The sequence below is a fragment of the Streptomyces hawaiiensis genome (genome assembly GCF_004803895.1).
GTDB classification, from domain to species: Bacteria; Actinomycetota; Actinomycetes; order Streptomycetales; family Streptomycetaceae; genus Streptomyces; species Streptomyces hawaiiensis.
This window is the reverse complement of sequence record NZ_CP021978.1, coordinates 8,652,505-8,708,858: the sequence shown is the minus strand read 5'-3', so window position 1 is coordinate 8,708,858 and position 56,354 is coordinate 8,652,505. Positions and strand designations below refer to the sequence as shown.

General features: G+C 68.1%; 54 protein-coding genes and 8 pseudogenes (1 of these 62 running past the window's edge). 29 read left to right on the top strand and 33 right to left on the bottom strand.

The features are described from left to right. Nucleotides 1-77 precede the first annotated feature (77 nt). The 3 genes from CEB94_RS39495 to CEB94_RS39485 form a co-directional block, all read right to left on the bottom strand. Entirely contained in the window at nt 78-464 is a 387-nt protein-coding gene (locus CEB94_RS39495; protein ID WP_175436713.1) for a hypothetical protein, read from the bottom strand. 218 nt (nt 465-682) lie between these two features. Continuing rightward, complete coding sequence (locus CEB94_RS39490; RefSeq protein WP_246112075.1) at nt 683-976, bottom strand: sigma-70 family RNA polymerase sigma factor family protein; 294 nt, start codon at nt 974-976, stop codon at nt 683-685. A 6-nt stretch (nt 977-982) separates the two neighbouring features. Continuing rightward, nucleotides 983-1,159, bottom strand: coding sequence for a hypothetical protein (locus CEB94_RS39485; protein WP_175436712.1), 177 nt, complete (start codon nt 1,157-1,159; stop codon nt 983-985). Nucleotides 1,160-2,108: 949 nt separating this feature from the next. Here CEB94_RS39485 and CEB94_RS39480 point away from each other — a divergent pair. Further along, nucleotides 2,109-2,447: a MerR family transcriptional regulator gene (locus CEB94_RS39480; RefSeq protein ID WP_175436711.1), complete on the top strand. Its 339-nt coding sequence runs from the start codon at nt 2,109-2,111 to the stop codon at nt 2,445-2,447. A 283-nt stretch (nt 2,448-2,730) separates the two neighbouring features. Here CEB94_RS39480 and CEB94_RS39475 read toward each other — a convergent pair whose 3' ends face one another. The 5 genes from CEB94_RS39475 to CEB94_RS41500 form a co-directional block, all read right to left on the bottom strand. Next, nucleotides 2,731-3,384, bottom strand: a complete 654-nt coding sequence (locus CEB94_RS39475) for a M15 family peptidase (RefSeq protein ID WP_175436710.1) — start codon at nt 3,382-3,384, stop codon at nt 2,731-2,733. Between the two features lie 46 nt (nt 3,385-3,430). Further along, entirely contained in the window at nt 3,431-5,635 is a 2,205-nt protein-coding gene (locus tag CEB94_RS39470) for a glycoside hydrolase domain-containing protein (RefSeq protein WP_175436709.1), read from the bottom strand. 524 nt (nt 5,636-6,159) lie between these two features. Then, entirely contained in the window at nt 6,160-6,546 is a 387-nt protein-coding gene (locus CEB94_RS39465) for a hypothetical protein (protein WP_175436708.1), read from the bottom strand. Nucleotides 6,547-6,701: 155 nt separating this feature from the next. Next, the gene (locus CEB94_RS39460) at nt 6,702-7,001 is read right to left on the bottom strand and encodes a hypothetical protein (protein ID WP_246112074.1); all 300 of its coding nucleotides are present in this window, start codon (nt 6,999-7,001) and stop codon (nt 6,702-6,704) included. Nucleotides 7,002-7,096: 95 nt separating this feature from the next. After that, complete coding sequence (locus CEB94_RS41500) at nt 7,097-7,429, bottom strand: SH3 domain-containing protein (protein ID WP_246112073.1); 333 nt, start codon at nt 7,427-7,429, stop codon at nt 7,097-7,099. A 23-nt stretch (nt 7,430-7,452) separates the two neighbouring features. Here CEB94_RS41500 and CEB94_RS41495 point away from each other — a divergent pair. Further along, nucleotides 7,453-7,655: pseudogene (locus CEB94_RS41495) on the top strand (aminoglycoside phosphotransferase family protein); the annotation flags it as partial. A 149-nt stretch (nt 7,656-7,804) separates the two neighbouring features. Here the strand turns inward: CEB94_RS41495 and CEB94_RS39450 are convergent. Both CEB94_RS39450 and CEB94_RS39445 read right to left on the bottom strand, forming a co-directional pair. Continuing rightward, complete coding sequence (locus tag CEB94_RS39450) at nt 7,805-8,992, bottom strand: PP2C family protein-serine/threonine phosphatase (RefSeq protein WP_175436706.1); 1,188 nt, start codon at nt 8,990-8,992, stop codon at nt 7,805-7,807. A 400-nt stretch (nt 8,993-9,392) separates the two neighbouring features. Then, on the bottom strand, nt 9,393-9,914 hold the full coding sequence (locus tag CEB94_RS39445; RefSeq protein WP_175436705.1) for a winged helix-turn-helix transcriptional regulator: 522 nt from the start codon (nt 9,912-9,914) through the stop codon (nt 9,393-9,395). Between the two features lie 84 nt (nt 9,915-9,998). Between CEB94_RS39445 and CEB94_RS39440 the strand changes: the two genes are divergently transcribed. The 12 genes and pseudogenes from CEB94_RS39440 (at nt 9,999) to CEB94_RS39400 (ending at nt 20,632) form a co-directional block, all read left to right on the top strand. Beyond that, nucleotides 9,999-11,594 carry a phytoene desaturase family protein gene (locus CEB94_RS39440; RefSeq protein ID WP_246112072.1) on the top strand — a complete coding sequence of 532 codons (1,596 nt, stop codon included), beginning with the start codon at nt 9,999-10,001 and terminating at the stop codon, nt 11,592-11,594. A 132-nt stretch (nt 11,595-11,726) separates the two neighbouring features. Then, nucleotides 11,727-12,059, top strand: a pseudogene (locus tag CEB94_RS39435) (MaoC/PaaZ C-terminal domain-containing protein); the annotation flags it as partial. Between the two features lie 139 nt (nt 12,060-12,198). Further along, a complete protein-coding gene (locus CEB94_RS41490; protein ID WP_246112071.1) occupies nt 12,199-12,525 on the top strand; it encodes a hypothetical protein in 327 nt (108 codons plus the stop codon). Then, a complete protein-coding gene (locus tag CEB94_RS41485) occupies nt 12,480-12,848 on the top strand; it encodes a hypothetical protein (RefSeq protein WP_246112070.1) in 369 nt (122 codons plus the stop codon). Before CEB94_RS41490 ends, CEB94_RS41485 begins: the two co-directional genes overlap by 46 nt. Nucleotides 12,849-12,970: 122 nt before the next feature. After that, entirely contained in the window at nt 12,971-13,204 is a 234-nt protein-coding gene (locus CEB94_RS41480; protein ID WP_246112069.1) for a PaaX family transcriptional regulator C-terminal domain-containing protein, read from the top strand. A 541-nt stretch (nt 13,205-13,745) separates the two neighbouring features. Continuing rightward, nucleotides 13,746-13,973 (top strand): twin-arginine translocation signal domain-containing protein, encoded by a 228-nt coding sequence (locus CEB94_RS41475; RefSeq protein WP_246112068.1) that lies wholly within the window; start codon nt 13,746-13,748, stop codon nt 13,971-13,973. Between the two features lie 34 nt (nt 13,974-14,007). Beyond that, nucleotides 14,008-14,646 carry a poly(ethylene terephthalate) hydrolase family protein gene (locus CEB94_RS39425; RefSeq protein ID WP_246112067.1) on the top strand — a complete coding sequence of 213 codons (639 nt, stop codon included), beginning with the start codon at nt 14,008-14,010 and terminating at the stop codon, nt 14,644-14,646. 213 nt (nt 14,647-14,859) lie between these two features. Next, nucleotides 14,860-16,098: a glycoside hydrolase family 5 protein gene (locus CEB94_RS39420; RefSeq protein WP_175436703.1), complete on the top strand. Its 1,239-nt coding sequence runs from the start codon at nt 14,860-14,862 to the stop codon at nt 16,096-16,098. A 159-nt stretch (nt 16,099-16,257) separates the two neighbouring features. Next, nucleotides 16,258-16,479 (top strand): annotated as a pseudogene (locus tag CEB94_RS39415) (transcriptional regulator); the annotation flags it as partial. Nucleotides 16,480-17,313: 834 nt separating this feature from the next. After that, nucleotides 17,314-18,687 (top strand): serine hydrolase domain-containing protein, encoded by a 1,374-nt coding sequence (locus tag CEB94_RS39410; protein ID WP_246112066.1) that lies wholly within the window; start codon nt 17,314-17,316, stop codon nt 18,685-18,687. A gap of 231 nt (nt 18,688-18,918) precedes the next feature. Beyond that, nucleotides 18,919-19,677, top strand: a complete 759-nt coding sequence (locus CEB94_RS39405) for a MerR family transcriptional regulator (protein WP_175436701.1) — start codon at nt 18,919-18,921, stop codon at nt 19,675-19,677. Nucleotides 19,678-19,819: 142 nt separating this feature from the next. After that, a complete protein-coding gene (locus tag CEB94_RS39400; protein ID WP_175437360.1) occupies nt 19,820-20,632 on the top strand; it encodes a class I SAM-dependent methyltransferase in 813 nt (270 codons plus the stop codon). Between the two features lie 76 nt (nt 20,633-20,708). On the opposite strand, the pseudogene CEB94_RS39395 reads toward CEB94_RS39400, so the two are convergent. Further along, nucleotides 20,709-21,424: pseudogene (locus CEB94_RS39395) on the bottom strand (transposase). Between the two features lie 90 nt (nt 21,425-21,514). Here CEB94_RS39395 and CEB94_RS39390 point away from each other — a divergent pair. After that, a complete protein-coding gene (locus CEB94_RS39390; protein WP_175436700.1) occupies nt 21,515-21,886 on the top strand; it encodes a VOC family protein in 372 nt (123 codons plus the stop codon). 470 nt (nt 21,887-22,356) lie between these two features. On the opposite strand, the gene CEB94_RS39385 is transcribed toward CEB94_RS39390, so the two are convergent. Continuing rightward, nucleotides 22,357-22,944, bottom strand: coding sequence for a DinB family protein (locus tag CEB94_RS39385; RefSeq protein ID WP_175436699.1), 588 nt, complete (start codon nt 22,942-22,944; stop codon nt 22,357-22,359). Nucleotides 22,945-22,949: 5 nt separating this feature from the next. Here CEB94_RS39385 and CEB94_RS39380 point away from each other — a divergent pair, with 5 nt between their 5' ends. From CEB94_RS39380 to CEB94_RS39355, 7 genes are all read left to right on the top strand, one after another. Continuing rightward, nucleotides 22,950-23,282 carry a hypothetical protein gene (locus CEB94_RS39380; protein WP_175436698.1) on the top strand — a complete coding sequence of 111 codons (333 nt, stop codon included), beginning with the start codon at nt 22,950-22,952 and terminating at the stop codon, nt 23,280-23,282. Between the two features lie 76 nt (nt 23,283-23,358). Continuing rightward, nucleotides 23,359-23,484 (top strand): hypothetical protein, encoded by a 126-nt coding sequence (locus CEB94_RS41810; protein ID WP_281292562.1) that lies wholly within the window; start codon nt 23,359-23,361, stop codon nt 23,482-23,484. 422 nt (nt 23,485-23,906) lie between these two features. Next, nucleotides 23,907-25,013, top strand: a complete 1,107-nt coding sequence (locus CEB94_RS39375; RefSeq protein WP_246112065.1) for an FAD-dependent monooxygenase — start codon at nt 23,907-23,909, stop codon at nt 25,011-25,013. 168 nt (nt 25,014-25,181) lie between these two features. Next, nucleotides 25,182-25,814 carry a DedA family protein gene (locus CEB94_RS39370; protein WP_175436696.1) on the top strand — a complete coding sequence of 211 codons (633 nt, stop codon included), beginning with the start codon at nt 25,182-25,184 and terminating at the stop codon, nt 25,812-25,814. Nucleotides 25,815-26,320: 506 nt separating this feature from the next. Next, nucleotides 26,321-28,006 carry a ribonuclease J gene (locus CEB94_RS39365; protein WP_175436695.1) on the top strand — a complete coding sequence of 562 codons (1,686 nt, stop codon included), beginning with the start codon at nt 26,321-26,323 and terminating at the stop codon, nt 28,004-28,006. Nucleotides 28,007-28,069: 63 nt separating this feature from the next. Continuing rightward, on the top strand, nt 28,070-28,798 hold the full coding sequence (locus tag CEB94_RS39360; RefSeq protein ID WP_175436694.1) for a polyamine aminopropyltransferase: 729 nt from the start codon (nt 28,070-28,072) through the stop codon (nt 28,796-28,798). A 403-nt stretch (nt 28,799-29,201) separates the two neighbouring features. Continuing rightward, complete coding sequence (locus tag CEB94_RS39355; protein WP_175436693.1) at nt 29,202-29,735, top strand: TerD family protein; 534 nt, start codon at nt 29,202-29,204, stop codon at nt 29,733-29,735. Nucleotides 29,736-29,898: 163 nt separating this feature from the next. On the opposite strand, the gene CEB94_RS39350 is transcribed toward CEB94_RS39355, so the two are convergent. Beyond that, complete coding sequence (locus CEB94_RS39350; protein WP_069768673.1) at nt 29,899-30,102, bottom strand: cold-shock protein; 204 nt, start codon at nt 30,100-30,102, stop codon at nt 29,899-29,901. 765 nt (nt 30,103-30,867) lie between these two features. Between CEB94_RS39350 and CEB94_RS39345 the strand changes: the two genes are divergently transcribed. After that, nucleotides 30,868-32,115 carry an ABC transporter substrate-binding protein gene (locus tag CEB94_RS39345; protein WP_175436692.1) on the top strand — a complete coding sequence of 416 codons (1,248 nt, stop codon included), beginning with the start codon at nt 30,868-30,870 and terminating at the stop codon, nt 32,113-32,115. Nucleotides 32,116-32,134: 19 nt separating this feature from the next. On the opposite strand, the gene CEB94_RS39340 is transcribed toward CEB94_RS39345, so the two are convergent. From CEB94_RS39340 to CEB94_RS39325, 4 genes are read right to left on the bottom strand one after another with little or no spacing between them, the layout of a single operon-like run. Then, nucleotides 32,135-32,875: an ABC transporter ATP-binding protein gene (locus CEB94_RS39340; RefSeq protein ID WP_175436691.1), complete on the bottom strand. Its 741-nt coding sequence runs from the start codon at nt 32,873-32,875 to the stop codon at nt 32,135-32,137. A 2-nt stretch (nt 32,876-32,877) separates the two neighbouring features. Continuing rightward, the gene (locus tag CEB94_RS39335; protein ID WP_175436690.1) at nt 32,878-33,750 is read right to left on the bottom strand and encodes an ABC transporter ATP-binding protein; all 873 of its coding nucleotides are present in this window, start codon (nt 33,748-33,750) and stop codon (nt 32,878-32,880) included. Further along, the gene (locus CEB94_RS39330) at nt 33,740-34,732 is read right to left on the bottom strand and encodes a branched-chain amino acid ABC transporter permease (RefSeq protein WP_175436689.1); all 993 of its coding nucleotides are present in this window, start codon (nt 34,730-34,732) and stop codon (nt 33,740-33,742) included. Before CEB94_RS39330 ends, CEB94_RS39335 begins: the two co-directional genes overlap by 11 nt. 10 nt (nt 34,733-34,742) lie before the next feature. Further along, nucleotides 34,743-35,738, bottom strand: a complete 996-nt coding sequence (locus CEB94_RS39325; RefSeq protein ID WP_175436688.1) for a branched-chain amino acid ABC transporter permease — start codon at nt 35,736-35,738, stop codon at nt 34,743-34,745. Nucleotides 35,739-35,852: 114 nt separating this feature from the next. Between CEB94_RS39325 and CEB94_RS39320 the strand changes: the two genes are divergently transcribed. Beyond that, nucleotides 35,853-36,743 carry a class I SAM-dependent methyltransferase gene (locus CEB94_RS39320; protein WP_175436687.1) on the top strand — a complete coding sequence of 297 codons (891 nt, stop codon included), beginning with the start codon at nt 35,853-35,855 and terminating at the stop codon, nt 36,741-36,743. 583 nt (nt 36,744-37,326) lie between these two features. Here CEB94_RS39320 and CEB94_RS39315 read toward each other — a convergent pair. Further along, nucleotides 37,327-37,791, bottom strand: a pseudogene (locus CEB94_RS39315) (acetoacetate--CoA ligase); the annotation flags it as partial. A gap of 295 nt (nt 37,792-38,086) precedes the next feature. Here CEB94_RS39315 and CEB94_RS39310 point away from each other — a divergent pair. Then, nucleotides 38,087-39,800, top strand: a pseudogene (locus CEB94_RS39310) (alpha/beta hydrolase); the annotation flags it as partial. Here the strand turns inward: CEB94_RS39310 and CEB94_RS39305 are convergent. The 10 genes and pseudogenes from CEB94_RS39305 to CEB94_RS39260 form a co-directional block, all read right to left on the bottom strand. Continuing rightward, nucleotides 39,793-39,972 (bottom strand): annotated as a pseudogene (locus CEB94_RS39305) (IS256 family transposase); the annotation flags it as partial. The pseudogenes CEB94_RS39310 and CEB94_RS39305 overlap by 8 nt on opposite strands. A gap of 256 nt (nt 39,973-40,228) precedes the next feature. Next, nucleotides 40,229-40,537 (bottom strand): SCO5918 family protein, encoded by a 309-nt coding sequence (locus CEB94_RS39300; RefSeq protein ID WP_175436686.1) that lies wholly within the window; start codon nt 40,535-40,537, stop codon nt 40,229-40,231. 49 nt (nt 40,538-40,586) lie between these two features. Next, nucleotides 40,587-40,976, bottom strand: a complete 390-nt coding sequence (locus tag CEB94_RS39295; protein WP_425472524.1) for a CBS domain-containing protein — start codon at nt 40,974-40,976, stop codon at nt 40,587-40,589. A 60-nt stretch (nt 40,977-41,036) separates the two neighbouring features. Further along, complete coding sequence (locus CEB94_RS39290; protein WP_175436684.1) at nt 41,037-42,530, bottom strand: DEAD/DEAH box helicase; 1,494 nt, start codon at nt 42,528-42,530, stop codon at nt 41,037-41,039. A gap of 345 nt (nt 42,531-42,875) precedes the next feature. Further along, the gene (locus CEB94_RS39285; RefSeq protein ID WP_053746402.1) at nt 42,876-43,079 is read right to left on the bottom strand and encodes a cold-shock protein; all 204 of its coding nucleotides are present in this window, start codon (nt 43,077-43,079) and stop codon (nt 42,876-42,878) included. An 852-nt stretch (nt 43,080-43,931) separates the two neighbouring features. Then, complete coding sequence (locus CEB94_RS39280; protein WP_175436683.1) at nt 43,932-44,174, bottom strand: DUF5302 domain-containing protein; 243 nt, start codon at nt 44,172-44,174, stop codon at nt 43,932-43,934. A 368-nt stretch (nt 44,175-44,542) separates the two neighbouring features. After that, nucleotides 44,543-44,797 (bottom strand): AbgT family transporter, encoded by a 255-nt coding sequence (locus CEB94_RS39275; RefSeq protein ID WP_281292561.1) that lies wholly within the window; start codon nt 44,795-44,797, stop codon nt 44,543-44,545. 172 nt (nt 44,798-44,969) lie between these two features. Beyond that, nucleotides 44,970-46,025 (bottom strand): DUF2332 domain-containing protein, encoded by a 1,056-nt coding sequence (locus tag CEB94_RS39270; protein ID WP_218945959.1) that lies wholly within the window; start codon nt 46,023-46,025, stop codon nt 44,970-44,972. Between the two features lie 342 nt (nt 46,026-46,367). After that, the gene (locus CEB94_RS39265; RefSeq protein WP_175436680.1) at nt 46,368-46,670 is read right to left on the bottom strand and encodes an MBL fold metallo-hydrolase; all 303 of its coding nucleotides are present in this window, start codon (nt 46,668-46,670) and stop codon (nt 46,368-46,370) included. A 146-nt stretch (nt 46,671-46,816) separates the two neighbouring features. After that, nucleotides 46,817-47,227, bottom strand: a complete 411-nt coding sequence (locus tag CEB94_RS39260; protein WP_175436679.1) for an acyl-CoA dehydrogenase C-terminal domain-containing protein — start codon at nt 47,225-47,227, stop codon at nt 46,817-46,819. Between the two features lie 450 nt (nt 47,228-47,677). On the opposite strand from CEB94_RS39260, the pseudogene CEB94_RS41470 reads away from it, so the two are divergent. Further along, nucleotides 47,678-48,114, top strand: a pseudogene (locus CEB94_RS41470) (rhamnogalacturonan lyase family protein); the annotation flags it as partial. A 91-nt stretch (nt 48,115-48,205) separates the two neighbouring features. On the opposite strand, the gene CEB94_RS39255 reads toward CEB94_RS41470, so the two are convergent. The 3 genes from CEB94_RS39255 to CEB94_RS39245 are packed head-to-tail and all read right to left on the bottom strand — an operon-like array spanning nt 48,206 to nt 50,839. Further along, complete coding sequence (locus tag CEB94_RS39255; protein ID WP_175436678.1) at nt 48,206-48,736, bottom strand: cupin domain-containing protein; 531 nt, start codon at nt 48,734-48,736, stop codon at nt 48,206-48,208. A gap of 49 nt (nt 48,737-48,785) precedes the next feature. After that, entirely contained in the window at nt 48,786-49,838 is a 1,053-nt protein-coding gene (locus CEB94_RS39250) for a phosphotransferase family protein (protein WP_175436677.1), read from the bottom strand. Beyond that, on the bottom strand, nt 49,835-50,839 hold the full coding sequence (locus CEB94_RS39245) for a C-terminal binding protein (RefSeq protein WP_175436676.1): 1,005 nt from the start codon (nt 50,837-50,839) through the stop codon (nt 49,835-49,837). Before CEB94_RS39245 ends, CEB94_RS39250 begins: the two co-directional genes overlap by 4 nt. Nucleotides 50,840-51,668: 829 nt before the next feature. Between CEB94_RS39245 and CEB94_RS39240 the strand changes: the two genes are divergently transcribed. After that, the gene (locus CEB94_RS39240; RefSeq protein ID WP_246112064.1) at nt 51,669-52,853 is read left to right on the top strand and encodes an MFS transporter; all 1,185 of its coding nucleotides are present in this window, start codon (nt 51,669-51,671) and stop codon (nt 52,851-52,853) included. A 91-nt stretch (nt 52,854-52,944) separates the two neighbouring features. On the opposite strand, the gene CEB94_RS39235 is transcribed toward CEB94_RS39240, so the two are convergent. Continuing rightward, nucleotides 52,945-53,724: a fumarylacetoacetate hydrolase family protein gene (locus CEB94_RS39235; RefSeq protein ID WP_218945958.1), complete on the bottom strand. Its 780-nt coding sequence runs from the start codon at nt 53,722-53,724 to the stop codon at nt 52,945-52,947. A gap of 187 nt (nt 53,725-53,911) precedes the next feature. On the opposite strand from CEB94_RS39235, the gene CEB94_RS39230 reads away from it, so the two are divergent. Then, complete coding sequence (locus CEB94_RS39230) at nt 53,912-54,943, top strand: LacI family DNA-binding transcriptional regulator (protein ID WP_175436673.1); 1,032 nt, start codon at nt 53,912-53,914, stop codon at nt 54,941-54,943. Between the two features lie 81 nt (nt 54,944-55,024). On the opposite strand, the gene CEB94_RS39225 is transcribed toward CEB94_RS39230, so the two are convergent. Continuing rightward, complete coding sequence (locus CEB94_RS39225) at nt 55,025-55,618, bottom strand: NADPH-dependent FMN reductase (RefSeq protein ID WP_175436672.1); 594 nt, start codon at nt 55,616-55,618, stop codon at nt 55,025-55,027. 367 nt (nt 55,619-55,985) lie between these two features. Here CEB94_RS39225 and eno point away from each other — a divergent pair, with 367 nt between their 5' ends. Then, nucleotides 55,986-56,354 carry the beginning of a phosphopyruvate hydratase gene (gene eno / locus CEB94_RS39220; protein ID WP_175436671.1) on the top strand. It continues 942 nt past the right edge of the window, so the window shows 369 of its 1,311 coding nt (coding positions 1-369); the start codon lies at nt 55,986-55,988; the stop codon falls past the right edge of the window.

Sequence of the window (56,354 nt, the reverse complement as noted above, 5' to 3'; positions counted from 1 at the left end):
GCGCTACGAACGCCGGGCAGACACTTCCTGCCTTCGTCCGGACAGCCGACAGTCCTCATCCGCTTCCCCCACTTAGCTCACTGAGCCGCACCGGGACGACTGCAATACCGGCCCGCCATCGCACCCCACACGAGAGGAGCGCTGATGAGCCCCACAGCCAGAGCGCCCGCGAAACCGACTGCTACAGCCTCCGATGTATGAACATCGGGATCGCTGAAGACCGTGAAGTCGAGAATCCACAGGGCCGGCCCCGCGGCGCCACACGCTGCCAGTAGCCGGCAGGCACGAGCACGCCCGAGGAGCGCCCCCAACAACAACGACGGAACAAAGCCGCAGATCAGCATACTCAGGATGGCGGTAAAGCCCGTCAGATCCAGGATGCCCACGACGCTCGGCAGCCAAGGGCTGACAGCAATCGCTGGGCCCACAACAGCGACATCGAGATAAGCCCAGCGGACCTCCACTTGGTGGTCGCCCCTTGACGCGCTGTTTTGTCCCTCATCGTCGCTCCCAGAGCAGCTGAGGCGATACTCCCACCAAATTTGAACACGTTCAACCCTAGGGGATGAACCTGCCGGGCATGCTGCACGGGCCCGCGGGTGCCGACGCCGAACGCGTCGCACCACTCTGCCGCGACCTCCGTGACCCGCACGCGCGCGCAGCGCGAGCGTCCACACCGGGACTACTCCGTGCCGCCCGCCGGCAGGCGCTCCGGCAGCCCGAGCCGCGGGAACCGGTCGTCGTGGAACGTGACGATCTCGGTGATGGCCCCGCCGATGACGCGCAGGACGTCGATCGTCAGCGGCAGGTACGCGTCCTCTCCCTTCCGCCAGAGGTAGAAGGCGACGGCGGGCTGCCGGTTCACGCAGGTGCGTACCGCTCGCAGGCCCTTCATGCCCTCGAAGCCGCTCTCGATCCAGTCGTTCACCACCGCGTCGCGGCCGACGTAGAGGCGTCCGTACGGGGCGATGTGCATCGCGAGTCAGATGCCGAGTATCTGGTTGAGCACGTACTCGAAAGCGGCGTAGCGGGACCTGTAGTAGCCGGCCTGCTCCGCGGTGAGGACCGCGTGGAAGTCCGCCTCGAAGTTGGGCACGCTCTCCGCGAGGAAGGAGTCGTCGGAGGGGGACTGGATCACCAGCTCGCAGTGCTCGCCCATCTCTTCAGCGCTCCACCACGTCCGGGTGCGGGCCCCAGCGCGCACACCACGCGACGGTCTTTTCTGCCGCGAGGGCGCGGTCATCCACGTCCGGCAGCGTCCCGACCGCTCACCGCGGGGCCACCGGAGCCGTCCTCCAGTCATCGCCCAGGAGGCGCGACCGGCGTTGGCTTGCGCCGACGATTACCTCACCGTCGAGCGCACGAAAATCTATGTTGGCTGGAGTAGACATTGGGCGGTGGCATGGTTATGGTTTCTCTCGTAACCCGGAGAGACCGCGGGGCCCGGCAGAGACGAACTGCCAGGCAGCAGTAACAGCAGTTGCAGTGCGCAGGACGGTGCGGTGGTGGAGTTCCGAAGCCAGGGTTGTTGCAGGACGGCGACGGGGCTGACGACCGGACCGGGCGGCCCGCAGTGATCAGGGGCCGCCGTGACGGCGCCCGTTGGTGCAGTTCGCAGTGCCCAGCAGCGAAGTCAGTGAGCAGCACCTCGGTGAAGGCGTCGGCTGCGGACGCGCGCACCGGGAGGTTCGGCAGTGGGGTTCCAAGCCAGAGCAGACGCACGACGGGCGACGGGGCTGGCTGCCGAAGGGTGACGCTTACTCAGGTCACCGGCAGTGCGCATCACCTAGCAGTACGAGCAGTACGCAAGACCGGCAGTACGCAGTTCCTGTCGGGCAGTGTTGATCAAGAGGGAAGAACGGAGGAGCCGAGCGCCATCAGGATCGCCCGGGCGGAATTGTTGAGCCTCGGGTACCGCAGGACATCGATAGTGAGGTGGTCTCCGGTCAAGCAACCGCGATCCCCGCATCCCCGGCAGCATCTCGGCCGGGTCTGCGGAAGCAGAAGGCCGGTGCAGTATCAGGGCCGGCAGATGGTGTAGCAGTTCCTTCGGGGCCCTGGTGCCAAACGGCACCAGGGCCCCTCCACACGTTCCGCAGAGAGGTGCAATGACAGCAGACGACCTGTTCGGCCGTCTCGATGACGACGACTACCCCGCCTACACCATGGGCCGGGCCGCCGAGATACTCGGCACCACCCAGGGCTTCCTCCGCGCCATCGGCGAAGCCCGCCTCATCACTCCGCTGCGCTCCGCAGGCGGACACCGCCGCTACTCCCGCTACCAGTTGCGCGTTGCCGCCCGCGCCCGGGAACTCGTCGACCACGGCACCCCCATCGAGGCCGCCTGCCGCATCATCATCCTTGAAGACCAACTCGAAGAAGCACAGCGCCTCAACGCCGAATACCGTCGCACCGCCGCCTCAGGCACCCCGACAACCGCAGCCTGAGACGACGCAGACCCACAACACACCCGGGGCGGCCATCCATTGCGGGCGACAGATACCCGTCGGCGCCTGGGCCCATGACCTTCCCAACGACGAATGGGACCTGCTCCAGGTGCTCTCGTGCCCGTTCGAGGCACATCGCCCTGCCTCTTGCGGCCCGGACCGTCACGTACGCCGGCGCCGTTCCGATCAGGTGGTCGTACCGCAGGACGCCCCGCCGCAGCCATCCCTAGTCGGCGATGGTTGGAGGGGCTGCGCTGGGACGAAGAGGCCCGCTGTGCCGATGTCAGGCGCCCAGGGCGAGCGTCCCCGCCCCCTGGCCGGGTATGTCCTCCCAGCTGCGGATCCTGGCCGCGAGCCGCTTCACGCGCGCATCCGAGGGGGGCACGTCGATCTGGAAGTGGGACTCGTTCGGGCGGCGGAAGTCTCCGCCCCACGCCACGACACCCTGGCATTCCTTGAGGATGTCGCGGAGCGTGGCCAGTTGGTGAGGGAAGAGACCGCCCTTGGCGCCGGCCGGGTACCAGGTCGGGCGGATCGCGACCGCGGTCCCCGAAGCGTGGTTGGTCGCGTAACCCTTCAGCGAACCGTCCGCCGGGCGAAAACCGATCACCTCACCCTTGCCGAGCGTGTCGATCTCGTAGTGGTAGCGGCGGATGACATGTACGAGCACGGTGGCCGCCTCGCCGATACGCAGGGCCACCGAAACCGAACTGCCCGGCACCGGACGGGTCCAGATGGCTCCCGAGGCGTCGGCCCGCGGTTCCATCGGCCAGCCGTTGGCGCTGGTGGGGTGCGTGGACGAGCCGACCGCGGCCGCTCGCGTGGACGCGGACGCCGGAGAGGGGACCGCGAGCGTAGCGAGACCCGCCGTCGCGGTCAGGCCGAGACCGGTGCGCAGTACGCAACGGCGCGGCGGGTGTGAGGATGAGATGGTCATGCCCGTCCTGTCTGAGAGTGTGGACTGCGATGGGTTGATCGGTGCGTCACAGGCCGCGCAGGGGCGCGTTGTACTTTTCGAACACCCGGTGAAGGCCGAGCATGGCGTTGCCGTAGTTCTGGGCTCGCTCGTCGGTGCCGTTGTAGCGGGCCAGCGTGAGGCGGGTGTGCTCCTCGCTGGTCGTCATGGACGGCTGGGGGACGCCGACGTCGGCGGCTCCCTCGATCAGGACCGTGGGCAGCGTGCTGATGTTGTAGTTGTGGTCGTTGTGCAGTTGCTGCCATACGTTCCACAGATCGTTCTCGTTGGCGGCGTCCATGATGCTGCCGCCGATCAGGCCGGCCCGGATGCAGTGGTTGCGGCCGCGGATGGCGGTGGCGGCGAAGATCTGTCCGAGACCGGTGCTGGCGTCGTTCTTGGTACTCAGTCCGGTCCCGTCGTAATGGTCGATGACCGCCTCGTCACCGACGACATCCAGGCTGTTGTACATGCGTGTCTCCCACAGCAGCGGGCTCTGGATGATGGCCTTGCGCATTCTGAACGTGCGCGCGAGCCGGGTGACCAGCCCGTCGAAGCTCATCAGGATGTCGAACGCCTGCGTGGTCGACCGGTACGTGAGAGCCTGGGCGCCCTGGCTTCCGCCCTCCTCCGGCACCCCCATGTTGTTGAGGAGATACGACTGGACGTCCGCGAGCAGGGCGTTCCGTCTGGACATGTCCATACTGACGTCCAGGTCTGCGGTGATCTGCTCGGGGTTGTAGGTGTTCTGGCCGACGTCACGCCCGGACACGATGTTGTTGTCGATCTCGATCAGGCCGCTGCCTGCCCCCACCGAGATCGTGGAGATCTGGTCGAAGGCCCAGTCGCTGGGCAGCGGATAGCCGAGGTTCCCGGAGAATCCTGTGGACATGTCGCAGACGAAGCTGGCCGAGGTGTATCCCGCGGCGGCGACGCGGCTGCATACGTTGCGGGGGCCGTAGATGCCCGTCAGGTACCCCTGGCCGTGCTCGTTCATGACGTCCCGGATCGCACGGAAGTGCGGAAGGATGTTGTCGGTGACCTCGTAGTCGAGCGCGTCGAAGTCGACGGCGAAGTAGATACGTGTGCCCGGTTTGAAGCCGTAGTGTTTGGCCCGCTCAATGGCGGCGAAGGCATCGGCGATTCCCTGCTCGCGACGGAAGTAGGCCGCTTCCCCGCCCCAGGTCTGGTAGACGGGAAAGCAGCTCAGACCGTAAGCGGCCATCCGGCCCAGCTCGCCGGACTTGATCTTCTTGTCGAGTGAGGTGTTGGGGACGTTCGACAGGTAGCGGCCCACGATCTGGTAACCGGCGTCCCTGAGCGACACCGCCCGCGCGTCGGTGACCTCGGTGACGCAGTCTGCCGCGGTCCCCTTTCGGGTGGCGTCGCCGGTGGACACCAGCAGCGAGGCCCAGGTCTGGAAGTCCCCGCGGCCGGTGACCGGGAGCTTCGCGAAGTTCTGGAAGCTGCGTACGCGTGTCGCCAGGTCGGCGTCGAATTGGCTGGTGAAGAACACCCCGCCGCGCTTGTTGAAGATCATGGCGGCGGTGAAGAGACTCACCCACGTGCCCGACGAGCCCTCCGAGAGCGGGTTGTTCCTGATGCCCTGCTGGGTGCCGGGGCCGAAGACCCCGTTCGCGACATCGTCGCTCATGCCGATCTCGTACTGGATCGCAAACATCAGTGCCTTCTGCACGTCCCGTGAGAAGTGACCGTCGCACGGCACGATGAAGAAGTTCCGACGGCCGACATAACGGCCGTTCATCCACTGCTGTACCGCCCGGGTCAGCTCGCTGCCGCCCTCGGTGACGACATAGGCGTCCATGGTCAGCAACGCCTTGAACACCTTCGGCACCACACCATCCGCAAAGGTGCCGTCTACGCCCATGTTCTGCGTCAGCTCGCGGACCGACGCCGCGACGGAGCCGTTGTAGGTGCCGTCGATGCCGCCGCCGTCGTAGCCCTTGCAGTACAGCGCCGACTGCACGATCTTGAGAATCTTCTCGTGCCGGGTGCCCGCGTTGATGACGGGGTGACGGGACTGGAGGGTGGCGAGCGTCGTCGGACCGAAGCTGTCCGACAGGGCAGCGATGCCCAGCTCGTGCTGGAGCGCCCGGGTCAGCGCGAACATGACAGCCCAACCGGTGCGACCGTTCTCCTCCACCTCCGGGATTCCGGCGACGTTGTAGGAGTTGATGAATTTCTGTGCCTCGATGACCATTTGATCGGCCATGCTGTGTCCTCTCAGACACGCCCGGGCGGATGCCCCACCCGGGCGCGAACGTTGGCTGCCACCAGGCGGTGCAGACCATGGGGTGGGCGGCTCCGTCACGGGTTGTGCCGATGCGCAACTTGCGGTGCGGGCGGGAACGGGCCGGTGCTGTCATCGGCCTGCCGAACCAGATGCCCTGCCGAACCAGATGTCGTGGGCGGTGAGGTGAGCGGGCCGCACCTGCAACCAGCTCGCCCCGCCGCTGCACTCGAAGCCCCTCCGGACCTTGCCGGTGTGGCTTACAAAGGTCCCGCTGCTGTCCGCTGCGCCACGGGTTCCGCACTGCTTACAGGTGGTGAATGCGGGTTGAGGGACTAACGGGGTGCAGACCGCCGGGCGTACGACCTCTCGCGGACGCCGTGTCCGCGATGCCGACGAAAGCGAATGACTCCGCGCCGGCAGTCGCTCTCCCCGACGCGGTCCTCGGCTGACGAACCGGTGCCCTCGTACCGTCAAGGCAGGACAGACGGCTGTGGACGCCCGCGTCAGCAGTCCTCGACGCCATCGATCCAGTTGGTGGCGTTGTCGATGTAGTAGCTGGCCATGTAGCCGCGGTGGCCGCTCGCGGTGAGCACCCACACCCAGTACGGGTTGCCGCCCACGGTCTGCGCGCCCTCCTCCTGGCAGTACACCCACACCTGAGCCGGGCTGCTCACCATGGTCTGCACGGACGGACAGTTGGCGGCTGACGGGTACAGATAGCACTGCTCCCCACCACCGGCACGGACATTGACGCCGGAGGCCCAGACACCGTAGTAGCCCTCGCCATGACCGGTCGCGTGGGCAGAGCCCGCCGTACCGAAGACGAGGCCGGCGGCGGCGATGACCGTGGATGCCATGGCCGCGGCGGCGGCCCTTACAGAATGGATCATGATTGTTTTCCCCCTTGGGATGGTCAAATGGTCGGTGCAGTCCGTGGGTGGTGGGGTTGGGTGCGCGCAAGCGGAAGATCAGGGCGTCGGCCGAGCGAGCGGTAGCAACGCCCGGCCGTTGCCGTTACTGCCGCGGATACCGAGAGACCTCGGTGTCAGTTGCAGGGGATCAGAGGGTTGGTCTCGGAGCTGATGGACGTGTCCTTCATCCATCCCCAGACTCCGTTGTCCGCTTTCGTCAGCAGCCAGCGGTTCGGGTGCGGGCCGCCTACATAAGCGCCGTTGTCGAGCCGGCAACTGAACCAGCTGTAGGTGGTGTACATGTATCCGACGACCTCGCCGGTGCCGTCGAAACTGTCGTAGACCTTCGCGGCGTAAACGTTGTAGCAGTAGTAGGCGTTCGTCTCGAGCGTGCACTGGTGCTGGGCGCTCGCCGAGGCCGTGGGCGTGATCAAGCCCAAGCTCCCCAGCGCGGCGGCGACGGTCAGCGCGGCAGCTCGTACTCGCAGGTGAAGTCGCATGAAGGTCCTCCTCTTTCTTGCTGCCGTCGTCAGCACTGGTCTGACGACGGCAGGTTGCCGTAGCGGTCGCCCTTGAAGTACACGGCGCTGCTGTATCCGTCCCCGAAGCCGATCCAGATGTCGTTGGTGTAGCCGTTGTCGGTGATGGTCTGGCCGTGCGTCCGGCAGTAGGCCTGATAGGTCTTCCCGGCGGTGAGTGTGGCCAGGTAGCCGCTGTCCTTGGAGGCGGCTTTCGCCGTTCGGATGCGCAGACGCAGGGTGCTCCTTGCGACTGGGATGACCGGGAAGCTCGTGCACGAAAGGCTAGGAGAGCGCAGGAGGGAACGGTCCTGACAGATGTCAGGGATTCCGAGCAGCCTCAAGGCCTGTGGGTCAGTCCCGCTCTTCGCGGCCGCCAGCTGCACGGATCACCGGCGTCGTCGACTGGGCAGCGGCCTCCAGGGGCCCGGCAGGTTTCGACGTGGCGCAGTGCTGCGCCAGTCCCGCGCTGCTGACGGCCCTGCCTGGGGTCTGCGGTCCTCTACCACGCGAGCCGTGGAGGAGCGGCTGGATGCCTTTGTCATCGCCCTGATGGACACGCTGGACTGAGCCAAGGCGGACGCGGGCCGCGGCCCTCGGCACGATGTGCATGCCGCAAGCCGGTCGGCGTCGCCACGGCCCGCGGCACCCGTCTCATGCCCCTCAGCCCCGCTGCTTGTGCGGTCATCAACCGGGAGACAGGAGAGGGCCGCCGCAGCTCAGCGCCGCGTGCCTGGTCCGGTCTCGTCCGACCGGCTGCGATTGCCGTGCCAGTCCAGTATCAGGACCGTGGCGTCGTCGTTGAGGCTGCCGTGGCAGGCGTCGAGCACCGCGGCGGTCAGGCTCCGGACGGCTTCTCGCGGGTGCAGCGCGCGGGTGTCGTGGACGACCGATGCCAGGTCGACGGCTGCGGCAGCGCGCTCCTGCATGCCGTCGGTGATCAGGACCAAGCGGTCCCCCGGAAGCAGTTGCAGTTCCTGCAGCCGGTAGGAAGTGGGCGCCGCCACGCCGAAAGGGAGATTGGCGGCGAGCTTGAGCTCGTCGACGGCGTTGCCGCGCAGTCGCAGCGGCCGGGGGTGGCCGGCGTTGACCAGGTCGCAGTGGCCTGTTTCGAGGTCCACGCACAGCAGTTGCCCGGTGGCGATACCCCGGCTGTGGCTCAACAGAGCCTGGTGGGCGTGGTTGGCTTGCTTGAGGGCGTCACAGCCGCTGCGGCGCGCCCGCCGCAAAGCCCCGACGAGCAAGGTGGCTAGCAGCGCGGAGTTCGTGTCGTGGCCCATCGCGTCGGTGATGGACAGGTGCAGGGTGTCGCGGTCGAGGGTGTAGTCGTAGGTGTCGCCACCGATGTCGTCGGCTGGGATCAGCCCGGCCGCGAGGGTGAATTCCTCCGCCTCGCAGCAGGGGGCCGAGGGGAGCAGTTGGTGCTGGATCTCCGCGGCCAGGCTGGTCTCCGTGGTGCGCCCGCCCAGGTGGTACAGGTCGGTGAAGCGGCGGTCCGTGACGATGATGTAGGCGAGCGCGTGGGCCACGTCGCGGACCTGGCGGAGCACGGTGTCGTCGGCGGACTGCAGGGTCACCTCCAAAACCCCGATGCAGTCGCCGCGGTTGGTGACCGGCGTGATGACGCGCCGCCCGTCCTGTCCGCCCGCTTCCACATGCTGGCGCTGGCTCTGCAGAACGGCGTCGTAGACGCTGCCCTGCAGGTCGATCGGCCCGGCACGGTCCGCGATACCGGCTCCGGCAAGCCGTACCAGCCGCTGGCCGATCAGGTCGACGAACAGAAACGACACAGCCTCCGCACCGAACCGCTTCTGCAGATCGTGCGCCACCACGTCGACGGATTCACCGGGCGGCGCCGCTTCCGCAGCGGCCAGCAACTCGCCCAGCTCAAGATCTCCACCTTCCACGACAACCTCCTATCGGTTGCCGCAACTTCTTCCCCGAGTCTCGGCTACATCACCTCACATGCCCGTCTTGCCTGGTCAAGACAGCGGGCCAGGTCGCCTGCGAGTACACCCCGAATCCGACGTACGGCCGTCCGCGGGCAGCCGGGTGCCCGCGCATCGGCAGCCAAGCGATGCCGAGGTGGCAGCGTGGCGACGGATGGATACCGGTCTTCACCACCTGCGCTACCAACCGGCGCGGCACCCGATCCCCGGCAGCGTCCGTGCCGCCCGCCCCGCCCTCTCCTCACCCACCACTCCAGCCGGGCCAGGGCGAAAGAGGACGGAGGTGAAGCCGAGGGGGCCGTCCGGTGACGTGGATGCATCCGTAGATCCTTCGGCTCGCGAGTGGCCGCCCTGACCGTCAGTCGGACGCGGACACAGGTCTCGCACCGGGGCCCGGGGCCGCCGCGACCTGGCCGGGCGCGGTGATCTCGTGCCCGGAGGCGCAGGTCACCACCGTGCTGACCGGGCTGCCGCAGTCGTGGTGGAGCAGGGAGGTCGTGGCGGCGCCGGTCGGGACAATCCAGCGTTCGGCCCAGTCGTTGAGGGCGATCAGGATGGGCAGAAGACCGCGGCCCTTGTCGGTGAGGCGGTACTCGTCACGTCCGCGCGCACCGGGAGCCTGGTAGCGGGTCTTCTCCAGGATGCCGTCGGCGACGAGGTCCCGCAGGCGGGCGGACAGCACGCTCGGGCTGATGCCGCAGTGGCGTTCGAAGTCGTCGAAGCGGCGTGTGCCGTAGAAGGCCTCCCTGATGATGACGCCCGTGGTCCGGGGGCTCAGGGACTGCAGGGCGAGATTGATCGAGTCGGGTTCGATGTCCCACGCGTCCCGCTGCCACGGTTCCACCTGGCCCCCGGGTGCTGCTTCGGCTGCGTCGCTCACGTGTCCCTCTCCTGTGTGTTGCTCAAGTCTATCCGCCCCCGTACGCTGACTACTGTTTTGCGAAGTCAGATGAAGGGGCACCACGTGAACATCGGTGAGAGCTACCACCGCAGTACGGCCGGCCAGGCATGGGATGCGATCGTCGTCGGATCGGGGATCGGTGGTCTGACCACAGCCGCCTTCCTGGCCCGGACCGGACAACGGGTCCTGGTGCTGGAGAAGCACTCGACGGCGGGCGGCGCCACCCAGACCTTCCGGCGCGCCGGATACGAATGGGACGCCGGGCTGCACTACATGGGCGACGTCCACCGGCCCACCAGCGGCCTGCGCCGGATCTTCGACCACATCAGCGGCGGCAAGCTGGAGTGGGCTCCCATGCCGGACGTGTACAACCGGGTCTTCATCGGGGACCGGGAGTACGAGTACCGCTCCGGTGTGCAGCGGTTCAAGGACCGGATGAAGAAGTACTTCCCCGCCGAGTCCGGTGCCATCGACCAGTACGTGGACCTGGTCCACGCGGCGAACCGTGCGGCCCGCCCCTACCTCGCCCACCGCAGCCTGCCGCACTCCGTCGCGGACACCCTCTACGACGACATGGCCGCGCCCTTCCGCTCGCACGCGGACCGCACGGTCACCGAGGTGCTCACCGACCTCACCGACGACGCGGAGCTGCGCGCGGTGCTCACCGGCCACTACGGCGACTACTCCCTCGCCCCCGGCCGCGCCTCGTTCGGCATGCACGCCATGCTCATCCGCCACTACATCGACGGCGCGAACTTCCCCGTCGGAGGCTCGGCCCGACTGGCGGAGACAGCGACCGACGTCATCACCTCGGCCGGAGGAACCGTCCTGATCTCCGCGGACGTCGCGAGCGTGGTGTTGGACGACAAGGGCTCGGCCTGCGGCGTCCTCATGACGGACGGGAAGAGCTTCCGGGCGCCGCTCGTCATCAGCGACGCCGGTGCCCTCAACACCCTGACCCGGCTCCTGCCGGACCAGACTCCCGCCGCCGCCCGGCTCGTCGACTCCCTGCGTGCCGTCGGCCCTTCGCAGACCTACGTCATGCTCAACATCGGGATCCGGGAGTCCGGCGACCGGCTCGACCTGGATCCGGCCAACATCTGGGCGCACGCCGGACCCGACATCGACGGCGACATAGCCGCGTTCGAGGCCGACCCCGAGCACCGCGCCATGCCGACGTACTTCATCACCTTCCCGTCGGTGAAGGACCCGTCGTGGGAGAGCCGCTATCCGGGACGCACCACCATCGACATCGCGGGGCTGACCACCTGGTCATTGTTCGAGCCTTACGCGGGAAGCGCGTGGATGCGCCGCGGCGCCGACTACGAACGCCTCAAGGACCGGCTCACCGAGGAGCTGCTGGGCCAGGTCTACCGCTTCTGCCCCCAGCTGGAGGGCCGCATCGACCACACCGAGCTGGCGACGCCGCTCAGCTACAACCACTTCCTCGGTAAGGAGAAGGGCGACTTCATGTCCCTCGCACACACCCCGCAGCGGTTCGCCCTGCGTGACCTCGGCGCCCACACCGATGTCCCCGGCCTCCTCCTCACCGGCCAGGACGTGGCGTCGGCCGGCGTCAGCGGCGCCATCATGGGCGGCGTCGTCGCCGCCTCCGCCGCCCTGGAGCGCGACGCGCTGGAAGACCTCGCGGCCGGATGAACGGCGGCGGTGAGGCAGCGAAAGCAACGTACGGGCGTGACCGGACCGGATCCCAACAGCCGAGCACCGCTTCCGCACCGCGCGTGACGACAGACACCACGACGATCCTCAGCGACACCGACTTCGCCACGGGCAGCCCAACAGGGCCCGTTCAGCGGTCTCATCGCCAGCGGCTGGCACACCTGTTCCGTCACGATGCGGATGTATGCCGACCACTACGTCAGCAAGGTGGCCGGCCTGGCCTCACCCGGCATCAACGAACTGCGCTGGGTCCAACCGGTCAGACCCGACGACAGTCTGTCCCTGCGGGCGACGGTCCAGGATGCCCGCGTCTCGCGTTCCAAGCCGGATCGCGGTCTCGTCACCACCGGCATCGAGGTCCTCAACCAGCACGGGCAGACAGTGCTGACCATGAGCGCCATGAACCTCTTCCTGCGCCGCCACGTCATCAGCAGGCCAGGATGACGGTTCGACACCGCCCTCCGAGTACACCTGTGTAGGGCACCTGGGCGCTGTCCGGACGCCTGCACAAGAGCGCAGAGGTCCCGCTGGATGGAGCAATCGCGGCAGAGCTCCACCCGGCGATTTCACAACCGTTACAGTGGTGCCGACCCTGTCCACCGCGTCGGAGCCGACCTTGCCGAACCTGTCCAACCTCGAGGGAATCTTCTCCGACGAGGGTGACGGCGCCGTCGGCCCCGTGCGGTCGCCCGGCTGGCAGAGCAGCGTGTCGCCCCAGGGGCTCGCGGTGACGTTGATCGCCGACTACACGTTCCCCGTGCGCGCGTGGTTGCCGTCAGCGGCGATCGTGGCATTGCTGGGTGAGTTCCAAGTGGCCGCGGGCGCCGCCCGTACGACGATCAGCAGGCTGACGCGTCGAGGGCGGTGCTGGAGGGCAGTCGGCAAGGACGGTACAGCTCCTACCGGCTGACGCCGGAGGCCGCCGTCGATCTGTGGAGCGGCGCCAGCTCGATCGCCACGTTCACCACCCAACCAGACTCATGGGACGGACGGTGGACACTGATCGCCTTCTCCGTCCCGGAAACGGATAGCACGCGGCGGCGCGCGCTGCGCACAGCGCTGCGCTGGCGCGGATTCGCGCCGCTGTACGACGCGCTCTGGGTGTCGCCTCATCCCCTGACCTCCAAGGGGCGGATCGAGGTGGCCGACCTGGCGCGGGGAGCGGTGACCGTGTTCCGCGCGCGGCAGGAGAATCTGGATACGGAGGTTGACCGCAACCCGGTCGAGGCATAGGACCTGCCCGGCATCGCCGAGCACTACCAGGCCGTTCATCAGCCGTTGGAGCGGCTTGCTTCCGCGCATCGGCGCCGACGGCGTCACCGGTGCCGACGCGGTTGCGCGCCCGGACCGAGGTCATGCACGCCTACCGACACTTCCCCATCCTGGACCCGTTGCTCCCCATCGGGCTGTTGCCGCCCGGCTGGCCCCGGTCACGGGCGCGGGAAGTCTGCGTCGCGGTGTACGACGGTCTGCTCCAGCCGGCCCAGGACCATGTCCGCGCTGTGGTGAGCCGATTCGCGGAAGAACCGCACCTCGACATCAGGGCCCATACGATCGCCGGCATGAGTGCGGGTATCGGCCACGGCTGACGACGGACCGTCGCGAGCGTGGCCGGGCGGGCTGCCGAGACGCCACACAGCGCCTCCCGCCCCTGCGATCTGTCGAATGCGCGTCGAAGGCAACAGAGTTGGGCGCCAATGATTGACAGAGCGGCACCCGATCGGGACTCTAACTGTTGCAAGACCACGTGGGAACGCTCCCAGAAGCGCAGTGACGACGAGTGAAAGGAAAGGCACCTCTGCGACGCTTCCGCTGATTTCCCACCTCCCCATCAGATGGGCGGGCAGGTCGGCGCGAAGGGCTTCTTCCACGATCGAGTCACCGGTCGACCGGTGTTGAACGGCTCGCCGTCCCTCTGCTCGCAATGCCATGCCGCATCGCTCACCACCACGGTCGCTGCCCCAGGCAAGGCCGGAACGTCCTCCACCGTGCGCGATACACCGGTCTGACCACCCCCACGGCTACTCCCCACCACCTCGGTCAGCGTCACCGCCGCAGCATCCCCGATGCCCGCCCCTTCCCGGCACCTGACCGAGCAGCGCTCCGCACACCCCCACACCAGGAGTCTTCATGACCATGCAACGGCGTAGCTTCCTGACCCTGAGCGCAACCGGAGCCGCGGGCGTAGGCATCTCCTTGCTCGGCACAGGTCAAGCAGCTGCCACTGCGAGGGCCGGCGCTCCGACCCAGCGGTTCGCGGTCGGGGTGCGCCAGTACGCCTGGAGCCGCGGCAACCGCCGGTGGACCACCGACGTCTACTACCCCGCCACCGGCCGCCCCCCGGTGACTCCCCGGTGACTCCCCGGTCGCCAACGCCCCCGTCGCCCAGGGCGTGTTCCCGGTCTGCGAGTTCATGCACGGCTTCAGCAGCAGCCCGCAGAAGTCCCTGGCGATCATCCGCCTCCCCCCTGGCCGAGGCGGGGTTCATCGTCCCCGCCCCCACTTCGCCAACCTCAGTGGCCAAGACGTCTACAACGGCAACCAGTCCAAGGACGTCTCGGAGGTCATCACCCGGACCCTGGCCCTGAACACGGCCGGGGACCCGCTGGCCGGCCACATCAACACAGCGGTCGGAGTCGGCGTCTCCGGCCACTCGATGGGCGGCATGACCACCCACGGCCTGCTGACGGCCTGGCCGGACGCACGGATCACCGCCGCGGTCCCCATGTCCTGTGTGGACATGGGCAACCCGAGCCCGTCGGCCCGCGCCAAGGTCCTGTTCATGCACGGCGACCGGGACGGAACGTGCCCGATCTCCTCCGCCCGTCAGGCGTACCGGGAACTGCCCGCCGCCAAGGCGTTCCTCACCTTTCGCGGCGCCGGCCACAGCAACTACTTCGGCGACTCCCGGACCATCAACACGTTCGTGGACTGGATGCGGTGGAGTCTGTACGGCGATACCGCGGCCCGCGACCGCCTTCGCGCCGACGCCACCTCCAGCACAACCACCTGGGAATCCGTCCTGAGTTGAGGAGCGACCCCGCGCCGCCCGGGCACCGCGTTTGCCGTGATCGCGGCGCATCCGGGGCCGTTCAGGATGCGTGACCGCCCACGGACGCGCAACAGCGGGGCGCCCGGCCATCGTTCACATCATGGGCGCTTCGCCACTCCGACCACTTCCCGTACGCCTGCGGGTCAGCCGCGACATCATTGACTGTGTCCGATCCCAGAAAGAGGAAAGCTCATGGTTTCACAAGCAGGGAAGATCAGAGCCGTTTTCCTTGCCGTCTTGTTGACGGTTGCCGCGTCAGTGTACGGCACGACGAATCAGGCGTCGGCCGATACCGTGGCACGGTCGAGCTCTTCGCAGATCATGGCCGACATGGGCGCGGGATGGAATCTGGGGAATCAACTCGAAGCCAACACCAACGGATACCCCAGCGAAACGGCATGGGGTCAGCCGACCGTCACACAAGCCCTCATCGACAAAGTGAGGGCGGCAGGGTTCAAAACGATACGGATCCCGGTCTCCTACCTAGGATCCATAGGGCCCGGCCCGAACTACACGATAAATCCCTCCTGGCTGAACAGAATCCAAGAAGTCGCCAACTACGCCTACAACAGGGGCATGCATGTGATGATCAACATGCACGGCGACGGCTACAAGAGCATCAACGGCTCCTGGCTGATCTGCGATTCACCCTCCCAAGCGACGATCAAGGCCAAGTACCAGAAAGTTTGGCAGCAAATCGCGAACAGGTTCAAGAACTACGACCAGCGCCTGATCCTGGAGTCCATGAACGAAGAGTTCGACGGGCAATATGGTCAGCCGACCCAGCCGTGCTACTCAAACATCAACAGTTACAACCAGATCTTCGTGGACACCGTGCGGAAAACCGGCGGAAACAACGATTCAAGGTGGCTGCTCGTTGCCGGCTGGAACACCAACATCGATTACACCGCCGGGAATTACGGCTTCACGCTTCCATCCGACCAGTATCGATCCCCGTCCATTCCCGCCAGTGAGCGGCGAATCATGATCTCCGTTCATTACTACAGCCCGTGGGACTTCGCCGGGGAGGAGAGCGGCGCCATCACGCAATGGGGACGAGCGGCGACCAATCCGTCGAGAACATCGGCCTGGGGGCAGGAAGACTATCTGGATTCGCAACTGAAGAAGATGTACGACACATTCGCCACGAAGGGGTATCCGGTAGTCGTCGGCGAATACGGTGCGATCGACAAGTCATCGTTCGATTCGTCGAACAACAGGTATCGCGCGGACTTCGCGCGGGCCGTCGCGGCCACTGCCAAGAAATACGGGGCAGCCACCGTCTACTGGGACAATGGTGGGACCGAACGGTACGGGTTCGGGCTGTTCAACCGGCGCTCCCTCACGGTGACCCAGCAGGGCATCATCAACGCCATCATGAGCGGCGTCGGTGGCCGTGCCGCCGCCCCGGGCCTTCCGTCTGGCACATAACAGGACCGGAGGCCCGGCCACGGGCACGTACTTCGGTGGGCGCGCAGTTCGGCCAGGTGGAGGCGATGCCACACGGAGCTCGGCCAGCTGCGCATCTGCCAGCCGCAGAAGCCACGCTGCTTCGCATCTGTGAGCACGCTTCCCAAACGGAGAACAGCGATGTCTTCAGCTGTGGCGCTCGGTGACAAAGTGACTGCCGGGCTTGACCGGCGCGCTGAGCTCAGGGAGTTCCTGCGTTCTCGCAGGGCGCGGCTCAGGCCCGAGGACGTAAGCCTGCCGTCGTACGGGCGGCGACGGGTTCCCGGTTTGCGGCGCGAGGAGCTGGCACAGCTGGCGGGAGTGTCGTACGCGTACTACGCGCGCTTGGAACAGGGGTACGGCGAACCCCGCGATGTTCAGCATCAGTAACTCTCCTGAGGGAGTTGGAAGCCCGCCACCGTGCCGGCACGGTGGCGCGCCGATCAGCGGGACGGCGCTCAGGACCGGCCCGCGTGGTGGGAGGGGCCCTGCCGCCCGGGGTCAGAGCAAGGCCAGCGGCACCTGCGTAGCCAGCTGCTGCCTGAGACCGGCGGCCTGCCCTGGGTCGGGAGCGAGCTTCGACTACGCGCGCGCCGCCCATTGACAGGGCACCCTGCGCGATAACCGGCCCGGGCCCAGCAGGTTGGACCCCTACAAGCCCTACCTGGAGCGGCGGTTCGCTGCGGGATGCGCGGGCATCACCCGCCTGCACCGCGAACCGATCGCCGAGAACGCCCCCGTCACTACCAGATGGTCCGCGCCTACATCGCCACCCTGCGCGCCGCTCCACCGCAGGCGCCGCCTCCGCCGCCGACGGTGCGAATGGTCACTGGCTGGCTCACCCGTCACCCCGCGACTTGAGTGAGGAAGAGCGCGCCGGCCTGAAGGACGTCCTGGCCCGCTGTCCCGAATTAGACACCGCCGCCGAGCATGTCCGCGACTTCGGCGAGAAGAAGTCAACAGGCAGCTCTGCGTACGCGCCGGATCCGAACTACTCCGCAAGATGATCCTGCTTCAGGGGCCCTCCGCGACCGCTCCTCGAGATCTGTGCCAGAGCCCAAAACTCGCGGCAGGCTCTTTCGCCCACGGCAGCGCACACCGTACGCGCCTTGCGTACATCGATCCTCCCTGCGTACAGTGTGCGCATCGAGAGAACGGCGTGCGCATGGTATGCCGAGATTCCACAGAGGAGACGTCATGACGGAGATTTCCCGCTGGCAGGCTCGGTTCGACGAACTGCGCGCCGCGCACCATGTCCCGGGGGCGTCCCTTGCTGTGCTCGTCGACGGGGAGCTTTACGAACTGGCCAGTGGCGTGCTGCACCGCGGGACGGGAGTCGAGGTGACGACAGAGTCGGTCTTCCAGGTCGGCTCGATCACGAAGATCCATACCGCCACTCTGGTGATGCAGCTCGCTGAATCCGGTCTGCTGGACCTGGACGCGCCGGTGGTGGAGGTCCTGCCGGAGTTCGCCACGGCCGACCCCGAGGCCACCAAGCGCATCACGAGCCGCCAGCTGCTGAGTCACACCGGTGGGTTGACCTGCGACTTCACACATGACACCGGTCGGGGTGACGACTGCCTGGCCAAGTACGTGGAGGCCGCCGCAGGTGTGGCGCTCGACTGCCCACCCGGCACGGCCATTTCGTACAGCAGCGTCGGGTACAACGTGCTCGGCCGCATCGTTGAGGTGCTCACCGGCCTGACCTGGGACGAGGCACTGCAGCAGCGGCTCTGCGCCCCGCTCGGCCTCACCGCTACCGTCACTCTTCCCGAGGACGTGCTGCGCTTCCGCGCCGCGATGGGCCACCTCGGAGAGCCGGGCGAGGCACCGGAGCCGGCCCCGGCGTGGAACATGCTGCCGCGCTCGGCCGGCCCCTACGGCGGTGTGCTGTGCGCCACCGCTGCCGACATCGCACGACTGGCCCGGATGCACCTCGACGGCGGTACTGCTCCGAACGGCACCCGGCTACTGAGCGCCGAGGGTGTCGTGGCGATGCAGCGCCGTGTGGTCGACTCGCCCGACAAGTGGACGGTGAACGCGGACGGTTGGGGCCTTGGCTGGACGCTCTACGACTGGAACGGTATTCCTGGCTTCGGCCACGACGGCGCCACCATCGGCCAGTACGGATTTCTGCGCGTCGTTCCCGAGGCGGGAGTCGCCATTGTCCTGCTGACCAATGGCGGCGGCTCACGCCTCCTCTACGCGGACCTCCTGCGCGAACTGCTCGCCGAACTCGCCGGGGTACGGATGCCGGACCCCTTCGCTCCGGCCGCCCAGCCACCTGCTGCGGACATCACACCGTTCACCGGGACCTACCGGCGCGAGGGCGTCGCCATCTCTGTCACTGAACGGGACGGACGGGGGCATCTGGTGTACGAGTTCGTCGACGGCATGGCGGGCCTGTCTCCGGCGATGGAGATGGAACTGGTACCGGTTTCGGAGGCAGCGTTCGCCGGGGCGGGCACGGGTCCCTTTGCCGAGGACTGGATGCCCGTGGTGTTCTCCGCGCTCCAGGACGGCACCGGCGTCTGCTACATCGGAATGCGTGCTGCCCCCAGGATCGGGTGAGCCGGTGCTGCCGGGGGCAGGATGGCGGCCTGACGCTCAGAGGGGGCCAGCCTGGCGAACAACAACCGGGCAAGTCCCGGTTCCCTACGTTGGTCTGCGGAAGGCGGAAGATCGTGCCTGTTCGACTGCGAAGATCTTGGGTCTCGGGGTTGAAGTTGCCGTTGCGGCAGCTTCTACCGTCCTGACCAGGGCCGGAGACACCGGACCGGCGAAACACGTGCAGGAGTCGTGATGGACTGGCCGATCGCGGAGGTGGCCCGAATGTCGGGCGTGACCGCCCGGACACTGCGCCACTACGACGAGACCGGCTTGCTGACGCCGGCTCGGATCGGTGCCAACGGCCACCGCTACTACGAAGAGCGCCAGCTCTTGAGGCTGCAGCAGATCCTCGTGCTGCGGGCGCTGGGCGTCGGGCTGCCGGAGATCGACCGGATCCTGTCCGAGCAGGTCGACGAGGTGGATGCCCTGCGGGGCCACCACCGGCGCCTCCTCGCGGAGCGGGACCGGCTCGACGCCCTGGCCGGCACCGTCTCCCGCACGATCGCCGAACTGGAGCAGTCCAGGAAGGACGGCCATCCCATGACCATCAACCGACCGGAGAACCTGTTCGAGGGCGTGACGCCTTCCCAGTACGAGGAGAACATGCGCGACTTCCCCGAACTCGCCGAGGAGGTCGGACGGCGTGCTGCCACGATGAGCCAGGCCGACGCCGATGCCGTACACCGTGAGCGCACCGCGCAGATGATCCGGCTTGCCGAGCTCATGGCCGCGGGCCATCCGGCCGACGCCGACCCGGTGCAGGCCGAGATCGACGCCCAGTACCGGGCACTGACCGAACTGCGCGGCGTCTCCACCGAGGACTACCGGGCCATCGGACGCTCCTGTGTGGACAACGACGTCTGGCGCACCGCCTACGAGGCGATCGCCCCGGGGCTGGCCGCGTACCAGCGCGACGCCATCGAGGCGTATGCCACCAATCGGCTGAACTGAGACACGGAGCAACCGCCATCAACGGGCCGCGTATGACCGGCTGGCCGCGAAATGAACCCGGCTCCACTCATCAGGCCCCTTGAAATCGATCATCTAGGCTGGCGCGGTGACTGATGAGCAGGAGCGGGTGCAGCCGTCGGGAGTGTGGGCCACGGCGGTGGGGGTGGCCAGGGTGCGGGCGCTGGAGACCGAGCGGGAGAACGCGCTGTTCCGCGACCCATTGGCACAGGCTTTCGCCGCCGCCGGCGGCCTGTGGCCCTCCTCGCCGCCGCCCGATGACGAGGCCGCGCGTCGCCGCCGGCTGGCCGTCTCGTTCTCCATCGTCATCAGGACGAAGTTCCTCGACGACCTGTTGCAGCAGGCCTCCGCGTCCGGTGTACGGCAGGTCGTGCTGCTCGGCGCCGGCATGGACAGCCGGGCCTTCCGGATTGACTGGCCCGAGGGCACCCGGCTGTTCGAGGTCGACACCGCCGCCCCGCTGGACTTCAAGGCTTCGGTGCTTCGCCGGGAGCAGGCCGTCGCGCGCTGCGAGCGGATCACCGTCGCGGTGGATCTGCGTGAGGACTGGCCAGGCGCGCTGGTTGCCGCAGGGCACGACCCGGCCGTGCCGACCGCGTGGATCGCCGAAGGACTGCTGATCTATCTGCCCGAGGATGCGGTGGAGCTGCTGCTGGCCCGGATCACCGCGCAGTCGGCGGCAGGCAGTCGGATGGGGCTGACATTGGGCTCGCGCGGTGTGATCGAGCGCTTCGGCGAGGACGCCGCGTCGGGATCGGCGGCGTCCATGTGGGTCTCGGAGATGCCCGACGACCCGGTGGGCTGGCTGGCCCGGCACGGCTGGGAGGCCCACAGCCACACCCTGCGCGAGCGCGCTGCCGCCTACGGCCGCCCGATCAGCACGCCGCCACAGCGCGAGGAGCGGCCCGGCGGACTGATCTCGGCGGTCCGCCAGTAGAGAGCGCCTCCCGGTTCCCCAAGCCTTGCCGCGTGCATGATCTACGGCGTGCCGGCTGACCTGCTCGCCGTCTCGGTCACCCGGTGAGGGCGAGGATGTGCAGGCGAACGATACCGGGCATGGCGTGGTGGGCGCCGTCGCCCTTGAGGCGGCAGTCGCGCAGGATCTTCCAGGTCCTCATGCGGGCAAAGGCCTGCTCGACGCGGGCGCGGGCGCGGGCTGTGCGGTGGGAGGCGTTGTGTTCCTCTTTCCAGGCCGGTAGTTCGCTCTGGCCTTTCTCTCGGCGATGTGGGATGACCAGGCCGGTGCCCTGGTAGCCGCCGTCCCGATGACGGTGGTCGTGCCGACGACGGCTTTCGCCCAGGACAGTTCCCGTGCCTTGCAGTCGTTGCGGTTGCCGGGTAGCGGTCGGCCGACGGCGACGACCATGCGGGTGCCGGCGTCGATGACGACCTGATGGTTGGTGGAGTACCGGTAGTGCTTCAACTGCTCGGCGATGGTGTGGTCGCGGGTGGGGACCAGGGTGCCGTCGACGATCAGCACGGTGTCCTTGCGGAACCGTTTGCGCTGTTGGAGCGCGAGCGAGGGGCCGCCGTGGTCGATGATGCGGTCGGCGGCCGACTTCGATACCCCGAACAGCGGTGCCAGCTGCCGCAGCGTGAGGTTGGTGCGCCAGTACGCGGCGCCCAGCAGAACCCGGTCCTCCCGCAACGCAATGATGAGCTTGCCGAAGTGACGTGGCCTCAGCCCGGAGAACGGAGCTGTCCAGGAGGGCTCCGACGCCGTGATCACACCAGAGACGACAAGATCATGTCACCCGCGACCGGCAGACTTCTTCCCGTTCCAGGGCCCGGTGTCCGACCCTCGACCTACGATGCCCGGATGCAGCCACACTTCACCGGCACCGCCCTGATCACCGACGATGTGCCGGCCCTCGCCGCCTTCTACGCCGCGGTCCTGGACGCAGATGTCGAAGGGAGCGACCCCTTCGCCCGGGTGACGGTCCCCGGTGCCGTCCTGTCGTTCTTCTCTGTACAGGGCATGGAGTCGATGGTGCCAGGATCGATGGCCGCCGCTGCGAGTGGAGGCTTCACCCTGGAGTTCCAGGTCACCGACGTGGACGCACGCCACGAACGGCTGTTGGCTCAGGACGTTGAGATCCTCAAGCCGCCGACAACCCAGCCGTGGGGACGGCGCTCAGTGTGGCTGCGTGACCCAGACGGCAACATCGTCAACCTCTACCAGGAGGCGTGACGACCGGTCCGCTACACCTCGCTTCACTCATTGCGGACAGCCCTTATGGGTGTCTCACGTGGCTGGTTTCGCGAGCTTCTTGTAGCAGGTCAGGGCGGCCAGGCCGAGGAAGGCGAGGAAGCGCGAGCCTTTCATCCGTATCGCCGGACTCGATGCCGGGCCGCGCGATGCGCGCGACGAGCCCGCGCTCGCGCAGCCAGGCCAGGTGTTCGGCGGGGAAGTACGCCTTGCCTACGCGGAGTTTGACGGGTCGGCGCCGCCGTGGTCCCCTGCGAGACCGGACGCCGGGTGTGCCGCGGATGAGCGGCTTGAGGGCGAGGCTGTCGTGCATGTTCGCGCCGGACACAGCGACGGCGAGCGGGATGCCCTGGGCATCGGACAGTAGTGCATCAGGAAACCAGACGCTTCGATAGATCAGCGCCCACGACCGGCGTCATGCCGCACGAACATCACGTCACGTGAGACAGCCTCTAAGCCTTGATTGGTGCGGCCGACCTGGCGGCCTCTTCGATCTTCGCGCAGTAGGCTGCACGGGCTTCCTCGTCGATCTGCTCCTCGTGTTCGGCGCGCACCCCGGTCCGGCCGTCGAGGCCCTCGCGCAGGATATCTGCGTGCCCGGCATGCCGGATGGACTCGCCGAGGACGTGGACCATGATGGCGAACAGGTTCGTGTTGGGATATGGCTCCCGCCACCACGGCACGTGGCCGGGGGCGTCGAGGGGAAGCTCGTTGATCGTCGCGTCCGAGTGTTCCCACGCGCGCCGGTAGAACCCGATGATCTGATCGCGGGTCTCGTCCTCGGTCGCCCACAGATCGCTGCCGTTGGAGTGGTCCTGCCACCGGGGCAGCGGTTGCGGGAAAGGGCGGTCGAAGACCTCGCCGAAGTACCTGGCCTCGACGTTGGCCACGTGTTTGACCAGGCCGAGGAGGTTGGTCCCGGTAGCTGTCAAAGGTCGGCGGGTGTCGTATTCGGACAAGCCGTCGAGTTTCCAGAGCAGCGCCTCGCGGTCCCGCCGCAGTCTCCCGTGCAGGTTGTCTTTCGCGAATTCATCGATCATGCGGCATGAGCCTGCCATGGGCTGCTCGTGGTCTCAAGATCCCGTCCGCGGTCCGCAACGACTGGCAGAGCCGAGGCCTGGCCATGACCGCCGCCCTGACCTGCTACAAGAAGCATTTCGTCCTGCCCACCCAGTACGTCTTCGTCTCCCCGGCGTTCGCCCACAATCTGCGCACGGCGCTGGCGAAACGGGCTCAGACCCGTGCGAAATTCCTTGAGGAGCCGGCCGAAACGAGTGATGAGGTCATCACCCGGCTGACGGCCGATCAGCAGCAGGAAGTGGCCCCGCTGGCGGAGCAGCGGACTTTGCGATGTTCGTGCCCGTCGACATGGACCTGATGCTCGATCAGCACAAGACCACCCCGCATGGCAGGGCCACGCGGTTCCCGGACGAACAGCGCGAACGCCCGCTGTCATGCTGCCTCCGGACGAGCATGGTCCCGAGGAGGCCCGCTACGTTCAGCAGGTCGGGCGGGTCTGTGCCGAGCGGTGGAAGGCCGACGCCGACACCCCGGAACTGATCGCGCAGCACCCCCAGTGAGGTTCATGCCGAGAACGCTAGGGAGTTCGTCACTTAACATCAAGTGCATGTAACTGACTGGACAAGTTACCCAGACGCAACACAGCGAGCGGAAGGGTGAGCGCGCTTCGCGAGATGCGCGACGACCGACAGCCGCGGCGGTTTCGCACGGTCCGCCGGCCCGCGTCGCGGCGTGCACCCGCAGACCAAATGCATGTGAGTAAATCCCTCATTGAGGAAATTGCATTTGTAGCAGGCGGCGGCTGCTCCTAGTGTCGAGACGTGCCTCAGGGTCGTACCTCACTGATGAAGGAAGCCCGATCTACCGCATCGGAACTCACGGACGAACCGGAAACTCGACTCCCGCTATGAGTTCATGCGCACGGCCCGTCTCGGCGGCGAATCCGGCACCCCGTCCGTCTACGCGAAGGAGAGTAAATAAGTTGTCCACGAAATGCACGGTGATCGTCGGCGGCGGCCTAGTGGGACTCACAGCCGCGGCCTCTCTCAAACACATCGGCCACGAGGTCATCGTGCTGGAACAGGCGCCGCGCATTCGAGCCGTCGGCGCCGGCATCGGCCTTTGGGACAATGCGTTGCGAGAGTTCGACCACCTCGGTATCGGCCCAGCGATCCGAGACATGGGCATCGAACAGAACACATGGTTCTTCAACCCTGCCGGCGATCCGGTCCGCGCTCCTGGCTACACCGACAGCGATCACCGCTTCCTCCTCGTGCCGCGCCCCGAGTTGAACAGCCTCCTGGCCGACACCATCGGTCGCGACCGAATCCGCCTCGACGCCCACGTGACCGGATATACCGAGACCGGATCGGACGTCGCCGTGCACCTTGCCAACGGCGAGACACTTCGCACGGATCTATTGATCGGTGCGGACGGCGTCCACTCACGTGTGCGCAAGCAGCTGGTGCCGGGGAGCGACGCCGTAACACACTCCGGCCATTACGCCTGGCGTGCGATCGTACCGATCGGCAACCAGAACTCAGAGTCCACGGTCCTCACCGTCGGCCACCACCGAACCCGTGGCGGGTACGCGAGGATCGCTCGTGACCAGACCATGTGGATGGTCAACCAGTTCGATGCCGGACCGCTCACCGGGACCAAGCGCGAACGGGCACTGGAACGCGCGCGGAATCTGGCCGAAGCGGGATGGAACAACGGCCTCCTGTCTCTGATCGCCCAAACTCCGGAGGAGTCGATCCTGGAGAACCAGGTCACGTTGGTCCCGGCATTGTCCCGTTGGGCCAGCGCGCGCGTCGCGCTGGTCGGCGACGCCGCGCACGGCCTGTCCCCCCACATCGCTTCCGGCGGCACTCTCGGCATCGAAGATGCCGGTGTCCTGCGCAGCAACCTGACAGCCGAGGCCGACCTGGAAAAGGCCCTCACTGGCTACGAACACGCCCGCAGCGCCCGCTTCGATACGGTCCGCGAACACTCCGCTGCCGTCGAACATGCCAGCGACGCAGTCGAATTCGCGCAACGCTACGCCGCGTTCAGTCGCTGGATGCTCACGACGGCACCCGCTACCTGACATCGACCGACGGGACATCCTGCTCACCGCCCAGGCCGGTCGTCACACCGACCCGAAGGGTGGACCAAAAGCTTGGGAGACCGAACATCCGCCACCCCCTCAGCGCCTCCAAGAATCAGGGAATCACCAGTGAACTTCCGTATCCATATGACACGAGGCGAGCAGTAGATGACGGACTGGGTAAATCTCACGGAGTCTTTGATAGCGTCGCCTGCGCTCTACGCCGTGCTCATCGCGGTGTCCTTACTCGACTCTTTCCTCCCGCTGATCCCGAGTGAACCCGTCGTTATCCTCGCGGGTATAGCCGGCGCAACCGGACAGGCGAACATCATGCTTGTCATCGCCGCCACGACGGTCGGCGCCTTTCTCGGCGACCTCGTTCCTTACTCCATCGGCCGAGGGATGGGGGAACGCGTATTGAAGCGCCTGCCGGTCGGCACCAAGCGCAGGAAGACGTATGACTGGCTCGAGCGCGAACTTGCACTACGCGGCGGCTTTGTACTCGTCTCCACGCGATTCATTCCGGTCGGAAGATATCTCGCCACGGGAACGGCGGGAGTTGTGAGGTACCCGCTGCGCAGGTTCATGCTGTACGTTGCGATTTCCACCCTCACATGGAGCGCCTATACCGCACTGTCGGGATACCTCGGCGGCGTATTCTTTCAGGAGAATACGCTCCTCTCTGTCGCCGTCGGTGTCGGACTAGCGTTCTCTGTGACCGGCGCGGTGGAATTCTCACGATATATTCGACGCCGCAAGAATCCTGTCGATCCGGATGATGTCGTCGCCGAATATCGTTGAGTCACGACTTTCACACTGAGCCTGAAGCGCCCCGCAGCGAGGTCCGCCTCGCGCCGTGCTCCCGTCAGCGCCTGCCGGCGGGAGCACGCCGACGACCAAGCGGCTTCGCCACCGCACTACTGGGTCATCTACACCGCCGCTCGGTACAGACCTTCTCGCTTCACGAGAGCCCCCCTCAGCCCGAGAGGTGGCCTGAACGGTCAAAGGCCCTTTGCTGCAGGCTCAAGAATGGCTACGCACTCCACGTGCGAGGTCATCGGGAAGGTGTGCAGTTTGACCGTCCCGGGAAACTTGCAGGTCAAAGATGGTTTCGAGGGCGAAATCCAGCCCCTCGGAGAGTCTCGTGCGCCCACACCGGGGTGCGGCCCACCGGCGGTGGGGCTGTCACCCTCGCCGCTCCCTTTCGCTGCCCTGGCCATGACCGAGGCGACCGGCAGCGCACCGCGCCTGGCATCCAACGTGCGGGCAGTGGATCAGCACGGCACACTCTTCGATACCGTGAGGGTATGAGCCATCCGCACCCAGAACTCAAAGCCGCCCCGCCCCTGCCTGACGGAGGACTGAGGGTCACCGCCCTGGGTGGCTTGGGCGAAATCGGCCGGAACATGACCGTCTTCGAGCATGCCGGCAAGCTGCTCATCGTGGACTGCGGTGTGCTGTTCCCGGAAGAGAACCAGCCCGGCGTGGACGTGATCCTTCCCGACTTCACCTCTATCCGGGACCGCCTCGACGACATCGTCGCCGTCGTCCTCACCCACGGCCACGAAGACCACATCGGCGCCGTGCCCTATCTGCTGCGGGAGCGGTCCGACATCCCCCTCGTCGGCTCCAAGCTCACCCTCGCCTTCATCGAGGCCAAGCTCAAGGAGCACGGGATCAGGCCCCGCACGGTCCGCGTGCGCGAGGGCGACCGACGCGGCTTCGGCCCCTTCGACTGCGAGTTCGTAGCAGTCAACCACTCCATCCCGGACAGCCTCGCGGTGGCCCTGCGCACCGGAGCCGGGATGGTGCTGCACACCGGTGACTTCAAGATGGACCAGTTCCCCCTGGACGACCGCATCACCGATCTGCGCGCCTTCGCCCGCCTCGGTGAGGAGGGCGTGGACCTGTTCCTCACCGACTCCACCAACGCCGAGGTCCCCGGCTTCACCACCTCCGAACGCGAACTGAACCCCGCGATCGAACAGGTGATGCGCACCGCACCGCGGCGGGTCATCGTCTCCAGCTTCGCGAGCCACGTGCACCGCATCCAGCAAGTCCTGGACGCCGCCCACCAGCACGGCCGCAAGGTGGCCTTCGTGGGCCGCTCCATGGTTCGCAACATGGGCATCGCCCGCGATCTGGGCTACCTCAAGGTGCCGTCCAACCTGATCGTGAACACCAAGGAGCTGGAGAAGCTCCCTGACCACAAGATCACTCTGGTGTGCACCGGATCCCAGGGCGAACCGATGGCCGCCCTGTCCCGGATGGCCAACCGCGACCACCAGATCCGCATCGGCAAGGGCGACACCGTCCTGCTCGCCAGCTCCCTCATCCCCGGCAACGAGAACGCCATCTACCGGGTGATCAACGGTCTGACCCGGTGGGGCGCCAACGTCGTCCACAAGGGCAACGCCAAGGTGCACGTCTCCGGCCACGCCAGCGCCGGCGAACTCGTCTACTGCTACAACATCGTCCGGCCCCGCAACGTCATGCCCGTGCACGGCGAGTTCCGTCACCTGAGGGCCAACGCCGACCTCGCCATCCGCACCGGCGTCGACCCCGACCGGGTCGTCATCGCCGAGGACGGTGTCGTCGTCGACCTCGTCGACGGCCGCGCCTCCATCACCGGCAAAGTGCCCGCGGGCAACGTCTACGTGGACGGCATGGAAGTCGGCGGCGCCACCGAAGCGTCCCTCAAGGACCGGGTCACCCTCGCCCAGGAGGGCGTCATCACGGTCGTGGCGATCGTCGATGCCGACACCGGCGGGCTGGCCGAGGCCCCTGACTTCCTGGCCCGCGGCTTCGTCCACGACGAGACCACGTTCGAGCCGGTGATCCCCATCATCGAAAAGACGTTGGCCACCGCCGCCGAGGAAGGCGTCGGCGACGCCCACCAGCTCGAACAGCTCATCGCCCGCGCCGTGGCCAACTGGGCCTTCCGCACCCACCGCCGCAGGCCGCTGATCATCCCCGTCATCATCGACGCCTGACCGGGCCGCCACCCACGCCGACAAAAGGTTTCCCGCATCCACGAACAATGGAAAGGTGAACGGATGGGCCTGCGCCTGGAGGAGATCGACTGGCAGCCGACACCGATCGGCGACATCAGTCTGCGCCGACGCCGCCACCCGGTATCGGGAGACGACGTATACGAGGTGAAACTCGGCGACGAGTTCCTGATGTCCAGCCTCTTCACCACCGGCGAGATCGCCCTCACCGAACTGGCCCTGGCGGAACTGCCGGACACCGAACTGGACGTAGCCGTGGGCGGACTCGGACTCGGCTACACCGCCCAGGCTGCCCTGGACGACCCCCGGGTGCGCTCGCTGACCGTGATCGACGCGCTCGCCGAAGTCATCGACTGGCACCAACGGCACCTGGTGCCCCTCGGAGCCCGGCTCACGTCCGACGACCGCTGCCGCCTGGTCCACGGCGACTTCTTCGGGTTGGTGACCGACCCCCGCGGTCTGGACATCGAGGAGCCGGGCCGTCGCTTCCACGCCATCCTGCTGGACGTCGACCATTCACCGCGCCATGTGCTCCACCCGCGCCACGCGGCGCTCTACCAGCCCGACGGGCTCCGCGCTCTCGCCGCTCACCTCCACCCCGGCGGGGTGTTCGCCCTGTGGTCCAACGACCCGCCTGACGACCAATTCACCTCCGCGCTCACCGAAGTCTTCGCACAAGCAGCGGCCCATGTCGTCGACTTCGACAACCCCCTGCAAGGCGGCACCTCGGCCAACACCGTCTACCTGGCCGACAAGGCACCGAACTCGCCGTAGGGAGAACTCGGCAGGCGATGCGGCTGCCGCTCGGACAGGGCAGAACATGGCTCGGTCGGTGACCAGGTCCTCTGCGAGCAGGGCCTCGGTCGCCGCGTTCTGATCGTCGTCGCCGTCGTGTCGTTCGCCCTGCCCCAGGGCCGAGAGGAACCCGGGGGCGGGGATCGTCGCCGTCTGCGCGAACTGGGTCAGGTCCGAGGCCCTCCTCCCCTGGGCGAAGGGCCGTCCAGAGGCGAGGAGGAGCAACTGGGAGCTGCGCACGCGCCGCGCCTCAGGATCCGCGAGAAGCGAGGAGCGTCGCAGGAGTCGGCCGTACAATGCGTCAACGGGTTGGCTGAGAGCCATACTTGACCATGCAGGGGATCATCACGCGGCGGCTTGGCCGGGGAAAGGGGGCAGTCCCGTGAGTGGCGGCAGCCGGACAGTGAGGAAGGCCGAAGTACGGCTCAAGTGGGATCCGAGTCACTGGGAGCAGCCACCGCACCACCTCGACATCATCGCCACGACGTACTCGACGGATGCCCCCTACGGGCGGCCTGTGTACGTCGTCCATTTCGACTGCCGATCACCGGACGGCACCATCAACATGAGCCGGCACAGCCAGACCGGGCAGGGCTTCGGTTACGTCGAAGTGATGACCTTGGAGCTCGATCGACTCGCTCCCTCCTTCGCACGGGTGGTCGTAGGCGTGGCCATCCACCAGGACAGCGGCCTCAAGACCTTCGGCGACCTGTCGAACGCCGGAGTGCTGGTTGTCGAGGGGTACCAGGAGCTCCTGAAGGACGACTTCGCCCAGGTCTCCGGATCCACTGCGGCGACGGTGGCCGAGTTCACCCGGGATCCTTCCGGAGCCTGGAAGTTCCATGAGATGGTCCGAGGGTTCGACAGCGACCCCGTGATCTTCACAACGGAGATGGGCAGCGCCCCACAGTTCTGACTGACGGAACAGCGCAGGAATGGGGCTCGGCCAGGCCGACGTACCGATGGCTCATCGGCCACGCGAGGCACCCACCGGCTTCCGCCCACTGACCACTCCGGCAGACGGTAAAGCCCGGCGTCCCGAAGAAGCCGGGATGCCGGGCCTTACCTCAGCGCGCGCGTCAGGCGGGGCGGATGTTCTCCGCCTGCGGGCCCTTCTGGCCCTGCGTGACGTCGAACTCGACCTTCTGGCCCTCCTGCAGCTCGCGGAAACCCTGGCTGGCGATGTTCGAGTAGTGGGCGAAGACGTCGGGGCCGCCGCCCTCCTGCTCGATGAAGCCGAAGCCCTTCTCGCTGTTGAACCACTTCACAGTGCCCTTGGCCATGACTGTCTCCTTCGAGGGAAACCGGACACGCACCCTGCGTGCCACGGAGGTGATCGCCCTGGTCCGGAGAGGCGCTGAACAGCAAGAACGCCCGTGAAGGCGATCACGGGCGAACGGAACTTCGGAACCACGACTGCTGATCACCACGCTATAACGGCAACGCGGCTACCGCTACCGATAACGCGCCAGCATCGGCGCCCGGTCTGTCGGTGTAAGCCCGGCACCTGGCTTCCCCCTCAGACAGTCGTACGGCCGCGGTCCCCCGCAGACCGGAAGCGACACGTTGACATGCTGCGCTCCGCCTACCGAGACGTCGCTGCGATCGATCGCTGCGATCGATGGCGATCAGATCGCCGCATGGCCGGCGCTCGGCGAAGGCGCCTTGCCTTCTCGCGCAGACAGGCCGCGGCACCTGAAACGAATGCCCTCGTTTGCAGGGGACGTGCTCGACCCAGTCCAGTCGGATGGCGATCCTTTTCGTCGAGGACGGCCCGGCCTGGCCCGCAACCCGTTCCACGCCGTCCTGGGCCGTCGGCGGCAGCCGGTCTCCAGCCATCGGCCGGAGACCGCTACCGGGCCCCTACGGCAGCGGAAGGGGCTGCCGCCACCCCGCGCCGCCGTGACCGGCCGGAGCGGCAGCGCACCCGATCGAAAAAATGTACGTTCCATGTTTCCCGGTCTCCGAAAGCGCTCTAACCTCATGTACAGATGGCGGGCGGATGGCCGGCCAGTCGACCACCGCCGCCTGTACGAGCGGAGGCGGAGATGAAAGCGTCGATACGACGGTCCGCGATCTTCGCGAGCGCGGCCGCTCTTGTGATAGCCGTCTGCGGTACGACGGGCACCGCCCAGGCCGAGCCAGGCGATGGTGAGCTCCAGTTCGGCTACGTCCTGCCGGAGACGGGACAGCTGGCCTACCTCGGCCCGCCGCAGATCGAGTCGCTGAAGTTCGCGATACAGAAGATCAACGACGCCGGCGGGGTACTGGGCAAGTCCGTGCCGAGCGTGGTCTCCAGTGACGAGGCGGGCCAGGAGGCCGTTGCCGCACAGTCGGCGGACCGGGTCCTGGCGGCGGGCGTGGACGCGATCGTCGGCGCCGCGGCTTCCGGCATGTCACTGGCGTTCATCGACCGGGTGACCGGTGCGGGCGTCGTGCAGTGCTCGGGGTCGAACACCGCGCCGACCTTCACCGACTACGAGGACGACGGCTTCTACTTCCGTACCGTCCCGAGCGACGCGTTGCAGGGGCCCATCCTGGCCGATGTCGTCCGCGATGACGGTCACGACCGGGTCGCACTGGTCGCACGGGCGGACGACTACGGGCGCGGCCTGATGGAGGCCACCCGCAAGACGCTGGAGGAGCGCGGTGCGACGGTGACACTGGCCGAGACCTACGACCCGGAGGCGAGCAACTTCGACCAGGTCGTCCAGCAGATGGAGAACTCCGGGCCGGAAGCCGCCGTGGTGATCGCCTTCGAGGAGGGCACCCAGATCCTGCAGGGCATGATCGAGTCCGGACTCGGGCCCGACCGGATCGGCGTCTACGGCGCCGACGGACTGCGCAGCGAGGAACTGCCCTCGCTGGTCGCCCCGGGTCAGCCCGAGAGGCTCTCCGGGATGAAGGGGACCGCGCCGGCCTCGGCGTCGAACGAGCAGTACGTGAAGGATCTCCAGGAATTCGCGCCGGATCTGAAGGAGTTGCAGTTCGCGCCGCAGGTGTTCGACTGCGTGACGACGATCGCGCTCGCCGCGGAGAAGGCGGAGTCCGACGATCCTGGCGAGTACGTGAAGGAGATGAACGGGATCACCAAGGACGGCGAGAAGTGCAACTCGTTCGCCGCCTGCAAGGAGCTGCTCGCCGACGGCAGGGACATCGACTACGACGGTGTGAGCGGCCCGCTCGACTTCACCGACAAGGGCGAACCCGGCCAGGCGTCGATCGAGGTGTACGGCTACGACGACGAGGGAAAGTTGCAGACCCTTCGTACCGAGACCAGCAGGGCCGAGGAGTGACCGGGAGGACCTACGGGATTCAACGGACGCGGGCGAGTGTGCCGAGGTAGAGCTCGATCACCTTCTCGTCGTGCAGCAGGGCCGCACCCGTGCCGGTGTACGCGTTGCGGCCCTGGTCGAGGACGTAGCCGCGGTCGCAGAGCTGCAGGCACCTGCGGGCGTTCTGCTCGACCATGAGCACGGCGACGCCCGCGCTGTTGATCATTCTGCACCGGTCGAAGACGTGGTCCTGGTGGAGGGGTGACAGGCCGGCCGACGGCTCGTCGAGCAGCAGCAGCTGGGGCTCCATCATCAGCGCGCGGGCCATCGCGAGCATCTGGCGTTCACCGCCGGACATCGCGCCGGCCTTCTGCTTGCGGCGGTCGGCCAGCAGGGGGAAGAGTTCCTCGACCGCCGTAACCCGCCGCGCGTGGTCCTTGGGCCTCAGATACACGCCCATCCGCAGGTTCTCCTCGACGGTCAACGCGGGGAACACGTTCTGCAGCTGCGGCACGTAGCCCACGCCCCGCCGGACCAACTCGTGCGCGGGCCGGCCGGTCACGTCCTCGCCGCGCAGCCGCACCTTCCCACCGCGCACCCGCAGCAGCCCGAAGACGGCCTTGACCAGCGTCGACTTTCCGGCGCCGTTCGGGCCGATCACGCCGACCACCTCGCCCGGCCGCACCTCGACGCTGCATCCGCGCAGCACATCGACACCCGGGACATAACCGGCGACGATGTCGTCGGCCGCCAGCACCGGTGCCTGCTTCTCGGCGGACATCGCTATTCCTCCTCGCCCTCTTCCTCGGTCGCCTCCGGCTCGTCGTGCCGCTTGCCCAGGTAGGCGTCCACGACGGCGGCGTTCCGGCCGATCGTGTGCGGTGGGCCCTCGGCCACCAGGCGGCCGTCGGCCATGACGGCCACCCAATCGCTGATGCCCATGACAACGTCCATGTCGTGCTCGACGAAGCACACCGTCAGCCCCTCGTCACGCAACTGCGTGATGTGTCCCAGCAGCGACTGGGCCAGCGCCGGGTTGACCCCGGCCATCGGTTCGTCGAGCAGGAGCATGACCGGCCGGGTCATGAGCGCGCGGGCCAGTTCCAGCAGTTTGCGCTGACCGCCGGAGAGCGTGCCTGCATGGTCGTCGCGCAGGGGCCCGAGCCGGAACCGGTCCAGCAGTTCGTCGGCGCGGTGCTCGAACGCCCGCTCCTGCCCGCGCCACAGCGGTCGCAGCAGCGCGGGCAGGACCCTTTCGCCGCGTTGTCCGGGCGCGGCCAGCAGCAGGTTCTCCAGCACCGTGAGCCGGGCGAGCGCTCTGGAGAGCTGGAACGTACGGACCAGTCCCCGCCGCGCCACCCGGTGCGCCGGGGAGCCGGTGAGCGGCTGCCCTTCGAACGACCACCGGCCGCCGTCGGCCCCGTCGAACCCGCTCACCACGTTGAACAGCGTGGTCTTGCCCGCGCCGTTGGGACCGATGAGCGCGGTGATGGCCCCGCGCTGCACCTCCAGGTGCTCGACCCGCACCGCCACGAGGCCGCCGAAGGTGCGGGTCACCTGGTCCAGGATCAGCAGGGGATCGGGCTTGCGCACCCCTGGTTCGGGATCGATCGCGGAGAGCCGGTCCGGCTGGGGCACGACAGGGTCAGCGTCCACTGAGCAGCATCTCCTTCCGGCTGCCGAGGATGCCCTGCGGCCGGAACGCGACCAGCAGGATGAGAGCGACCCCGACCAGGGCGAAGCGCACCGCGCCCACCTCCGAGGTGCTGATGAGGTCCGGCGAGATGTACTCGGCGTCGATGGCCTGGCGGAGCGCGCTGTCGAGGAAGCTGAGGACGAACCAGAACAGGATCGAGCCGACGACCGGCCCGAGGATCCGCCCGGCCCCTCCGAGGACGAGCAGCGTGTACAGGAAGAACGTGACGCCCGGGTCGTAGTTGTCCGGGTTGACGGACTGCACCTGGATGGCCTGCATCATGCCCGCGGCCGCCCCGATGACGCCGCCGAGCGTGAGGCTCTGCATCTTGTACGCGTAGACGTTCTTGCCGAGGCTGCGCGCGGCGACCTCGTCCTCACGGATCGACCGGATGACTCGACCCCACGGGCTGTGGATCAGCAGGGCGAGCAGGCCTCCGACCACGAGCACCAGCGCCCACCCGGTGATCATCACCCAGAGGTCGCGGGAGCTGAACCTCACGAGCCACACGCCGTAGGTGCCGGGTTCGATGGGGTTGAGTCCGTAGAAGTCGTTCGCGAACCGCTGCAACCCGAACACCCCGCCGGTGACCGGCTCGGCCCAGCTGGATCGGTAGAAGAGCCGTAGCGTCTCCCCCGCCGCGATCGTGGTGATCGCGAGGTAGTCGGCGCGCAGCCGCAGGGTGGGCAGGCCGAGCAGTAGGGCCAGCACGACCGCGCAGGCGATTCCGCCCAGGACGCCGAGCCACATCGGGCCGTCGTACGTCGACACCGTGATGGCGAGCCCGTAACCGCCGACCAGCATGAAGCCGACCTGGCCGAAGTTCAGCAGTCCCGTGTAACCGAAGTGCAGGTTCAACCCCATCGCGGCGAGGGCGTAGACGGCGGCGATGGGGCCGATTCCCGAGCGCAGGGCGTCGGAGACGATGGCCGAGAAGTCCATGGCACACCCCTCACCCGACGCGTTCGGCCCGGCCGAGGATGCCCTGCGGCCGGAAGAGAAGGACGAGGATGAGGACGAGCAGCGCCCACGCGTACTGCAGGTCCACCGGGAACCACAGGGTGGACATCTGGGCGACGACGCCGATGACGAGGCTGCCGACCATCGCGCCGTAGGCGGAGCCGAGGCCGCCCAGGATGATCCCCGCGAACATGAGCAGCAGGAGCTTGAAGCCCATGTCCCACGTGACGATCTCGACGAGACCGAAGAAGACCCCGCCGAGCGCGGCCAGCCCGCCGCCGAGCATCCACACGAACAGCACCACCCGCTGCACGTCGATGCCCGACGCCTCCGCGAGGTCACGGTTGGCGGAGACGGCCCGGACAGCCGTGCCGATCCGCGTCTTCTGCAGGAGCGCGGCCGTGCCGAGCAGCACGAGCACGGAGAGCAGGGTGACCGTGAGGTCCCGTGGGGTGATGCCGGCCGGGCCCACGTCGATGGCGCTCTGGATGTCGTACTGCGCGTAGGAGGCGGGCCGGGTTCCGTACAGCACGAGTACGACGTGGCGCAGCAGCAGCGAGAGCCCGATGGTGACGATGAACATGTTGATCAGCCCGGTTCCCCGGGCCCGCAGCGGGCGCCAGATACCACGCTCCACCGCCCCGCCCAACAGGGCGCCGAACGCCACCGCGGCCAGGGCGGCGGGGATCAGGTGCCAGCCCGGACCGGCCGCCGAGACGTTGAGGAAGAACGCGAAGGTGGCGCCGATGGTGACGAACTCACCGTGTGCGAAATTGATCAGGTGGATGGTGCCGAAGATCAGCGAGAGCCCGACCGATGTGATCGCGATGATCACCCCGAACTGGATGCCGTCGATCAGCGCCTGCAGAGCCCGCGCGGCGAAGGTGGGGCCGCGCGGGACTTCCTCGCCCTGTGCCCGCGCGGAGATCACGGGCACCATTACGAGGACCAGGGCGAGGACCGGTACGAGCATCCGCTGACGACGCATGGCGATTCCGGTACGTCACGAACATCCCTTATGGGCTCAGTGTATGTACAGGTCGGGCGGCGGTGACACGGGCATTGGGCCACAGATGTACCCACAGGAAGCAGGGGATGCGGGATGGGTGACAGCGGCAACCTCGCCGGCGCCTACAGCGACGACAGCGTGCTCTTCCGGGTGCTCCGACACCTCGGCTGGGACAGCCTGGCCAACATCGGCTACTTCACGCTGCCCACCTTTCCGTTCGCGGTCCTGGCGGGGCCGGTGTTCTTTCAGCGTCGTCTTGCTCGCCGGTCCCTGGCGTTGCTGGACGCTCGACCCGGACAGCTCGTCCTGGATGCCGGGTGCGGTCGCGGTGACACCACGGCGCGGCTGGGCGCCGCCGGATGCCGGGCGCTGGGGGTGGACATCCAGCCCTCCCAGATCGACCAGGCCCGTCGCCGCTTCGGTAGCCGCTCCGGCGCGCGCTTCGCCGTCGCCGACGCAACCGCTCTGCCACGGCGGGCAGCGGACATCCCACTGGCGGATGGTTCCTTCGATCGAGTGCACTGCCTGGAAGCCGCCTTCCACTTCGGCCATAAGGGCCGGAGATCATTCCTGAGCGAAAGCTTCCGACTGCTCGGCCCCGGGGGGCGGCTCGTCCTCGTGGACGTCACGTCCCGTACGGATCAGCCGATCGGAACCCTCGATCCGAACGGCCTCGTACGCGACACCTGGCGCTTCGACGACATCGAACCGTACGAGCGTTACCCGCTGATGGCATCCGCCGCCGGCTTCACCACGCGCCGGAGCCTCGACTGGACCACCCCCGTACTCCACCGGGCAGCCCAGCTCTCCGCCCTGTTCGCCGGCGCCGCGTCCACCCGGGTCGGCCGAAAGGCTCTGTGCGTGCGGTGGCCCGGCCTGGGAGGACTAGACGCCCGCGAGTGGGACGAGGTCATCGACGTCGTCCGAGCTCACCAGGCCATCGGGCGCGTCACGCGCTACACGGCGTACGTCTTCGCCAAGTGATGCCGTGTTCCCTCCTCGCGCCCTGCAGACACACTTCAGGAGGCACCATGACCGTCTCCTCACGCGGCGGCACCCGCTCTCGTATGTCCTCTCCGTCCCGTCACCTCACGGCATGTGCCGCTCGCCTCAGGACACCTTCGCCGGACATGGCTGCTGGCCTGGCGGCGCCCAGCCATGTGAGGAGGGTGAGCCGGGTGCGGGCTGAAGCCAGCGCGGCTGACTCCCCTTGCCGCATGCGGCCGGCCCGATGAGCCATCTCCCTGCTCAACCGTATAGATACAGCTGAATCAGCTAGTTCTGGAGGGGGCCAAGGTGCACGGGAAGCGTCCAAGAAATGCAGCGTTTGTGGGTGTGAGCCTTTCAGGTGGCGACGGGCCGCCGCCGGGCCAGGCCGCGGTATGGGAGGAAGCGCGGAGTGGCTTCGTCCGGTTCGGTCTCGTGTGCGCTGAGGACGTAGAGGCGATGCCCGTCCTCGCTGATGTGGAAGTGCTCAGCGATTAGCCCGGATGGTGCGGCGGCGGCGCTCCGGGTGGCCAGCGTGTCGGCGATCGTTTCTGGTCACAGCACTAGCGGCGACGGTCCGGTAGCCGCCGTCGGGTTCCTCGGCGCCGAAGACGAGGGCCTCGGTGATCTCGGGGAGGCGTTCGACGACGTCGTGGATGTCGGCGCTGCAGGCGTACGCCGTTGCGGTTGAGCGTGCTGTCGGAGCGGCCGTGGACGATCACCGAGCCGGTGACCGTGATCCAGTCGCCGTGCCGCCAGGTGCCGGGGCAGGAGGAGAAGTAGGCGTCGCGGTAGCGGGTGCCGTCGGGGTCGTTCCAGAAGTACAGCGGCATCGACGGCATGGGGCGGGTGACGACCAGTTCGCCGACCTGATCCACCACCGGCAAGCCCTCGGTGTCGTACGCGGCCAGTGCCACGCCAGGTGGGGTGCGGACAACTCACCTGCCCGGACCGGGGTGTTGGGAGCGCTGCCCGCGAAGCCGGAAACCATGTCCGTGCCTCCGCTGGTCGAAGCCAGCAGCACGCGGTCGCCCACTCTGTCGCGGCCACAAGTTCAGGGCCCACTGCGAAGGCGCTGAAGTCCGCATTGAAACGCGGAGATTCCGTTGACGGAACTGGGCTTGCGGTCGAACTGCCAGGTCTCGCCCGGGAAGTCGGATAGCCGGACAGGGGGACGTGCGACGAGGTATCGGAGAGCGATCAGCTGGCTTGATCTCATCGCTCGCCCGCTTCGGCGTCTCCTCACAGACAACTTACAGGCACCCCTCCCCCGTCCTCAGTGACGCGCGAGGCGCCCGGGACCGACGGGACGTCTGCGCAGGGGGTTGAGGAGAGGATCATTGATCCGTGCCCGGCGAATATGTGTGACCGCCGTAGCGGTGCTGGCGGCCCTGGCGGGCTCGCCCGGACTGGCACAGGCTGAACAGCCGTACGAAGCGAAGCTGTTGAGCGCGACGGACGACAACCCACTTCCGCAGGGGTGGCGGATCGACGGGGAGAGCGGGGCGCGTGAGCTGGTCTGGCGTGCGCCGAAGGCCGTGCCCATGGGGGATGCGCGGGTCGAGTTCCGTACCGGGGACCGGCTGCTCGGGGTGCCGAAGCCGGCGAGGGACGGGCGGACCTTCCGGCTCGCCCTCGACGGGACGCGGTCCGAGCAGCTGACGTACCTTCAAGTGACGGCCGCGGGGCGCCGGCTGGACGCGGCGGCCGACGACACGCACAGGTCCGGCTCGCGCGTGGCACGGCTGCCCGCGCAGGCGCCCGCGAACGGCGTTGATCCGGGCAAGCCCGGCTCGTACCGCACGGTCACCGGGGGGTACGACCTCGACCCGGTGCGCCTGCCCGGGTTCGACACCCCGGTGGAGATGACCGCCGAGGTGGTGGCGCCGAAGGGTGCCACTGGCAGCCGGCCGCTCGCGCTGTTCCTGCACGGCCGCCACGACACCTGCTACAAGCCGGGCTCCGAGGACGACGTGACCGGCGACTGGCCCTGCGCGGACGGCTACAAGCCGATCCCGAGCTACCGGGGTTATCTGCGCGACCACCAACTGCTGGCCTCTCAGGGCTATGTGACGGTGTCGATCGCGGCGAACGGCATCAACGCCCAGGACTCGGAGGCCGAGGACGCCGGCGCGCAGGCGCGTTCCTCTCTCGTACGGCAGCACCTCGCCCGCTGGGCCGAATGGACCGCCCATCGCTCCACCGCCCCCGGCCGTTGTACGCGAGGCGGCGAAGGCTGACCTCTTCCATGTCCTGCTCGTCGGCCACTCGCGCGGAGGCGAGGGCGTCAACCGGGCCGCCATTGACAGCCTCTACCCGCCGCCGGCCGCCGAGGACGGCTACCGGGGCCCGGTGCGCTGGAAGGTGCGCGGGACGGTGCTCATCGGACCGACGATCTTCGGCCGGAATCCAGTGGCCGACGTGCCGTCCGTGACGCTGCTGCCGGGCTGCGACGGCGACGTGTCGGACCTGCAGGGCGAGGACTTCGTCGACGGGACGCGAGGGATCAGCCGAGGCACGGCACTGCACAGCGCGGTCTACATGGTCGGCGCCAACCACAACTACTTCAACAGCGAGTGGACCCCGGGCCAGGCTGTCGCGCCGGCCAGGGACGACTTCAGGACCGACCCGGAGCAGCCGGACCCGGTGTGCACACCGGGTGCCGCGACCCGGCTGACCGCCGCCCAGCAGCACAAGGCGGGCGCCACCTACATCGCCGCGGCGGCCCGGCTCTTCCTCGCCGGGGACGATCGGGTGCGTCCGCTGCTCGACGGTTCCGGCAAGCGGGCCCCGTCCGCGGACCCGGCCAGGGTGCTGACCCACGCGGTCGGCGGCCGCCGCAGCGGTGGTTTCCTGCCGGACGGCGGGGCGAAGGTGACCGGCGCCCGGCTGTGTTCGGCGATCGACCCGGATCCGGCCGTGGCTTGTCTGGACCCGGAGACCCCTGGATCGTCACCGCACTTCGCGGAGTGGGAGACAGGCCGGGAGACCGGCCCCAGCGCGGTGGACCTGAAGTGGTCCGCGCCGGGCACGGCCGCGCATGTCACCCCTGCCGGGCGGACTCCAGCAGCCGCTTCGTCAACTGCTGCAGCAGCCCGCCCTCACCGGTCAGCTGCAGACCCTCGGCCTGGGCCCGGCCCACCAGCTCGTCGATCAACTGGTCGTCCACAGCCTTTGCCCGCACAGCCTCCACAGCCTCGGATCCGAACACGTTCTCACTGGTCATCGATGCATCTTCCATGATCGGGAGTTACACCGAACGTCTTACAGTCCCCACGCCGACGGAGTTGAGCGGCCTTTCCTGCGCCGGCTGCTGTTGTGGGGCCGAGCCAGCGTGATTGCACGCGCCGGCGCCGTCGAAGTGCCGCTGCGTCAGCGAGTGGAGCAGGTTGGCGGCTGACGCACGGGACGCAGTGAGGGCCCTGCCGGCGCGCGCCGGCAGGGCCCTCACTGTTCTGTTCGGCTTGCGCCTGTCCCGTCGGTCAGACGGGCAGGGGGGTGCCGAGCATTGCGGAAGCCCGCTGCAACGGGCTTTCGATGGGCGCGGGTTCGGCCTCCGGGAGGGCGCGACAGGTGAAACCGAGGCGGGACATGGCCCGGAGGACTTCACCGGCGCTGAAATCGCGGCGGTCCTGGCGGGTGATGACCTGGCCGACCTGCTTGACGGGGTAGTGGCGTCGTCCGATGATCACGAACTCGTCTGTGACCGGTTCGGGCTTGACGCCCTTCATCGATTCCAGGACGCCGCTCTTGGTCAGGTCGAAGGGGAAGCGGGCGATGACACAGCGCATGATGCCTCACAGGGAGAAGTAGGGACGGGGCCGACCGGCGTGTAGCGGTTCAACGGGTGAGGGCGAGGACGCCCAGAGCGTTGCCGTGGTCGTCGACCACGGGCAGGGCCCCGAGCCGACGGCGGCGCATCGCGCGCTCGGCTTCGGCCCTTGTGGCCAGCGGCGAGACGAAGGGCCCGATGACGTCGGCGATGTCACGCAGACGGATCCGGTCCGTGTATCGGGAGTTGTCACGAACGGCCGTGAGCCTGGCCCGGGTGACCAGGCCGGTGCACTGGCCGTCCTCGTCACAGACGACCAGATGCCCGGTGCAGGCGGCGGCCATCACGGACAGGGCCACCTCCACGGTCATGTCCTCCCAGACCTGCGGTCCGGCCGCGTCCATGGCGTCGGCCACCGTGCCGTGCTCGGGGTGGGCGCTCGCCGGGCGGGTCTGCATGTGGACCAGCGTCAAAGGGTGCCTCCTGTGGAGTGGGTCGGCTGCCTGATCACGAAGGTCCTATGCGGCCGCACCGGCCGTGGACTGCCGTACGGATGCGCGGCGGGCCGCCGAAGCGGAGCGGCGTCGGCCGCGTGAGGTGGCGCTGCGCTTGGGGCGTTCGACCACCGGTGTGGTGATGACGACCGGGATGCCGGAGGGGGCCTGGGCGCCGGTGATGCGGTGCAGGGCCTCTTCGCCGACACGGACCCGGGTGGTCTGCGGGACGATGCCGGCCGCTGCCATGAGGCGGGTCATACTGCGGCGCTGGTTCGGGGTGACCAGGGTGACGACGCTGCCGGACTCGCCGGCACGTGCCGTACGGCCGCCGCGGTGGAGGTAGTCCTTGGGGTCGGTCGGCGGGTCGACGTTGACGACGAGGTCGAGGTTGTCGACGTGGATGCCGCGCGCCGCGACGTTGGTCGCCACCAGCACGTTGACGTGCCCGGTCTTGAACTGCGTCAGCGTGCGGGTGCGCTGCGGCTGCGACTTCCCGCCGTGCAGGGCGGCGGCCCGCACCCCGCTGTTCAGGAGGTGCTCGGTGAGGCGGTCGACGGCGTGCTTGGTGTCGAGGAACATGATCACTCGGCCGTCGCGTGCGGCGATCTCGGTGGTGGCCGTGTGCTTGTCGGCGCCGTGGACATGGAGTACGTGGTGCTCCATCGTCGTGACGGCGCCGGCCGAGGGGTCGACGGAGTGCACGACGGGGTCGCTGAGGTAGCGGCGCACGAGCAGGTCGACGTTGCGGTCGAGGGTGGCGGAGAACAGCATGCGCTGACCCTCGGGGCGGACCTGGTCGAGCAGGGCGGTGACCTGCGGCATGAAGCCCATGTCGGCCATCTGGTCGGCCTCGTCGAGGACGGTGATGGCGACGTGGTTCAACCGGCAGTCGCCGCGGTCGATGAGGTCCTTGAGGCGTCCGGGTGTGGCGACGACGACCTCGGCGCCACCGCGCAGCGCGCTCACCTGCCTGCCGATCGGCATCCCGCCCACCACCGTGGCCAGCCGCAGCTTCAGGGAGCGGGCGTAGGGGGCGAGTGCGTCGGTGACCTGCTGTGCCAGTTCACGCGTCGGTACGAGGATCAGCCCCAGCGGCTGCCCGGCCTCGGCGCGTTGACCGGCCGTACGGGCCAGCAGCGCCAGCCCGAAGGCGAGGGTCTTGCCGGAGCCGGTGCGCCCACGGCCGAGGACGTCCCTGCCGGCGAGGGAGTTCGGCAGGGTCGCGGCCTGGATCGGGAACGGTACGGTCACGCCCTGGGTGCCGAGCGCGGCCAGCAGTTCCCCGGGCATGTCGAGATCGGCGAAACCCTCCACTGCGGGAAGCGCGGGGGTGATCGTCCTGGGGAGGGCGAACTCTCCTTGGATCGCGGCGGGTCGGGGGCCGTAACCGCCGGAACGGCTCGGCTCACCGGACCGGCGCGGGGCGGGCGAACCGAATCGGCCGCCACTCCTTCCGGAGTCGGCACTGCCGTTACGGGTGCGGGCGAAGCGGTCGTTCGTGCGTGTGCGGTTCATGCGGAACCTTCCTCGATGCGGCTCATATCAAGGAATTCCCGCAGCGATGAGCGGCACGGAGAATTGCAAGAAAGGGCCGGTGGAACGCGAAAGCGTATCTGGCCGACGAAAATCCGTGCGGGCTCAGGCGCTGAAACGAGTGGCGCATGTGGACGCAATATTCGGGGTGTCCACTGCGATGCAGCTATGTGCAAGGGATGTGTCTGCGCCCTTGCTGGAGGATCCGTGCACTGAGCGTGCGGATTCCTGTTCGTCGCCCCGCAGGTGAAACCACTGCGGGAATGCGAGCAGCTGGGGCCCGCACCCCTAAGGATGCGGGCCCCAGCTACAAAGTGCGCGCCAGTGTCAGGCGAGAACGATGTTCTCGGCCGTCGGGCCCTTCTGGCCCTGCGCGATGTCGAAGGTCACCTTCTGGCCCTCGAGCAGCTCACGGAAGCCCTGGGCGGAAATGTTCGAGTAGTGGGCGAACACGTCGGGGCCGCCACCGTCCTGCTCGATGAAGCCGAAGCCCTTTTCCGCGTTGAACCACTTCACGGTACCAGCAGCCATGTCATATCTCCTTCGGGGCAGTGCATCGGCATCCGCACTGCGCGGACGCCATGTCGCCGCGATGATCACCCCGCCCGGAAAAAGACCGGAAATACAAAAGCGCTTCCAGCGGCACAGAGTCCGGCCGGAGAGCACTTAGAGTTTCGGGAACCACAACTGCAACTGAGATCGACAGTAGCACGGTGCGGCGGCCGGCGTGCGGTGAACATTGCCACTCCACCTTTTGCGGCAGGAAATCTGCCTGCATGTTCCGCTGAAATCTCAGCTCGCGGGCACAGCTATTGATTCACCCGGAGCGCAACGTTCGGCCCTGTCCGCTGCTCCCGAGGCTGCGGGCCTGCCGTCTGACCGTCGCGATCCGGCATCACATGGCTCACCACCTGCAACAGCGCTGGAGGGTGAACTACCAGCTCTGGGGGGCTACTTCCTTGAGCCCGGCACTCCGCGACACGAGCGGACCGGGCGGTCGGACACCCTCATGGGAGCCTGACAGGTCTGCGGCAGGGCAGGTGCATCCGACGGGATTCCTTGAAGCAGCGAATGCGTCACGGAGCGATGGACAAGCAGCCTGTGGGGCTTCCTGCTTCCCGCCAAACACGAGCAGGGAGAGGCCCTGGCCATGCTGCTGCGGCAGTGCGACGGGGCAGCCGCTGCCCATGGGCGCTCGCACCATGCGATGACCAGCGGCCCCTCCCTTGCCCTACGAAACGGCTGAAGCGGCACCCTGGTGTGTCCAACTGCTGACGCACCGTCTGAACAGCCCTACGCTCTTCACCCGCGCAGGACCCAGCCCAACTCATCGGCACGGCTGCCGGGCTGGGTCCTGCCGAGTCTCAGCTAAGCCGTTTGGACTCAGCCGCCGCTCTTGCGTCGGAACGACCGCTGGCTCGCAGCCGGGCCGTGCGCGCCGCGGACCTTTGACGTGTCGGTGGTCGCAGCGAGATCGGCGGCGTCCGCCTGCTTAGCGCGCTTGCGCGCCAGGGCCTCCCGAAACTTGCGCTTCAGGTCGTACTGGCCGTTGTCGTCGGGCGCGAGAGCAGGGCTCTCGGCGTCAGCCGACTCCGAACCTTCTTGTGAGGGAGACTCTTCGGCCATGGCGACCTCCTGGGCTCGGGCACTGGAGAGGACAGCTTGTCATGTGTGCACCCGCCTGACCGACCACAACGGGTGGGGCAGCACCGTCATGACCGGGCGAAGATCTTGCGCTCCAGCTTGCCGAGGGGCTTGAGCGCCGTCTCACTCGCGCGCTGCCTGCTTGCCTTGGCAAGGTCCACTCGTCGCCTCCGGGCCTCGGCGTATCTGCGGAGGCGGCACTGTTCGCCCTGAGACTCCGGGCGGGCTGTGGACGCAGCCACGGCAGCGCCCGCCCGGTACATCCGTACACGCGGCTCCGCCGATTTCTCCGCCGCCGTCCGGGAGTTCGCCCCGGGCGGCGGGCCGCGCCGCACCTGAGTACCGCCTGATCAGCGGATCGGCGCACCGGGGCCCAGCGGCAGCCCCAGGGCGTACCAGACCGCGAACAGGGCGATCCAGGCGGCCATCATCGCCATCGCGGCCGGAAGCGTGAACGACACCAGAGTGCCGATGCCCGCCTTCTTCTGGTACGTCTGGAGGTAGCCGACGGTGAGGACGAACGTCGCGCTCATCGGGGCGATGGGCGCCGCGCAGGCACGAACTCGGCGGCGCGCCGCCGCAGCAGTTCCAGCAGCCCGGCCCACATCCGCTCCGGGTGTGGAGCAGGCTTCGGGCCAGTTCGCCCCGGCTGAAGTGTGGCGCCGCAGTAAAGCCGGATCTACTGCGACCGCCGTCCGTGGCGAGACTTTCGGATCCCTCACGGAATGTGTGCTGGTGCGGGCAGAACTCCAAAGAAACAGACACAACCAGAGGGGCCTAGGAGTCCGCCAGCCACGCCAGCAAGCGGCCCTGCGACCAGCAGCGGCCAATGGCCTCGGCGCGCAGAGCCGACTGGTTGAACACCGCCAGGCCGATGATGCTGTGGCCGGAGGCGCGACGGTCGCCAAGTGTGGGTATCGCCGGCGCGACTCCGACCCCCTCCGCTGACACCCACGCCACCGCCCGGCCGGCCGCCGCCTCGTCGAGGCGGTGCAAGAAGCGCAGGCGGCGCTCGAGCGAGAAGTGCGAAAGCGCCCACGTCGTGGTGACGACAGGCAGGGCGTCCGCGGGCACACGGGCGAAGGCGTCGGGCAACACCTCGACGGCGTCACCTTGCAGGAGCAGCGGAGGTGCCGTCGCCGCCAATGCCATCTCCGCCTCGAGCCTTGCGACCCTGTCCGGCTGATCCGGCTGATCCGGCTGATCCGGCCACAGGCATGCGCGCAACCAGCGGGCGTCATCCGCGTCGGTCACGTCGACCGGATCGAGGTCGACGCCGACCCGGGCGACGACCTCGGGCATCGCCCGCGTCGGGACGGGCCGACCTCCCACGATCGAAGACGACAACTGCACGGGAGAGGACGCGTCGCCCAGCGATTGCCCGTTGTCGTACGTGATGCCAACACGATCGGCATTGAGATTGAACCCAGCCGAACAGCCCACGTCGATCAGCCCAACCGCATGCGCGCCTACCCGGCGTGCCGCCTCGGCGATGGCCGGGTACAGCACGGCGCAGCGTCCGGTCTCGTTGGCGCGTGTCTGCCGGCGCACGGCGATGGACACGACCGAGTCGGTCATGCGCAGCAGTGTGTCGATCGCCGCTTCGGCGGCAGCGTCACCGTCCGCAGCGGCATAGGCCGCGGCAAGCGCCGGGGCGCGTCCGGCGAGGGCGAGGTCGTGTAGCGCTGCGAGGATCACCGTGGGGTGCCGCTTACGCGCCGGCGCCGCCTCGATGGCGCGCAGCGCCTCGTCGGACTCACTCAGGGCGACGGCGACGCGCTCGTACAGCGGCGACGTTTCGGCGGCGTCGACTTCACCGAAGTGTCGGTACACCTGAGAGAGTGTGCGGGCCCTACCCCCGGGTACGGCGCTTCCTGCGGTCGGCCTCGGCATCCGACGATCCTAGCCAGTGGAACGAAGCCCCGGACCTCTTACCTGACACAAGAGTGCTGAGAAGATCCTCGACCGACTCGCCGGCTACTGCCGCTCCCTCGACCCGGAATGAACACTCCCATCCTGGCGCTCGAGAACTTCCGTGATCGCAGGAGCCCCCTCGCATCGCTCCTGAACCCGAGGCGATCACTGTGACGCCGAGCCCGAAGCCCTCCGTACGGACCCGGCCGCCCAGGTGTACATAGCGCCAGCCGGTCCTCGAACGGGGGGCCGCCCAAGAAATCATTCGGCATGATCCCTGCGGATGCCGTGCCCGTCGATCAGGATGGTGTCGCCGTCGAGGGGCTCCGGGATGGCGGTGTTGTCGAGGGCTCTGCCTTCGAACCACTCGCGCCATGTCTTGCGTTGGGCGTCGCTGGTGGCCTTGATCTCGGCCACGACCGATGGCAGGGCGACCGCCTTGGCCTGCGGGAAGCGGCTGCGCAGCGATTCCAGGCCCAAGTAGTGGGCGGCGTGGGCGTGGGTGATGAAGGTGGTGGTGAGGGTGCGGCCGGGCGCCTCGATCCGGTGGGCCACCTCGGCCACGTTCCTCTGAAGGGTACTGGGCGTCCACCAGGACGGCCTGGGTCGGCCCGGACAGCAGCGTCGACGTGGTGGGCGAGAACCAGCCCTCGATCGCGTCGGGCAGCTTCTGCAGCGGGCTGGTGTACACGTCTCCGGACAGGGGGCGTTCATACGATCTCTCCGGCTTGGATTACCTCGGTCAGCGAGGGAATGCGGCTGAGGCTGTGGACGCCGTAGAAGTCGGCGTCCAGGAGGCGGCGTGCGGTGTCGGCGTCCTGCGGCAGCTCCAGAGCGGCGGTCAGGATGCGGGCGTGCATCCATCCGCCCGCGAGCAGGCCCCACTGGATGAGGTAGGGGACGCCGCCGGCGAGCATGTCGCGGGGGTTGTCCTTGGACTGCCACAGGAGGGCGGCGGTCGCCTCGCGGGAGGAGGCCACTGCGACGTCGAGGCGCTCGGCGGTGCGCCGGGCGCCGAACTGTGCGGAGGCCGGGGCAGCCGGCCCGAATGCCGCAGCGCCGCAAGCCAGCATGACCGCGGTCGTGATGCCGAGTGCCGTGCGGACAGGGTGTTTTCGCATCGCTCCTCATGTCGGAGCGGCTCACTTCTCCTCCAGGGGCCTGCGGGAGGGCATCGCAAGGCGCCGGACCGCCACTCGCACTTGTCCGCACTCGGGCGATTCGGTAACGCAGCGAGGCGTCATAGTCGGCGGCGCGAGCCCGGCAAGATCGGCACGCCTGCTTCGGGCCTCGGACCCGCCCGATTCATCCGGGAGTCCACCGCTGGTCGGACCCACCGTCGTAGGCCCACAGGACCAGTCGGGTGCCGTAGGCGGTTCCGGCGTCATACGCGTCCAGGCGCGCAGGCCGGACCGAGTACTGGTGATCGTGCCGTTTACGTCGACTGCCCACTGCTGGTCCGAGCCGCCGTGGCAGTCCCCCGAGCGGTCCCGCAGCTGCGCCTGCGTCCCGTCGGTCTGCGAGTTGTTCAGCACGTCCACGCAAAGGGTCGCGACGTGGAAGAGCGCAACCTGCGCAACTCGTCCGGCGGCAACGTCGGCCGCAACCCTTCCTCGGCGAACTTCCTCGCCTGGTGGGACGCCGACCCGGTGCGCGAACTGCTGAACGGCGCCCAGATCGACAAGTACGGCACCGGCGGCGACACCCGGCTGCTCACCGGCAGCGGCGTGGCTTCCAGCAACGGCACCAAGTCCACCCCGGTGCTCTCGGGCGACCTCTTCGGCGACTGGCGCGAGGAAGTCATCTGGCGCCAGTCCGGCAACAACGCCCTGCGCATCTACGCCACGTCCACCCCCACGACCACCAAACTGCACACCCTGGCCCACGACGCCCAGTACCGCACCGCCCTGGCCTGGCAGAACACCGCCTACAACCAGCCGCCCCACCCCAGCTACTTCCTCGGCGCCGGCATGACCCGCCTCCGCAGCCTCACATCTACGTGCGCTGACGGCACCCCGCCGGCACACGGGAAGGAACAACATCTCGAGGCCGGCCGGGGACAGCCCCCGGCCGGCCTCGAAACCCCCGGGCCAACGACATCAGCCGTCCTGCTCGGCCCCGATGAGTACGAAGGCCATCGTGGCCGGTTCGTCGCTGCGGTTGCGCCAAGCGTGCCGGGTGCCGTTCTGGATCACGATGTCCCCGGCCGAGAGCCGTGTGCAGTGGCCGTTGTCGAGTTCGAGGACGATGTCGCCCCGCAGCACGATTCCGTAGTCCACGGTCGGCGTGGTGTGCATGCCGTCCGGTTCCATGAGGTCCGCGATGCCGGGTGAGTCGGCCCGCTGCTCCTGGTCGAAGGCGACCGGGTCGAACGCCGGGTCGGCCATCGCGGTGTCCGGTGGGAAGGTCAGGACGACGAACCGGGTGCCGCCCGGCGCCGGAAGCAGGCTCGTGACCTTCGGCGTGGGGTCCTCCCCGGCCCGGCTGGCGGGTTCGCCCGGTTCGGTGGCCCAGGGCAGGCGGGACACCCAGCCCGGCAGGCTGGTGAACTCCCGGCTACGCGGGACGGGTCCGTCGCTGACGACGACCGACTTGCCGTCCTCGTCGTGGCCGGTGACGACTCTTCGCATGTGTCTCTCCTCGGTCGGGCCTGCTGACGGGACCCGTCGCATCCAGGGGTCAGTGGGGTCGGCCGCCGGCGGGCTCGTCGAGGGCCTTCAGCGCGGTCTCCCAGGCGTCCAGGACCTCCGCCACCGTCGCGACGGGCGTCCGTAGCAGGGTCGAGGCGACGGCGCGGACGAACAGCCGGTGCCGGTCGTCAGTGAGGTACTCCACCGGGGACTTGCCGTCGACACGCGCGAGCAGAAGGGCGGGCAGCAGCGAGGCCGCCCGGCCTTCCAGGGTGGTCAGGGGTTCCCAGTCGACGCGCCCGAGGTATGCCTCGGCGAGTGCGTGTACGGACCGCAGCAGATCCGTGCGCCGCCCGGCCACCACCAGGCTCTTGAGCAGCAGGTGATTGACACAGAAGGCCAGGTCGAAGGCCGGGTCTCCGTACCAGGCGCACTCGGCGTCCAGGAGCACGGGCCCCGACGGGCCGACGAGGATGTTCTTGGGGCTGACGTCGCCATGGACCAGGGCCAGGTGCGTCATGGCCGTGCGGTCGGCGAGTCCCTGGAGGATGTCGCCCAGTTCGGGGTGTGCCGCGGCGGTGGCGAGCAGGTACGGCTCGATGCGCAGCGCGTGGAAGTTGTCGTCGGTGGCGAACTCGGCGGCGAGGCCGGCGTCACCCGCGCTCGCCGCGTGCAGGGTCGCGAGCAGGTCACCGACGGCCGCCGCGGTCGCCAACCGTACGTCGCCGGAGAGCAGTTGGGTCTTCCACACGGGGTGGTGCTCGGCAGACAGGTACGCCATCGCGAAGAGGCCGGCTTCGGGGTCGTGGGCCAGCAGTTCGGGGACGCTGTCCGGCCGGTGCCGGGAGGCGAATTGCATCCACGCCCATTCGTACGCGTTGCGCGAGACCGGCGCCTGCCAGTCCGCCGCGACCCTGAGCCTGGCCAGGGCACGTTTGACGCACACGGAACGTCCCGGCAGGTCGACCCGCCACAGATCGGACGAGACTCCGCCCGCCAGTGGGGACCAGTGGGCGCTTTCGCCTGGTTCCGCGAGTTGATGGGCGAGCAGGAAGCCGGTCAGTGCGGGGTCGGGGTTCAGCTGTGCGGCGGCGGGGCTCATCGCCGTTCCCCTGACCCTGTGCGCAGACCGCGGGGGTGGTTGCACGCGTGGGCCGGCGCCTCGCCCGCGAGGATGCGCACGACTTCCTCGGCCGCACGTCGGCGCAATTCCGTGACCGAGGCGTCGGAGGAGAAGGCCACGTGCGGGGTGAGCAAAGCGCCCGGCTGGTTCAGGAGTTCGGCGGGGACGTGTGGTTCGCTCTCCAGGACGTCGAAGGCGGCCCCGTCCAGCTGCCCGCAGTCCAGCGCCTTGACGACCGCGCCGGTGTCCACCAGGCCTCCTCGGCTGACGTTGACCAGCAGGCCGCCCGGCTTCATCAGGGCCAGCTGTTCGGTGCCGATGATGTGGTACGTACCGGGCGTGAGCGGCACGTGGAGGATCACCACATCGCTGCGGCGCAGCAGCTCCTCCAGGTCCGCCATCTCCACTCCGGCCGCGCCTTTCGGCGCATGCGGGTCGTGAGCCAGGATCCGGCAGCCGAATGCGCCGAGCTTGTGTGCGGTGGCCCGTCCGATGCGCCCGTATCCGACGATGCCGCAGGTCAGGGTGGACAGTCGGCGCAGTCTGGCGCTCGCGGGGTTCCAGCGGCCGGCCCTGACGGCCCGGTCGAACGCCGTCAGTCCGCGGGTCCAGGCCAGCACCATACCGACGGCATGGTCGGAGACCTCCTCGACGCAGTAGTCCGGGACGTTGGTGACCCACACACCCCGCTCGGTGGCGGTGTCCACGGCGATGTTGTCGAGGCCGACGCCGAGTCTGGCCACGATCCCCAACGCGGGAGAGGCCTCGATGGCGGCGGCGGAGACGGGTGCCCAGCAGGTGAGGATCCCAGCGGGCCGGTGCTCGGTGACCAGATCCTCGATCGCCTCGGCGGAGGCGGGCTCCGCGGGACCGGTGACGAGGGTGTGGCCCGCCTCCTCGATGACCGCTCGCTCGACGGAGTCGTCGGGCCAGGCGTGGTCGGTGAGCAGCACGGTGCCAGGGCGGCTCGGTGGTTTCATGGCAGGTCGTCCTCGCAGGTTCGTGCGGCGGGTGGGGACGGCCGGGCGTCCCGCCCGGTCATCCGGTCAGCAAGTTTGTTCGTCGCCCGGAGGGCGGCCGACGGCTCTGTCCGATGAGACCGCCGGCCACCGCGGGTGGCACGGAGAGGGTCACTGGGTCGGTTCGGGTGCCGACGCTCGCCGACTTGTGGTCGGCGAAGGCGGCGCGGTACGCCCCTGGATCGGGTAGCGAACATGCCGGGGCACGTCGAATCACTCTGTCACAGCCACATGATGCTAACGATAGCATTGGCCTCCTTCACCTCGTCAAGACTTCACTTCGGTGCCGGTAGTGATCGTCGACCCCGCGCAGCAGGGTCACCCGAAGCCGAAGGGGGCGTCACCACGGGGGATGCGAAAAGTCTTAGAAACAATTCTGGTTCGCGTCTTGACTAGCCGGGGACTTCCCCCCATGGTTTCTGCCATCGCCGACCCTGCGGCCGTCAGAATCCCGCACAAGGTCGAGCCGTCGAAGACTCCATGGCCACGGACGTCCCCGACAGACGATTCACGGCTGAATTCCGTATGCGGTGTCCGACCGCGCCTCAGCCCACCGTCGCCTCTTTCCGCCGGCCGGCGGCACATCGATGCCCCCGGCCGTATCGCGGCCGCTTTTCAGCTCATCGCTCTCGTCATCGCCGTACAGCCCGCATTAGCGATGAATCCGCCGCGGCCTGCCGTGGCCCATCCCTCCTCAGGAGCCGCAATGACTCACGCAGCGCAAGTAGACGCCAGCGCGATACCCGTCGATGACATCCGGAAAGACATTCGCCCGCCCATTTCCCGGGCCATGATCGCGATCGGCTTCCTGCTGATCGTCCTCTCCTACACGGTCAACGCGATGGACCGCCAGGTCTTTCCCCCGCTGCTGCCCGACATCCGTGCGGACTACGGCTTCTCGCTGGAGCAGGGCGGGCTTCTGGCGACGAACTTCACCCTCGGTATGGCCCTGGCCGGACTGCCCGCCGGCTATCTCCTGGACCGCTTCCGGCGCAAGACCGTGCTGCTGGCGAGCATCGTGATCTACTCCCTGGGCACGATGGCCACGCCGCTGGCGACCGGTCTTGCCGACATGACGGTGTACCGCGTCGTCTCGGGCTTCGGCGAGGGCATGCAGTCCGCGGCCATCTTCGCCGCGATGGGCGCCTTCTTCGCCCACCGGCGAGGCCTCGCCTTCGGTGTCATCGGCGCGGGCTACTCGATCGGCGTCTTCATCGCCCCGCTCATCGGCGTACGGCTCATGAACCTGCACGGCACCTGGCACTCGCCCTTCTACCTCTTCGGCACGGCCGGGCTGCTGATCGCCGCCGCATCCCTGTTCTTCGTGAAGGCCGCGCTGACCGAGCGCTCCGTCGAAGAGACCGTCTCGACCAGGTCGTACGAGTACATGCCGGTCTCCGCCTACAACCGCAACAGCATCGCGCTGGCAGTCCACTCTGTCGTCAGCGGGGTGGCCATCTACGGGTTCCTGGGCCTTTACCCGACGTATCTCATCACCTCGCTGCACTACACGACCGAGCAGGCGGCGCTGGCGATGAGCCTGCTCGGCTTCGGAGGCATGACGGCCGTCCTGGGTGGCTGGCTCGGCGACCGGATCAACCAGCGCAACCTGCTGATCGTGAGCATGCTCGCCGTCTCGGCCATCGCCCTGTGCATCTACGAGACCCAGGCCGGCATCGGCATGCAGTGCGTGTTCGCCTTCCTCATGGGCGCCTTCGGGCTGGGCTTCATCTACCCGAACACCAACAGTGCGATGCAGCGGGCCGTCCGCCCGGAGCAGATCGGACGCGCGTCCGGCCTCTTCGTCACCAGTTACTACGGAACGGCGGCTTTCTCGGGCCTGCTCTTCGCCGCACTGGTGGACTCCTTCGGCTGGAGCCGGGCCGGGTTGCTGCAGGTGACGGTGCTGCCGCTGGTGGGCGTCGCCGCCCTGGCCTTCGTGCGGCCCTCGCGGTTCAACAACGTGGTCCGCTAGCGAACGCGTCAGACCCCTTCACGCCCGGGGCCCGCCACCTCAAGAAGGTGGCGGGCCCCGGGATGTGCGGTCACCCTTCGGACGGCCGAGGTCAGCGGCTCTCGGCCACGACCGCGTTGCGCAGGACACCGATGCCCTCGATCTCGACCTCGACCTCGTCCCCGGGACGGATCGGCCCGACGCCGGACGGCGTGCCGGTCATGATCACGTCTCCGGGCAGCAGGGTCAGGTAGCGGCTGAGGTAGCTGACGATGTCGGGCACCGCGAGCAGCAGGTCGGCCGTGCTCGCCGACTGCGTCACGGTGCCGTTCACCCGGGTCGTCAGGGACAGTTCCGAGGGGTCGAGCCCGGTGGCGATCACCGGACCGAGCGGCGCGAAGGTGTCCTGGCCCTTCCCGATCATCAACGTTCCGAATGCGCTTTCCTTGCGCTGGATTATGCGATCGCTGACGTCATTGCCACACGTATAGCCGAGGATGTATTCATGCGCCTCGGCAGGCTTCACATGGCGTGCCTCCTTTCCGATGACGACGACCAACTCGCCCTCGAAATGGATCAGTTCACCATCCGCCGGATAGACGATGGCGTCGCCCGGCCCGACGACCGCCGTACTCGGCTTCATGAAACACACGGGAACTTCCGGAACCTCACGCTCCGTCTCGTCGATGTGCGAGGTGTAGTTGTAGGCGAATCCGAAGATCCTGGGCCGCTCGACCGGCGCGAGAACGACCACGTCGCCGACGTCGTCGACGTGACCCGTGGGCGAGAGCCCGGCATAGGGGTCACCTTCGAATCTCGCGATCCTGGTGTCACCCGCTTCGAATTCTCCGTAGTGGCACACGCCGCCGACGGCATATCTGACGATCCGCACGGACACCTCCGCAACTGGGCAGCCACGAGCGGCTGCACGGCCCATCCAGCAATGCTAACGTTAGCACGACGGTAGTGATCGACACGGAGATGTCAGACCTCCGACCATCGGAGTGCCACGCTGAGCGCTATCGTTGGCATACGGAAGGTGACGGCACCGCACGAGTGAGTCGAGGGGGACCCTGTACGTGGTCACGACGAAGGACATCGCCGAACGCCTCGGGGTCTCCGTCTCGACGGTCGGCCGGGCGCTCGCCGACGACGCGCGGATCAGTGAGGAGACCAAGCTCCGGGTCCGGAAGACCGCTTCGGAGATGGGCTATGTCGGCAACCGCGCGGCGCGGATGATGCGGGGCGCCTCCAGCAACGTGGTCGCGCTGGTGATCCCGGACATCCGCAACAGTTTCTACTCGACCATCGCGCACGAACTGTCCAAGAACATGGAGGCCGAGGGCTACCAACTGATGCTCTCGGAGACCGACGACGACCGTCTGGTCGAGCTGCGCCACCTGCGGGAACTGTCCGCGAACCGGGTGGCCGGCGTCATCATCGTCCCCACCGCGCGCCCGCACAACGAGTCCGTCAAACTCCTGCGCACCCTGCCGCACCTGCAGCTGCTGCGTCGCCACCCCTCGCTGGGCTCCCAGTGGTTCGGCGTGGACGACCACGAGGCGTTGCGTCAGGCCACCGCTCACCTGGTGGCACTGGGCCACACCCGCATCGCGTATCTGGGCGGTCCCGAGGAACTGCCCACGGGCGCCGAGCGTCTGCGCGGCTTCCGCACCGCCCTGGAGGAGGCCGGCCTGCCGGACGACAGCTGGCGCGCGGAGCTGGGACCGCCGTCGTCCGTGGAGCATGGACGCCAGGCCGTACGCCGGCTGCTGCGGGGCCCGGCTGCGCCCACCGCACTGGTGCTGGGCTCGATCCAGCTCACCCTGGGCATGCTGGAGGAGTTGTCCCAGCAGGGCGTGAAGGTGCCGGGCGAACTGTCCGTGGTCGGGTTCGGGGACGAGCCCGGCTTCTCCTGGTGGGGCCCGGGGCTCACCACGATCGGCATGCCCATCCAGGAGATGGCGACCGGCTGCGCGCTGTGGCTGATGCGCCGGCTCAAGGCCAAGGCGGGCCATGACGGCCCGTACACATCGGTCTCCCCCGGATCCCTGATCCTGCGCGGCAGCACGGCCGCCCCCGGCGGTGGGACACCGCCCACGACCGGCTGAACCACGGGCGGACTCGCACGCCGACGTGAACGCGCCCGGAGCGTGATGCTCCGGGCGCGTTCACGTGGGGTGGGCGGCGGCTCAGTACGTTCCACTGCGCAGCCGGCGCATGACGCGGGCGGTGCGCACGAGTTCGTCGAGCATCTGCTCGGCCGCGACCTCGTGGATCTTGCCGGGCCGGAAGGCGCCTTCCTCCATGAGCTCGCCGACGAACGGGACACTCACGGTCGGACCGATCGGCAGCATCCGGAGATTCGCCACGACCTGCTTGCCCATCTGCACCGCCCGCGTACCCGCCGAGACGCCCCCGTAGCCGACGAACCCGGCCGGCTTGTGCTGCCATTCCACGACCAGGTAGTCCCAGGCGTTCTTCAGCGGGGCGGGGAAACTCCCGTTGTACTCCGGGGTGACGAAGACGAACGCGTCCGACGCTTCGACGATCCGGCTCCAGGCACGGGTGTGGCTCTTCGTGTACTGCCGCAGCACGGGAGGATGCGGCTCGTCGAGGAAGGGCAGAGCGAGTTCCCGCAGGTCGACGGTGTGCGACTCGAACTCGTCGCACTCCGCGGCCCGGGCGGTGAACCAGTCCGCCACGGACCTGCCCACACGTCCGGGACGCGTGCTGGCCACGACGGTGGTGAGGGTCATGGGCGCCATGGAGGGCTCAGGGGCCATGTCGTGCTCGCTTTCCTGTAGACCGCGATCCGGTCCGGCGGACCCGCGCCCGCCTGTGCTGTCCGTTGTCCAGGGGAGCGGGGTCCGTCGGAGTCCTCGCCGGATGACACCGGCTGTGCGAACGATAGCACTATCCTTCAAGTGACCCCCAGGACGCAGAGCGGGCGGCACTCTGCGCCATCCGACCACCGCCTGCTCTTGACATGACCGACGACCCTCCGCACGATTGCGCTATCGTTAGCACTCCAGGGAGTACGGACGACATGATGCCCCGGCCGCCGGCACCCTCTTCTGCTCCCGAGCAGGCACGACGGCGGGGCGTCGCACACCACGTCCGATCCTCCCGACTCCGAAAGGTTGCACCGCCATGACAGACGCGCGGATCGCCCAGCTCCACGGCCGCAGGGTGTGGGACTCACGCGGCCGGCCGACCGTCGAGGTCGAGGTCCGGCTGGAAGACGGCGCGATCGGGCGGGCCATCGCACCGGCCGGGGCGTCGACGGGCCAGGGGGAGGTTCTCGACCTGCGCGACGGTGGTTCCCGCTTCGGCGGACTGGACGTCCATCGCGCCGTCGGCTCCGTCAACGACGAGATCGCGCCCGCGCTCCTCGCCCTGGACGCGACCGACCAGGAAGTCGTCGACCGGCTCCTGGTCGATCTCGACGGGACACCCGACCGCAGCCGTCTGGGCGGCAACGCGATCGTCGCCACCTCCATGGCGATCCTGCACGCCATC

Bases quoted from the DNA above. Each gene is read 5' to 3' on its own strand.
- CEB94_RS39480 (WP_175436711.1), top strand. From the start codon at position 2,109: ATGACAGCAGACGACCTGTTCGGCCGTCTCGATGACGACGACTACCCC.
- CEB94_RS39490 (WP_246112075.1), bottom strand. From the start codon at position 976: ATGCACATCGCCCCGTACGGACGCCTCTACGTCGGCCGCGACGCGGTG.
- CEB94_RS39240 (WP_246112064.1), top strand. From the start codon at position 51,669: ATGATCGCGATCGGCTTCCTGCTGATCGTCCTCTCCTACACGGTCAAC.
- CEB94_RS39260 (WP_175436679.1), bottom strand. From the start codon at position 47,227: ATGCGAAAACACCCTGTCCGCACGGCACTCGGCATCACGACCGCGGTC.
- CEB94_RS39470 (WP_175436709.1), bottom strand. From the start codon at position 5,635: ATGGCCGATCAAATGGTCATCGAGGCACAGAAATTCATCAACTCCTAC.
- CEB94_RS39420 (WP_175436703.1), top strand. From the start codon at position 14,860: ATGGTTTCACAAGCAGGGAAGATCAGAGCCGTTTTCCTTGCCGTCTTG.
- CEB94_RS39365 (WP_175436695.1), top strand. From the start codon at position 26,321: ATGAGCCATCCGCACCCAGAACTCAAAGCCGCCCCGCCCCTGCCTGAC.
- CEB94_RS41810 (WP_281292562.1), top strand. From the start codon at position 23,359: ATGCTGCCTCCGGACGAGCATGGTCCCGAGGAGGCCCGCTACGTTCAG.
- CEB94_RS39410 (WP_246112066.1), top strand. From the start codon at position 17,314: ATGACGGAGATTTCCCGCTGGCAGGCTCGGTTCGACGAACTGCGCGCC.
- CEB94_RS39300 (WP_175436686.1), bottom strand. From the start codon at position 40,537: ATGCGCTGTGTCATCGCCCGCTTCCCCTTCGACCTGACCAAGAGCGGC.
- CEB94_RS39225 (WP_175436672.1), bottom strand. From the start codon at position 55,618: ATGGCCCCTGAGCCCTCCATGGCGCCCATGACCCTCACCACCGTCGTG.
- CEB94_RS39350 (WP_069768673.1), bottom strand. From the start codon at position 30,102: ATGGCCAAGGGCACTGTGAAGTGGTTCAACAGCGAGAAGGGCTTCGGC.
- CEB94_RS39380 (WP_175436698.1), top strand. From the start codon at position 22,950: ATGAGCCTGCCATGGGCTGCTCGTGGTCTCAAGATCCCGTCCGCGGTC.
- CEB94_RS39360 (WP_175436694.1), top strand. From the start codon at position 28,070: ATGGGCCTGCGCCTGGAGGAGATCGACTGGCAGCCGACACCGATCGGC.
- CEB94_RS39465 (WP_175436708.1), bottom strand. From the start codon at position 6,546: ATGATCCATTCTGTAAGGGCCGCCGCCGCGGCCATGGCATCCACGGTC.
- CEB94_RS39250 (WP_175436677.1), bottom strand. From the start codon at position 49,838: ATGAGCCCCGCCGCCGCACAGCTGAACCCCGACCCCGCACTGACCGGC.
- CEB94_RS39295 (WP_425472524.1), bottom strand. From the start codon at position 40,976: ATGCAGACCCGCCCGGCGAGCGCCCACCCCGAGCACGGCACGGTGGCC.
- CEB94_RS39320 (WP_175436687.1), top strand. From the start codon at position 35,853: ATGGGTGACAGCGGCAACCTCGCCGGCGCCTACAGCGACGACAGCGTG.
- CEB94_RS39370 (WP_175436696.1), top strand. From the start codon at position 25,182: ATGACGGACTGGGTAAATCTCACGGAGTCTTTGATAGCGTCGCCTGCG.
- CEB94_RS39340 (WP_175436691.1), bottom strand. From the start codon at position 32,875: ATGTCCGCCGAGAAGCAGGCACCGGTGCTGGCGGCCGACGACATCGTC.
- CEB94_RS39475 (WP_175436710.1), bottom strand. From the start codon at position 3,384: ATGACCATCTCATCCTCACACCCGCCGCGCCGTTGCGTACTGCGCACC.
- CEB94_RS39245 (WP_175436676.1), bottom strand. From the start codon at position 50,839: ATGAAACCACCGAGCCGCCCTGGCACCGTGCTGCTCACCGACCACGCC.
- CEB94_RS39485 (WP_175436712.1), bottom strand. From the start codon at position 1,159: ATGGGCGAGCACTGCGAGCTGGTGATCCAGTCCCCCTCCGACGACTCC.
- CEB94_RS41480 (WP_246112069.1), top strand. From the start codon at position 12,971: ATGCACGCCTACCGACACTTCCCCATCCTGGACCCGTTGCTCCCCATC.
- CEB94_RS39325 (WP_175436688.1), bottom strand. From the start codon at position 35,738: ATGCGTCGTCAGCGGATGCTCGTACCGGTCCTCGCCCTGGTCCTCGTA.
- CEB94_RS39385 (WP_175436699.1), bottom strand. From the start codon at position 22,944: ATGATCGATGAATTCGCGAAAGACAACCTGCACGGGAGACTGCGGCGG.
- CEB94_RS39330 (WP_175436689.1), bottom strand. From the start codon at position 34,732: ATGGACTTCTCGGCCATCGTCTCCGACGCCCTGCGCTCGGGAATCGGC.
- CEB94_RS39345 (WP_175436692.1), top strand. From the start codon at position 30,868: ATGAAAGCGTCGATACGACGGTCCGCGATCTTCGCGAGCGCGGCCGCT.
- CEB94_RS39390 (WP_175436700.1), top strand. From the start codon at position 21,515: ATGCAGCCACACTTCACCGGCACCGCCCTGATCACCGACGATGTGCCG.
- CEB94_RS39405 (WP_175436701.1), top strand. From the start codon at position 18,919: ATGGACTGGCCGATCGCGGAGGTGGCCCGAATGTCGGGCGTGACCGCC.
- CEB94_RS39285 (WP_053746402.1), bottom strand. From the start codon at position 43,079: ATGGCTGCTGGTACCGTGAAGTGGTTCAACGCGGAAAAGGGCTTCGGC.
- CEB94_RS41475 (WP_246112068.1), top strand. From the start codon at position 13,746: ATGACCATGCAACGGCGTAGCTTCCTGACCCTGAGCGCAACCGGAGCC.
- CEB94_RS39280 (WP_175436683.1), bottom strand. From the start codon at position 44,174: ATGGCCGAAGAGTCTCCCTCACAAGAAGGTTCGGAGTCGGCTGACGCC.
- CEB94_RS39255 (WP_175436678.1), bottom strand. From the start codon at position 48,736: ATGCGAAGAGTCGTCACCGGCCACGACGAGGACGGCAAGTCGGTCGTC.
- CEB94_RS39290 (WP_175436684.1), bottom strand. From the start codon at position 42,530: ATGAACCGCACACGCACGAACGACCGCTTCGCCCGCACCCGTAACGGC.